This window comes from Arthrobacter sp. MDT1-48-3 (assembly GCF_054511015.1).
Genome location: NZ_JBTNDL010000007.1, coordinates 1 through 57,671, shown reverse-complemented (window position 1 = coordinate 57,671; position 57,671 = coordinate 1). Strand labels below are relative to the sequence as shown.

Below are 57,671 nucleotides of genomic sequence, written 5' to 3'. Positions count from 1 at the left end.
CGTGGCGGCCCTCGAGAAGCTGGGGCTCGATCCCGCGGACAACCCCGAGGAGTACGAGGCCAAGTGGCCCGACGCGCTCGAAGCCGCGAAGGGAGCGGTCAAGGCCGAACAGGACGAGGTCCGCGAGCTGGGCGGCCTGTACGTGCTCGGTACGGAGCGGCACGAGTCGCGCCGCATCGACAACCAGTTGCGCGGACGGTCCGGACGCCAGGGCGACCCCGGCCGGTCACGCTTCTACCTGTCGCTGACGGACGACCTCATGCGGCTGTTCAACTCCGGAGGCGCCGAGCGCATCATGAACAGCGCCACCATGCCCGACGACGTCGCCCTCGAGTCGAAGCTGGTATCCAAGGCGATCGAGAACGCGCAGGGCCAGGTCGAGGGCCGCAATGCCGAGCAGCGCAAGAACGTCCTGAAGTACGACGACGTCCTGAACCGCCAGCGCGAAGCGATCTACGGCGACCGCCGGCGGATCCTCGAGGGCGGCGACCTCAAGGAGAAGGTCCAGTTCTTCCTCGAGGACGTCATCACCGCGATGGTCGACGAGGCGACGGAACAGGGCCACGGCGACGACTGGGACTACGAGGTCCTGTGGACGAACCTCAGGACGCTGTACCCCATCACGCTGACCGCCGACGAGGTCATCGAGGAAGCGGGCGGCAAGTCGAAGCTGACGCGCGACTTCCTCCACGACGAGATCCTCTCCGATGCCAAGCTGGCCTACCAGGCGCGTGAGGAGGCCCTCGGCGAGCAGACGATGCGGGAGCTCGAGCGCCGCGTGGTCCTCTCGGTGATCGGCAGGAAGTGGCAGGAGCACCTCTACGAGATGGATTACCTCAAGGAGGGCATCGGCCTCCGCGCGATGGCCCAGCGCGACCCGCTGGTCGAGTACCAGCGCGAGGGATTCATCCTGTTCCAGGCCATGATGGAGTCGATCCGCGAGGAGAGCATCGGGTACCTGTTCAACCTGGACGTCGAGGTCTCCGCCCCCGCGCAGACCGGGCTCCCGGGGGTCACCGACGGACGCGGCGTCGTCCAGGCTCCGACCATCAAGGCCGCGGGGCTCGACGCACCGGCGAAGCCGGCCACCCTCAACTTCACGGCGCCCAATGCGCAGGGCGACGCCGAGATGCACGTGGAGCGCAACAAGACGCAGCCGGCTGCGGCGGGCGGCAAGAAGGCCCGGAAGAAATAGTCAGCCGATCTCCAGGGCGGTCACCCGCCACGCCCCGCGCCGTAGCTCTATCCGAAGAGCGACGGCGCGGACGCGTTTCTGGTCGAAGGCGACCACCGACGCCTCGAAGACGCCCGGACCGACCGGACATACCCTCGCCGAGCGGACGACGATGTGCCGGTGTGCGCTCGCCGCGGGCAGGCCCGCAGGGGACGCCTGTGCAATGCCCACGCATCGGACCAGATTCGTCCTCAGCTGCAGCCGTTCGTAGTTCTCCTGATCGAGCCACCGCGCCATCTGCTGCAGCGGGCGTGATCCGCCGAGCACCTCGAGGGCGCCCTGGGCGACGGACCGGGCGATGCCCGAGATCCTGCGGGACAGCTCCTGGTCCTCAGCGGAGACTCGGTCGCTGCGGGCAGAAGGACCACCGGGGAACGAATCGGGCGCGGTCCCGATCCCGGGCCGCAGGGGTATCACGGGAGCCGGCACCGCGGGCTGTCCCGGCGGTGTGAGGAGCGGACGCGGAGCTCCGCTGACCTGGGCGAGCTGCGCTGTCGGACTGCGGTGGAGCTGGGTCGTAGCTGGCATGGCGGATCCTTTCCTCGGACGGGTACCAGGACGTGCTGATCGACCGGCTGTGCGTCGCCGGGACGGGCGGCTGATCCGGGTCGGCCGTGCCGCGATGGCCGATGCGGCGGAGTTCAGGGGAACGGGGCGTGCAGGACCTGGCCGGGCAGAAGGAGCGATGGATCGTCCCCGATGACCGAACGGTTCGCGGCGAACCAGCCCGGCCAGGCTTCTGCGACGTCCGCCGCGGTCGCGAGCGGTCCGAGCCTGGCCGCGACGATCGACCAGAGCGAGTCCCCGGGTGCGACGACGACCTCGGCCGCGCCGACCGGCGCCCTCGTCGCCGGTCGGACCAGGAGGCTCCCGTCGGCCGGCATCGGCGCCGGCTCCCAGCTTGGCGGGACCGGGGACCCGGGTGGCTGCCCCGTCTGCTGCCCGTCCGCGACGGCGGGGGAGGGGGTCGGCACCCAGTAGGGCGAGATCCCGCCCTCGGTGTCGCCTGCGGTATCGCCTGCGGTGTCGCCTGCGGTGTCGCCTGCGGTGTCGCCTCGGGTGTCGGTGCCGGGCAAGGAAGCCGCAGGAGGTGCGCCGGTCACCGTCGGGCCGCCGACGTCGGACGCCGTGCCGCCCGGTGCTGCAGAGGCCATGGCAGGCAGCGCGAGGAGGTTGATGCCGAGCAGGACGGCCGCGAGACGGCGCATGACCGGGGGAGCGCATCCCGCAGCGAGGTCCGCGGCGGCCGGCCGGCCGTGCCTGCGCAGGAGTTCGGCCAGGACGGCGGCTCCGAGCGCGAGCACCCACCATGCGAGGATGACCACCCCGAGCGCGGCCAGGCCGATCCCGAGCGTACTCTCCAGCCTGGAGATGCCCGACGCCGGCCGGGTCCGGAGCAGAACCGAACCGGCGCCGGCCAGCACCATGCCGCACACGAGGATGATGCCTGCCTGGACGGCTGCAGAGGTTTTCATCGGCTCGATCCCTTCCTCGTTCGTGTCAGTTTGATACAGTTTGGTGCTGTTTGTCTACAACTGATTCTCTGGATGTTCAGTGCTGAAGGTTGACCCCTGCAGCACTGCGACCTACCGTGGGGCGATGCGCTGGGATGCCCTGTTCGCCGACCTCGAATCGCAACTGCACGCGGTGGCCTCCGCCCAGCAGGAGAGCGAGATCCGTGAACGCACGCGCGGGGAGCAGGCCCGCCTGACACTGGTGCAGCGCCTGTCGGGGCAGGTCGGGCGACAGGTCGGTGTCTCCACGCGAGGAGGCCGCTCGGTCACCGGGGTCCTCACGAATGTCGGCGCGCAATGGCTCGCCCTGGCCGTGGAGGGACGGTCGGTCGTCGTGCCGCTGCCCGCCCTGCGGACCGTCCGGGCGTCCGGCCGTGCGGTCGGCCAGCCCCTGTCGGGGATCGAGGCAAAGCTCGGGCTGGGGCCGGTGCTGCGCGCCCTGTCCCGGGACAGGGCCCAGGTGGCACTGTGGGTGACGTCCGCGGATTCCGGCTGCTTCGGCGTGATCGACCGGGTGGGCTCGGACTTCCTGGAGTTGGCGCTGATCCCGCGTGGGGACGAACGACGCGCCGCAGAGGTCCGCGAGGTGCTGACGGTGCCCTTCAGCTCCATCGACACGCTCGAGTCGGAGTCGTCCATCGAGTAGCGGCGCGCCCGTTGCCGGCACGACACGCGGAAGGCCCTGCGGCCGGTGGTCCCGTCCCCGTCGTGGGGGGAGGAGATCAGGCGAGCGGAGTGCTCCCCGCCTCGCTCCTCAGCGCCGACGCGGTCCTCTCGTACGCCTGCGCGATGTACTCCTCGAGGACGCGCGTCTCCACGCGCCACTGGCCCCGCCCCCCGACCTGGATCGCGGGCAGTTCACCGGACCGGACAAGGGCGTATGTCTGGGACGCACTGATGTTGAGCACCTCGCCCACATCGGCGAGGGTGAGGAAACGCCGCTCGGCCACGGGTCCGCCTTTCCTGGTTGTTCCGGTATGCGTCCAGTGTGCCACCGGGCCCGGTCGCTGATCCGGATTTCCACAGTTTGTCCCGTTTCGGGGCCGACCGGTTCCCTTGGTGGTTCCCGTACACAACAATTGCTGCCAGGAGGGGCCGTCCGCCGGGCGGCACAGGTTCTCTGGGGGCGACAGTGAGTAGTGACGCACGCGTGGTGCACCTGCAGGGTGAGGCCCCGCGGCTGAAGAAGCCGTCGTGGAAGGACCCGCGCCTGCTCATCGGACTGATGCTGGTGCTCGCGTCGACGGCCGGGGTCATCGCGCTATTGGAGAGTCAGGACAGCACCACGGAGGTGTACGCGGCACGGGAGGACATCCCCGTCGGCTCCGCCCTGTCGCTCGAGGACGTCGTCGCCGTGCCGGTGAATCTCGGGGACTCCGCCTCCGCCTACCGGCCGGTCGACGAGGGCTTTCCCGACGATGCCGTCGCGACGAGACTCATTCCGCAGGGTGAACTCATCCCGGCGTCCGCGATCGGCAGCGCCGATGACCTCGATCGCAAGCCCGTCGGCCTCACCGTCGAGGATCCGCTGCCCTCCGGTACCGCCGCCGGTGACAGGGTGGACGTCTGGGTCTCCCTCCGTGCGGACACGAACACGTACGAGGAGCCGCGGTTGCTGCTCGAGGCCGCCGAGATCGCCGAGCTGACCGTCGGGGAGTCGGCCCTGGGCGGAAGCGCGTCGACCCTCGTGCAGGTCCTCGTCGAGGACGCCGCCATGCCCCAGTTGCTCGACGCGCTCTCCAACGAGGCCCGGATCGCCGTCGTCCTCGATCCCGGCGCCGGATCGTGAACATCCCCGTCCTCACGCTCGGGCCGGCCGCGAGCGCATGCGTCCCCGGGCTCGAACGCCTGAGGGGTCCGGTCACGGTCGTCCGCCGGTGCGAGGAGCTCGCCGAACTCGTGGCCGCCTGCCAGTCCGGTCTCGCACGCGCCGTGATCATCGCGTCCGGCGCCGTCGAGCTCACCGCCTCACTGGTCGACCGACTGCGGTTCGCGGGTGTCGTCGTCGTCGTGCTGACCGACGGGTCACCGGAGGGTCCGGCGATTCTCGACGGAGCCGAATACGTCGCCGCATCGGTGGACCCCGCTGCACTGGCAGAGGCAGTGTCCCGGGCGGTCGACAGGTTCGACGCCGGATCTGCCGGTTCTCGGGGATCGCTCGCCTACGCCGACCCGCGGGAGGTGCCCGACGTCGCCGTCCCCGTGCCGGCCGATCCACCGCAGGCGCCCGGGGACGGACGGATCACGGCGGTCTGGGGGCCACCCGGCGGACCGGGTCGCACCACGGTGGCCCTGAACATGGCGGCCGAGCTCGCCGCGGCGGGAAGGTCGGTCCTGCTGATCGATGCGGACACGTACGGTGCGAGCATCGGTGCCGCGCTGGGGCTCCTCGACGAGTCGGCGGGGCTCGCCCAGGCCTGCCGGATCGCGGACCAGGGCGGCTTCGACGGTACGGCCCTCGCCAGGATCGCCGTGAACGTGGCCATCAAGGGCGGCCGGCTCAGGGTGCTGACGGGCATCACGCGGCCCGACCGCTGGCCCGAGCTGCGCCCGGCCGCCCTCGGTCAGGTCCTCGAGGCCGCCCGATCGATCGCCGACGTCACGATCGTCGACTGCGGATTCTGCCTGGAGACGGACGAGGAGCTGAGCTTCGATACACTCGCACCCCGCCGCAACGGTGCAACGCTCCGTTGCCTGGACACCGCCGACTCGGTCATCGCCGTCGGGGGAGCGGACGCGGTCGGCGTCCCCCGCCTGGTGAAGGCGCTCGCCGAACTCGCGGACGTGGTGCCGACCGCCGCACCGCGCATCGTGTTCAACAAGGTGAGGGCCACGGCCGTCGGCCGGGCACCCGAGAACCAGCTGAGGGAGGCATGGGAGCGCTTCGGACCGGCGGCGGGGATCTCGGCCTTCCTCCCCGTGGACTACGCGGCCGTCGACCAGGCGCTCCTCGCGGGTACGGCCCTGCTCGAGACGGCACCGGCCTCGCGGCTCCGGCTCGCGATCGCCGAACTCGCCGAGGTGCCCGTCGCCGGGAAGCGGAGGGGCGCCGGGACAGAGACCCGGCGACGTGAAGTTTTCCGGCAACCCCGATAGGCTTCCTTGGTAAGAGGTCGCAACGGAGCGGCCTTTCATTTCGTTACGGAGGCCATCCCCATGTCGTCTGGATCCAGGACAACGGATCAGTTCAGCTCGGACACGTCAGGGGAGGAATTCGTAGAGCACTACTTCGAGCATCTCGCACTCGAGGACGCTGCCGGCTACGCACCGATCGACCTCCGCCAGCGCGCCTTCGCGCACCGCGATCTCGCCGGGTCCCGCGAGCCCGGAACCGCCGCCGTCGGTGTCATCGACCAGGGCGCCTCGAGCATCGTGATGATCGTCACCGACGACATGCCCTTCCTGGTCGACTCCGTCACGGCGGAGCTCGTGCGGCAGAACGCGGCCATCCAGCTGGTGGTCCACCCGACCTTCGTCGCGGTCCGCGATGAAGGGACCCACGCGCTGGCAGCACTCAAGCGCGTCCCGTCCACGGCCGGCGCCTCCAGCGGTGACACCGCCGCCCTGCCCAACGTCGGGGACATGATCGGCATCTCCGGCAGGGCCGCCCACATCGAGTCCTGGATGTCGGTCGAGGTCTCGCGACTTCCCGACGCGGCGGCCCGGCACTCGGTCGTCGACGGACTGCATCGCGTGCTGGGTGATGTCAGGTCTGCCGTCGAGGACTGGCCCGCCATGCGCGACATGGTGCGCTCCATCGAGTCGACCCTGGGCTCGATCGCGGGGGCCGAGGACATCCCCGACCTGCGGCAGGCACAGGAGCTCCTGCAGTGGCTCGACGACGGCAACTTCACCTTCCTCGGCTACAAGGAGTACGACCTCGTGACGGACGAGGGAGGCGCCGACGCCCTGCGGGTCCGTGACGGCAGCGGACTGGGCCTGCTGCGGAACGGGACCGGCGGAGGGCACCTCCAGCAACTCACCGCGGCGGGCCGCGCGAAGGCCCGTGAACGCCGCGTCCTCGTCATCACGAAGGCCAATTCCCGGTCGACGGTGCACCGCGCGGCATACCTCGACTACATCGGCATCAAGAGCTTCGACGCGCAGGGCAACGTGAACGGTGAGCGCCGCTTCATCGGACTCTTCGCCACCAGCGCCTACACCGGCTCGGTCCGCAACGTCCCCCTGGTCCGCGACAAGGTCACCGAGGTGCTGCGCCGGTGCGGCTTCCCGTCCGACTCGCACTCGGGGAAGGATCTGCTGTCCATCCTCGAGACCTACCCGCGCGACGAGCTCTTCCAGATCGAGGTCTCCGACCTGGTGTCGACCGCACTCGGGATCCTGCGGCTCCAGGAACGCCGGCGGACGCGGCTGTTCCTGCGCCCGGACGTCTACGGACGCTTCATGTCGGCCCTCGTCTACCTTCCCCGCGACCGGTACACCACGAGCGTCCGGCTGCGGATCGAGGAGGAACTGAGGACCGCGCTCGACGCGGATTCGATCGATTTCGAAGCCCGGATGAGCGAATCCGCCCTCGCGCGGCTGTTCTTCCGCATCCGGCTGCAGAAGGGAGCCGAGATCCCCGCGGTCGACGCCACGGAGCTGGAGGACCGTCTCGTGCGCGCCGCCCGGTCATGGTCCGAGGGCATCGTCGAGGTCGCGCAGGACAGGTTCGAGCAGGACACGGCCCAGCGTCTCGCGGCGCTGTGGGCGGAGTCCTTCCCGCCCAGCTACCGCGTCGACTACGAGGTCGAGGACGCGCTGGAGGACATCTCGCGCTTCGAGCGTCTCCCCGCAGCGCAGGCCGGGGCGCTCCAGCTGCACGTCTACGTGCCTGAGCGGCAGGATCCCGGCACGGTCGAGGACGCTCGCCTCAAGCTCTACCTGGCGGAGGCGAAGAGCCTCACGCAGATCCTGCCCTACCTCCACAACCTGGGTCTCGAGGTGCTGGACGAGCGGCCGTTCGAGATCACGCGGTCGGATAATCGTTCGTTCTTCCTCTACGACCTCGGCCTCCGGTACCCGGCGGGGATCTCGCCGCTCGGAACCGCACCCCTGCTGCAGGACGCCTTCACCGCCGCGGTGACCGGACGCAGCGAGTCCGACCAGTTCGACCGCCTCGTGCTGAGCGAGGAGCTCGGGTGGCGCCAGGTGCTGATCCTGCGCGCCTACGCGAAGTACCTGCGCCAGATGGGCAACACCAATTCCTACGGCTTCGTCGCGGACACGTTGCAGCGCAATGCCGTCGTCAGCCGTGCCCTCGTGGCGCTGTTCACGGCGCGTTTCGATCCCGACCTCGACGGGGACAGGGAGGTCGCCATGGCGGCCGCCCGGGCCGCGCTCGACGAAGGACTGGAGGGCGTGGCGACCCTCGACGCCGACCGCGTGCTGCGCACCTTCGCGAACCTCATCGAGGCGACCCTCCGGACCAACTACTTCCAGGACAAGCGCCACGTCAGCTTCAAGTTCGACACCGCGCGTATCGACGGAGCGCCGTTCCCCCGGCCCAAGTTCGAGATCTGGGTGTACTCGCCCCAGGTCGAGGGCGTGCACCTCCGGTTCGGCAAGGTGGCCCGCGGCGGCCTGCGCTGGTCCGACCGCCGGGAGGACTTCCGGACCGAGGTGCTCGGCCTGGTGAAGGCGCAGACGGTCAAGAACGCCGTCATCGTGCCCACCGGTGCCAAGGGAGGCTTCTTCGCGAAACAGCTCCCTGATCCCGCGGCCGACCGGCAGGCCTGGCTCGCGGAGGGGCAGGCGAGCTACCGGACCTTCATCCGGGGCCTGCTCGACATCACGGACAACGTGATCACGAACGGTACGACCGAGTCGGTCCTGCCTCCCGCCCGCGTGGTGCGGCACGACGACGACGACACCTATCTGGTGGTGGCGGCCGACAAGGGCACGGCGTCCTTCTCGGACATCGCCAACGAACTCTCCGCCGAGTACGACTTCTGGCTCGGTGACGCCTTCGCCTCCGGTGGCTCCGTCGGCTACGACCACAAGGCCATGGGCATCACCGCCCGCGGCGCCTGGGAGTCCGTCAAGCGGCACTTCAGCGAGTTCGACGTGGACACCCAGACCGACGACTTCACCGTGGTCGGTGTCGGTGACATGAGCGGCGACGTCTTCGGCAACGGCATGCTCCTGTCCGAGCACATCCGCCTGGTCGCGGCATTCGACCACCGCCACATCTTTCTCGACCCTAATCCGGACGCGGCCGCGTCCTTCGCTGAGCGGCGTCGGCTGTTCGAGCTTCCTCGCTCGAGCTGGGAGGACTACGACACGGCGCTGATCAGCGAGGGTGGCGGGGTCTACCCGCGGCAGGCGAAGTCCATCCCCGTCTCCCCGCAGGTGCGGGAAGCACTCGGGCTCGAGGACGGCGTGTCGAAACTCAGTCCGCCGGAGCTGCTCCGCGCGATCCTGCGGGCGCCTGCCGACCTGCTGTACAACGGCGGCATCGGGACGTACGTGAAGGCGACCGACGAGACGCACGGCGAGGTCGGGGACCGCGCGAACGATGCCATCCGCGTCAACGGCAGTGAACTGCGCGCCCGCGTGGTCGGCGAGGGCGGCAACCTCGGCATGACCCAGCGGGGCCGGATCGAGGCCGCACTTGCGGGCGTCCTGCTCAACACGGACGCCATCGACAACAGCGCCGGGGTCGACTGCTCGGACCACGAGGTCAACATCAAGATCTTCGTCGACCGGATGGTGCGTGCCGGGCGCCTGCTGCCGGAGGAGCGCGCGGAGTTCCTGCACTCGATGACCGACGAGGTCGGCACCCTCGTGCTCCAGGACAACATCGACCAGAACGTCCTGCTGCTCAACGACCGCCAGCGGGTCATCGAGTGGAGCCCGAGCTACGAGCGGATGATGGACTGGCTCGAGAAGAAGGCGGATCTCGACCGCGACCTGGAAGCGCTACCGTCGACGGCCGAGCTCCGCCGTCGCCTCGACGCCGGCCAGGGCCTCACGTCACCGGAACTGTCGGTGCTGGCCGCGTACGCCAAGATCGAGCTGACGAAGGTCCTGTCCGCCAGCACCCTCGCGGACGACCCGTACTTCAGCGGCACCCTGCGCCGCTACTTCCCGCGCCGGCTGGTGGAACGGTTCGACGACCTGCTCGACACGCATCCGCTGCGTCGCGAGATCATCTCGACCGTGATCGCCAACGACATCATCAACCTGGGCGGCATCACCTTCGCCTTCCGCGTGATGGAGGAGACGTCGGTGCCGGAGCCGGTCATCGCCCGCGCCTTCGTGGCTCTGCGCGAGATCTACTCGCTGGACGAGACCGTCGACACCCTCGCGGCCCTGCCCGCGGGATTCCCGACGGACCGCTGGACGACGGTGCACCTGGACCTGCGCCGCCTCCTCGACCGCGCGGTGCGCTGGTTCGTCAACCACGTGGAGCCCGGCACGACGGTGGACGCCGACATCGCCGCCTTCCAGCCGCTCGTGGCCCCGTTCCGGGCCCGGCTCTCGGAATACCTGCGAGGCTGCGACCGGGAGCGTGCGCGCGAAGCGATGGAGACGGCGACCGAATGGCACCTGCCGGAGGAGCTCGGCCGCCACTGGGCCGAGCAGTTCGAGTCCTTCGCGCTGCTCGACATCGCATACAGCACGCGCCGGGTGGACGAGCCGGTCGAGAACATCGCCAAGGTGTACTACGCGGTCTACGACCGCTTCGAGGTGGACGACCTGCTGGAGCGGATCACCACGCTGCCGCGGACGGATCGCTGGCAGGCCCTGGCACGTGCAGCCCTGCGCGACGACCTCTACTCCACGATCGCCGACATCTCCGTCGCCGTCCTGCGGGCCTCGCAGGACCTGCAGGACCGCGATGCGGGCGAGCGCCTCCTGGCCTGGCAGGAGCAGAACGCGGACCAGTTGCAGCGGGCCAGCAACATGTTCGCGGAGGTCAACCAGCTGGAACAGGACGACATCTCTTCCCTGTCGGTCGCGCTGCGCCTCCTGCGGTCCATCGTGCGGTAGCGGAGCCCGCCCCGGCGGCCCGGGCGGGGCGATCGGGGTGACAGACTGGACCTGCGGCACACTGCGCCGCAGGTCCGGTCCGTCCCGGGCTCCGACCGCGCCGACGTACTGACCCGAGCAACAGAGAGACTCCATGGCTATCTTCACTGACCCGATCCGCGAGTACGCAGGATTCGAGCCCGGCGACGCCGAGTGGCTCCATCTCCTCGTGGGGGACTGGCAGATGGTGGCCGACCTCGCGTTCGCCGACCTCGCACTGTGGTTCCCCCTCGACGGCGGAGGCTACGTCGCCCTCGCCCACGCGCGGCCCTCGACCTCGCACACCGTCTTCCACAGCGACTTCGTCGGGGAGCGCATCCGCGCGGACCTCCAGCCCCTCGTCGACATCGCCTGGGAGTCGCAGAAGATCGAACGCTCGGGCGAGACGAACTGGACCACCGAGATGGCGATGCGCGTCGAGGCGGTCCCAATGGTGCGCAACGGCCGTACCCTCGCCGTCGTCACCACGCACATGGACCTCTCCAGTTCCAGGATGCCGTCGAGGCTCGAGCTGACCTACCGGCAGTGCGCCTACGACCTCCTGCGCATGGGGACCCTCGGCCTGTGGCCCGACTTCGCGACGCCGACCGGTTCCCGGCGGGGCGCTCCGCGCGTGGGTGACGGGTTGATCCGCCTCGACGTCGACGGGATCGTGCAATACGCCAGCCCCAACGGTGTGTCCGCCTTCCGACGGTTGGGCGATGTGGAGACCCTCGAGGGACGGCCCCTCGCGGAGATCACGACGGCGCTCCTCAAGGATCGGAGGATGGTCGACGAGACGCTCCCGCTGGTCGTCACCGGCCGGATGCCCTGGCGCACCGAGATCGGGTCCCGCGGGGTCAGCCTGTCGCTGCGGGCCATCCCGCTCCGCGATGAGAAGGAGCGCTTCGGCGCCCTCGTGCTCTGCCGGGACGTGTCCGAGCTCCGACGCCGCGAGATGGAGCTCGTGTCGAAGGACGCGACCATCCGGGAGATCCACCACCGCGTGAAGAACAACCTGCAGACCGTCGCGGCGCTGCTCCGGATGCAGTCCCGCAGGATGGTCAGCGACGAGGGGAAGCTCGGACTCGAGCAGGCCATGCGACGGGTGTCCACCATCGCCCTGGTCCACGAGACGCTCTCGCAGGGCCTGGCCCAGAGTGTCGACTTCGACGAGCTGATCTCCCGGCAGTTCCGCCTGTCGGCGGAGGTCGCCTCACCGTCGCAGGCGGTGCGCACCGAGCGCAGCGGCGACTTCGGGGAGCTGCCGAGCGATCTCGCGACACCGCTGGCCCTGGTGATCAACGAACTGGTCACGAACGCCGTCGAGCACGGATTGTCAGGACGCGCAGGGACGGTATGGCTGATGGCGAACCGCCGGACGGAGCCGGACGGCGAGGAGATCCTCCGGGTGACGATCGAGGACGACGGCGTCGGGCTGCCGCCCGGAGGGCACGCGGAGGGCCTCGGCCTGCAGATCGTCCGGACGCTGGTGACGAGTGAACTCGGCGGGACGATCGAGTGGAGCATCCGCCCCGGCGGCGGAACCTCCGTCACACTCGAGCTGGGACTGCACCTCAACCAGAATTAGCGCCCTGACAACCAGCACCGCAGGAACGACGAAGGGCCGCCCGATGGGCGGCCCTTCGTCGTACCGGTTCGTGTTCCGGCGCCGGCCGGATGATCCGGCGTCGGTCAGGAGGCGCGGCGGGCCCGAGCGGCCCGGCGCTTGAGCGCACGGCGCTCGTCCTCACTCAGTCCACCCCATACTCCGGCGTCCTGGCCGGACTCGATGGCCCACTGCAGGCAGGTGTCCTGCACCTGGCAGCGTCGGCACACGCTCTTCGCCTCTTCGATCTGAAGCAGCGCCGGTCCGGTGTTGCCGACCGGGAAGAACAGCTCCGGGTCCTTGTCCAGACAGGCCGCGCGACTACGCCAATCCATGGTGATCACATTCTCCTCTAGCCTCGCTCACCGTGAGTTTGTGAAAACATTCACGAGGGGGCTCATAGTAAAGGGGCCGACGTGGGCCCCCGGGTTTGCACTGCTTTTAAGGCTGTCACGTTACTACTGGGTAAACAAGGGGTTTTACCGTCCTAATTGATCGGATGGGTGAGTGGTTTGTCACAGCACCGCCGCCTTTCGTCGGCCAGGAGGGCGCCCGGCCCGTCGGGTAGGGTTCGAGAGTGGCCACAGACCCAGCCCCGCATTCCTCGAACCGACCTCGCGGCGTCGTCCTGATCGCCGCCGTCCTGGTCCTCGAGGCGGTAGCGCTCGTGGTCCTCGCCGTCGGTTCTCTCGGGACGGTCTTCGCGGCCGATCCGGTGTCCGTGGGAGGCTCGGTCTTCCTGGCTGTCCTGCTGCTGCTGGTCGCCGCGGCTCTGGCCGTGATGGCCCGCAAACTCGTCGCCGGCTTCCGGTGGCCCCGGTCCCCGTCGCTCGTCGTCCAGCTGTTCCTGGTGATCCTCGCCTTCCCCTTCTTCTCCTCCGGGAACCCGGTGATCGGGCTCGCACTCATGGTCCCCGCCGCCGCCGTCATCGTGACCCTGTTCTCGAAGCCGGTCGTCGGTTTCACGGCGCGGCCCACGGGGGACGGGCGGATTCTGTAGGCCTGCTCGGAGGCGGGGGACCGGGTGTCCACCGCGTGGCGGCGCAGGCGACCTGGACCTCGACGGCTCCCGCCGGATCGCAGGCGTATCCCCGTCCGGGTACGGGTGGCGTGTCCAGGTCGAAGCGGGCCCCGAAGAAGTCGCCGTCGCCCGACGACCTCGGCGCCAGGACGAAGCCCCGGCCTGTGCTGCGCGCCTGGAGCGAGAGCGGCACACGCGTCATCAGCATGGGCCCGGGTGCCGCGGACAGGACGGCCGCGGCACCGCGGGCGACGAACTCCGAGAGCACCTGGTGCACATCGGCCGGAAGGGTGTCCGCGTCGTCGACCACCAGGATGCAATGCTCCGGCCGGCAGGCAGTGGAGCCGGGGTCCGCGATGCCCCGCCAGAACTGTACGGCTCCGATGCCCGGCGGTGGTGCCACCGGGACGCGGTGGGATCCGCTGGACGCCGAGGCCGCGGAGAGCACCTCCAGGGCATTCGTGCGCCCGGAGGATGCACGCCCCAGGACCAGGTACGCCTCGCCCGGGTGCAGGGGGACGAAGTAGGGGTGCAGGTCATCGCCGGAGACTCCGAGCAGGAGGTCGTGCCGTCCGCCTGCATCCCCGCCGGTCCGGCGGACGAGCGCTTCGAGCATGACGGTCTGCGGCAGCGGATGGACGGGGAACGGGCGGCGGGCAGGCGGGCGGGAAGCGTGACCGGCGGGGGAGGGCCCGAGCGCCAGCTGGCATGCTGCATCCCCCCAGCTGCCCGTGATGCGTCCCTGGGCGAGCCCGCGACCCATCACCGCATCGAGCGCCGGCATCGTCGGCCAGGTCAGCGTGGTCTCGGCGTGCGCGCCGAGGGGCAGGTAGACGCGGTTCGGCAGCAGGGCGAAGAACCGCGACGTGGTCAGGTCACGATCCCCGGTGACGAGCACGGCCACCCCGATCCTGCTGCCGTCCCGCGCGATGGTCAGGAGGTCCTCCTCCGCCCGCGCGGAACGACCGGCGCGGAACTGGCTGCTCCACCGGCCCCATCCGGTGATGGCGAGGACGATCCGCGGAAGGTCCTCCGGCGGCTCGACGCGGAGTGCGGCGAGCCGCTCGAGCACCCGGGCGGCTCGCCGCGTCTCGTGCGACGGCACATGGGCGCCGACCTGGGGCAGGAGCGCGGAACCCGACAGGCTCCCATCACCGTCGAGCAGGTACAGGTGGAGATCAGGGTCCGCGTCCAGCAGGGATGCCACCGCTCCTCCGAGAGCCTCCGTCCCACCGCTGCCGGGCAGGCCGACCAGCGCCAGGTGCGAATGGTCCGCCGGCCGCCACTGCAGGAGCCGCTGTGCCTGGTGGTCGGGGAGATCGGCGATGCCGAGCAACGCACCCGTTGCGGACGCCGCTTCCCGTGACGGGTCGGCCGGCAGGAGGGCGGTGCACGCGGCCGGTCCGACGGAGGTCGGCAGCGGAGGCAGGACCGGCGGAGCCGGACGCCCGGCCGCCATGCCGGCTGCGGCTTCGGCGAGCGCCGCCGCCGCGCGCTCGAGGACACCGCGATCCTGACCCGATCCAGGGGCGGCGCGTCCCGTCCTGGTCGGTCGCCGATCGGAGGGTGGCTCCCGTCCGCTGCCCGCGACAGGACGTTCCGCCGGTTCTTCGCGTGCGCCGCCGCCGAGGTAGGTGACCAGGTCCTGCCACCCGGAGGAGAGGTCTGCCGCGGCGGCGCTTGAGCAGGATGACACCTGGAAGGCGACCGGCGGCTCCGCCCCCCTGCGCAGGAAAGCCCTGCCGGGGGTGCCGACGGGCAGATCGGCTGCCACCCCGGATCCGAGCAACTCCTGCGACTCCATGGCCGTCTGGACCCTCAGCAGCACTGTCGAGGTGAGGTTCGCCCGCATGTCCGGCGGAACCGCGCCCTGCACCCGCTGTGTCGCGAGGACGAGGTGGACGCCCAGGGAGCGGCCGAGCGCGGCGAGCTTCAGGAGGTCGGCACCGGCCGAGGGGACGTCGTCGCTCAGCATCCGGAACTCGTCGATCACGACGACCAGGCGTGGCGGACACGAGGACGGCGACACCGCGCGTAGTTCGTCCAGGTCGGAGGAGGCGTGGTCGGCACACAGGCGTTCACGGCGTCCCAGCTCGGCGCGCAGCGAGGTGAGGGCACGAGCCGTCGACTCGACGGACAGGTCTGTCAGGCTACCCACGCAGTGGGGGAGCGCTGCGAGCGGACCCAGGGCTGCGCCGCCCTTGTAGTCGATCAGCAGCAGTGCCAGCTGCCGGGGCGGCTGGTCCATCGCGAGTCCCAGCACCAGGGTCCTCAGGAACTCCGACTTCCCGGAGCCGGTGGTGCCTGCGACCAGGAGGTGCGGGCCGTCCTCGACCAGGTCGACGAGGGCGGGGCCGGTCGCCGACGCGCCGACGTGGGCGACCGGTCGTCGGGCGTCGGCCGTGGGCCAGCGGCGTCGTGCAGTGCGGACGATGCTGTCCGGGGTCGGCTGCCCGTCCCAGAAGGAGACGGACCGTGGGACCGTGCTGCGGACCGCCCGGACACCGGGCCGGTCGACGGCCGCGGATCCTGCTCCGTCCGCTGCCGCCCGTGCCAGTGCCCGTGCCGTCCGCTCGAAGACCTGCGCGGAGACGCCGTCCGGCACCACGTCGTACTCGCATCCGCCGATGGAGGCCCGGGCAGTTCCCGCACCGATGGTCAGGTGCCCACCCGGCGGTGCCGCCTCCGCGGCAGCGCCCCGGGCAGCGAACCACACCAGGGGCAGCCCGGTGAGCTCCGGCAGGTCGGGCAGGTCGTCGGAGAACTGGAGGACCAGCCGGATCCCGTGCTCGCGGAGGAGCGAGGCGAGCGTGACGGGATCCCTGGTGACGCGGACGTTCGGGAGGAAGCGGGCCGCCTGCGGAAGATCCGGGACCGATCCCCAGCAGATGATGGGCGCACCGCCGGACCCCGGATGGGCCACCTGCAGGAGCACGGCGCGGGCCAGGGCCTGCACGGCCCCGTCCTCGCCCGTGATGGTGACCCGCCGGCTGCCGGTGGCATCCGTCCGTACCGGGCACGGCAGGTGGAGCGGCAGTCCGGGAAGGATGGGCGGGATGAAGGGCACACCGGTCGGCCCGCTCGCGAGGCGGGCAGGCTGATCCGCCGTGCCGAGCCTCAGCAGGAGCGGGTCCCGTGCAGGCGACCGTGACCGCGGTGGAGGTCCAGGTCGCCGATGCAGCGCCCGCAGGGCGTCCAGGGCCGTCTGGCCGGGTTCGGGGACGGCGCGGGTACGCCGGTCGCGGTCCCGTTCCGCGGCGGTTCGCACGGCGCGCAGGAAATCCCGGGACTGGCGGCGGTACGCGAGCAGGGGCACGAGGCCGGTACCGGCGGACAGGGCGCTGAAGGCGAGGAAGAACCACATCCCGGTGGCCAGGGCCAGGACGACACCGAGGACGAGCGGTAGCAGCGCGGTGAGGACCATGGTGCGGGATGGCCGGCGGGGGACGTCCTGTCCGACGGCCAGGGGCTCGAGGATGTCCCCCGCCGGTCCGGGCACCCACCCCGCATCGTCCATGAGCTCGATCCGGCACCGGCTCGCGCCGAACCGGAGCCCGGCGGAGACGGTGATGCCGGTGCCGATGATCCGCGCGTCATCGACGAACGTCCCGTTCGCCGACCCCAGGTCCTCGAGCAGGATGGAGTCCGCCGTGACGGTGAGGAGCGCGTGCCGCCTGGAGAGGGACGGATCGGCGATGACGATGTCGCTGCCCGCACGTCCGATCGTGTAGCCGCCCCGCGTGAGCGGAATCACCTGCCCGGCGTCGGGACCCGCGCACACCACGAAGACGAGGTGGGGGACGTGCGGCGGTCCGGGTGCTCGCCCGAGCGGCCCTGCCACGATGATCGCCCCGTCGACGAGGGCTCCGCTGTGTGGCACCAGTGTGTTCAGGGACCGGCCGTCCACGGAGAACGGTCCGCTGTAGCCGGCCGCCTCGAGCTGGGCGGCGAGCGCGCTGCCGGTCCCCAGCACCTCCGGGTCCACGACGATCTCCCGCGTGGGAGAGCTGTGCGGGGGACTGCTCGCGAGGGTGACGTGCAGGTCCATGGGGCCTCCTGGGACGACGGGTGCCTCCGAGGCTAGGATCGGTCCGGGTGCGCGTCGGGCCGGCAGGGTGCGTTGTGGACAAGGCCCGGGGCGTCATCGGGGCAGGCCGGGTGCCGTCGGCGCCGAAAGCCGGGGGCGCCTGCCGGGATCGTGGAGGTCCTCCCGGTACAATCGTTCATCGTGCCTACCCTGAAAGCCCGCCATGGCAGTCGTTGACGTCAGTCCTGCTGCCCTCTCCCGCAGTGGGAGACGCAGCAGCGATCGGGGTTTCCGCCCCGAAGTGCAGGGCCTGCGGGCCCTGGCCGTCCTGATGGTCGTGTCCTACCACGTCTGGTTCGGCCGCGTGTCGGGCGGCGTGGACGTCTTCCTCCTGATCTCGGCCTTCCTGCTGGCCCTGTCGTTCCTCCGCAAGGTGGAGTCGGGGAAGCCGCTGGACCTGGTCCGACACTGGCTTCACCAGTTCAAGCGGCTGCTGCCGGCCGTCGTCGTCGTCATCGTGGGTGTCCTCGGGGCGAGCTACGTGCTGGTCCCGCCGTCGCGCTGGCCGGGGATCATCGAGCAGTCGTGGGCCTCCCTGTTCTACGCGCAGAACTGGGTACTCGCGTCCGACGCGGTCGACTACTACGCGGAGGACCACAGCCTCGCGAGCCCCCTGCAGCACTTCTGGTCGCTCTCGGTCCAGGGCCAGGTGTTCATCCTGTGGCCCCTGCTGTTCCTGGCCAGCTCCGTGCTGGCGCGGCGATACCGGCTGAAGTTCCGCGGTGTCGTCCTGCTGGTGTTCGGGGCCCTGTTCGTGGCATCGCTCGCGTTCTCGGTCTGGGAGACCTACACGAACCAGGCCTACGCCTATTTCGACACGCGGGCGCGTCTGTGGGAGTTCGCCTTCGGCACCCTGCTCGCCCTGGCCCTGCCCTTCATCCGCCTGCCGCGCGCCCTGCGCATCGGAGCAGGGTGGGCCGGCGTCGCGGCGATGCTCAGCGGCGGGTTCCTCCTCGACGTCCAGGGCCAGTTCCCGGGATACGTGGCACTGTGGCCCCTGGTGGCCGCAGCCCTCGTGATCGTGGCCGGACAGACGGACAGCCCGGTGGGAGCAGACCGCTTCCTCTCCTCGAAACCCCTGGTCCGCGTGGGTGATCTGTCCTACGCGCTGTACCTGTGGCACTGGCCGGTCCTCGTGCTGGCCCTCGTCTGGCAGGACAGGACGTCACCCGGCGTGCTCGGTGGGTTCCTGGTCATCGCGGTGTCGCTGGTGCTGGCCTATGCCACGATGCGTTTCGTCGAACGGCCGATGCGGGCACTGGCGTGGGCGGACAGGCGACGTCGTCGCGCGGTGATGGTGCTGGTCGTCAGCGTTGCGCTCGTCGCGGCACCGCTGACCCTCTGGCAGCAGGCGATCACGCAGCAGGCCCGGGAGATCGCCGCGAATGCCGACACGAACAACCCGGGTGCGCTGGTGCTGGACCCGCTCCTGAACCTGTCCGCTCCCGAGAACGTGCCACCCATCCCCGCGACCACCGAGCTGAGCAAGGAGTACTTCCAGCTCGACCGGTTCTGCGACGGGGAGGACGAACCCGACGACGAACTGCTGCGGAAGAACTGCAACGTCATCATGCCGCCGTCAGCGCCGGTGCTCGACATCGTCGTCGTGGGCGACTCGCATTCCCAGCAGTGGTCCGTCCCGCTGGCCCAGATGGCCCAGGAGCGGGGATGGAAGATGACCTTCGTGCTCCTCGGAGGCTGCAAGTACGGTGCGGGCCCGGAGGGACGCACGCCCGAATGCGAGCAGTGGAATGCAGCGGTCACCGACTATGTGCTCGACCAGTCACCCGACCTCGTCTACACGGTCGGGACCGTCGCGCGCAGTGACGACCCCCAGGACGTCCTGCCGGCGGGTTTCGCGCAGACCGCGAGGATGCTCGACGACAACGGCATCCAGGTGGTGGCCGTCCGTGACAACCCGCGATTCACGACCGACAGGGTCCTGTGCGTCGAATCGCAGGGGGCGGAGAGCCCGGACTGCAATCCTGCCCGCACCGCGACCCTCAGCGATCGGCCCCCGGTCGACGAGCTGCTCGAGCAGGCTCCGGACGTCGCATTCCTCGACTTCACCGACTACCTGTGCCGGGCCGAGGACTGCCCGGCCGTCGTGGGCAACATCTTCGTGTACATCGACGAGAACCACGTCAGCGCCACCTACCTCCGATCCCTGACGCCGATCTTCGCCCAGAGGTTCGACGAGGCAGTCCAGCTGTAGGCCGGTCGCAGGTCCGGTGGCCGTGCAGGCGCACGCCCACCGACTCCCATCGTTGGAAGGTCCGTGGCTCCCGTCGGGTAGCCTTGAACGGGCATGTCCGTTGTTCGAATCAACCCAGGAGCATTTGTGAACGTTGACCTCGTTGTCGTTGGATCGGGCTTTTTCGGCCTGACCATAGCTGAACGGGCGGCCACTCAGCTCGGCCTCAAAGTCGCCGTGCTCGACCGGCGTCACCACATCGGTGGCAATGCCTACAGTGAGAACGAGGCCCGGACCGGGATCGAGGTGCACCGCTACGGCGCCCACCTGTTCCACACCTCGAACGAGCGGGTGTGGGACTACGTCCACAACTTCACCGAGTTCACGAACTACGTGCACAAGGTCTACACCCGCCACAAGGGCGAGGTGTATCCCATGCCGATCAACCTCGGCACGATCAACCAGTTCTTCCGCTCGGCGCTCGGCCCCACCGAGGCGCGCGCCCTCATCCAGGAGCAGGCCGGAGAACTCGCCGGGACGGATCCGCAGAACCTGAACGACAAGGGCATCCAGCTGATCGGGCGCCCCCTCTACGAGGCGTTCATCAAGTACTACACGGGCAAGCAGTGGCAGACCGATCCCAAGGACCTCCCGGCCGAGATCATCTCCCGCCTCCCGGTGCGGTACACCTACGACAACCGGTACTTCAACGACAAGTACGAGGGCCTGCCGGTCAACGGCTACACCGCCTGGATCGAGCGGATGGCGGACCACCCCAACATCGACGTCCACCTGAACACGGACTTCTTCGAAGAGGGCCACGAGTACTCCCGCTCGACGACCCTCGGCCAGGTGCCCGTCGTCTACACCGGACCCGTCGACCGGTACTTCGACTTCGCCGAAGGCGACCTGTCCTGGCGCACCATCGACCTCGAGGAGGAAGTCCTCCCGATGGAGGACTTCCAGGGCTGCTCGGTGATGAACTACCCCGACGAGGACGCCGCCTTCACCCGCATCCACGAGTTCCGCCACTTCCATCCGGAACGGGACTACACCAAGGACGCGACGGTCATCATGCGCGAGTACTCCCGGTTCGCGGAGAAGGGCGACGAGCCCTACTACCCGATCAACACGACCGACGACCGGGCGAAGCTCCTCGCCTACCGCGACCTGGCGAAGGGCGAGAAGTCGGTCCTGTTCGGCGGCCGGCTCGGGACCTACAAGTACCTCGACATGCACATGGCCATCGGATCCGCCCTGAGCATGTTCGACAACAAGGTCACCCCCCACTTCACCAGCGGGCAGGCATTCGAGAGTGGCGGAGTCGACGCGTGACCATCGGAGCGACCCAGGACAGCAGCAGCAGGACGGGATCCGACAGCGCCGTGCTCCAGGTGGTCCATAAGGTCGTCCTCCCGGTCGAGGGCGACACCGACGTCCTTCCCCTGTACGTGGACTTCAGCCCCGCGCGACGGATCGTCGACCCCTCGCGCCGGGCGATCCGGCAGGGGGCGCCGAAGACGGCAGCCACGCCTCCCACCCTGAGCCACCAGCGGTCCGACTTCATCGTCGGTCGATCGAGCCTCAAGCTGCCGGCCCACCAGCGGGTCTCCCTCGGGACCTACTTCAACGCCTTCCCGGCCAGTTACTGGCGCCGTCACACCCCGGTACGCTCCGTCCGCCTGCGGGTCGAGGTGGGCGTCGAGGACGGCGCGGAGGCGTCGGTCATCGTGTACCGGTCCAGTCCCCGCGGCACGTCGAACAGGGTCGACAGCGCGACGACGACGGGGAACGGCGAGCTGGTCTTCGATCTGCCGCTGACGGCATTCGTCGACGGCGGCTGGTACTGGTTCGACCTCGTCGCGCACGACAAGGAGGTGCTGCTCACCCGGGCCGACTGGTCCGTGCCCGCCGCGTCGGCGCGCAGCCACGGGTCCCTGTCCATCGCCGTGACGACCTTCAACCGCCCCGAGTACGCGGTACGGCACATGACGACGCTCGCGGACGATGCCGACCTGCTCGAGGTCCTGGACCGCCTGATCATCGTCGACCAGGGGAACGATCTGGTCGCGGACCAGGACGGCTACGCGTCGGCAGCCGCACGGCTGGGCGAGAGGTTCCGCCTCGTCGAGCAGGCGAATCTCGGTGGGTCGGGCGGTTTCGCGCGGGGGATGGAGGAAGCCCTGCGGGCGGACGACAGCGGCTATGTCCTGCTGCTCGACGACGACGTGAGCATCGAGACCGAGGGCATCCTCCGCGCCCTGCACTTCGCGAACTTCACCACCGACCCCACCATCGTGGGCGGCCACATGTTCAACCTCTACGAGAGGTCGGTCCTGCACACCTTCGGCGAGCAGGTGGACCGACGGAGGTTCTTCTGGGGACCCGCGGCGAAGAGTCTCGAGGGCCACGATTTCGCCGAGCGCAATCTGAGGATGACGCCCTGGATGCACCGCCGGGTGGACGTCGACTACAACGGCTGGTGGATGTGCCTGATCCCGCTGGAGATCGTCCGCGAGATCGGGCTCGCCCTGCCCGTGTTCATCAAATGGGACGATGCGGAGTACGGGGTCCGGGCGCAGAAGGCCGGCTTCTCCACGGTGACCCTGCCGGGTGCAGCGGTCTGGCACATGCCCTGGACGGAGAAGGACGACACGATCGACTGGCAGGCGTACTACCACCAGCGCAACCGGTGGGTCGCGGCGCTCAGCCACTCACCCTTCGATCGCGGGGGCCGGATGCCCTTCGAGAGCTTCGCACTCGACGTACGGCATCTCCTCTCGATGCAGTATTCCGCCGTCGCCGTCCGCGTCAAGGCGCTCGACGACGTCCTCGAGGGACCGGGACATCTCCATGCGACCCTGGGGGAGCGGCTGCAGTGGGTCCGGACGACCCGTCGCGACTTCACGGATGCGCGCGTGCTGCCGAACATTTCGGACTTCCCCGAGGTCCGGGAACGGAACAGCCACCAGAACATCCAGGAGCCCGCGACGGTCCTCGAATCTCTGGTACGTGCAGCTCTCGCCATGGCGTCCCAGCCGCGGCGGGTGTCCGCCGACGCCGCGGAGCGCCCCACCGTCGAGGTGCCGGCCATGGATGCGCGGTGGTGGCGCCTCACCCGCTTCGATTCCGCGCTGGTCACCGCGTCGGACGGGACGGGAGCGTCGTGGTACCGCCGCGACCGGAAGATGTTCTTCTCCCTCCTCGGCCAGACCGTGTCACGGCACTGGAAGCTCGTGAGCAACTGGCCCGAACTGAGGGGACAGTATCGGGAAGCCCTGCCCGGGTTCACCAGCCGCCAGGCGTGGAACGAGACCTTCCGGCGGTTCTCGAAGGAGACCGAGGGAGACACGGCAGATTGAGCAGCGGCATGCGAGGATCCGCAGCAGGTCCGCCGAGTGCCATGCAGACACCCGGTGCCGGTGGCGGGCTCACCGCCGTCCTCCGGAATCGGTTCCTGCTGCGCCTGCTGGTCCGAAAGGAGATCCGGGTCCGCTACCGTGGATCGGTGCTCGGCCTCCTCTGGTCGTACCTGAAGCCGCTCCTGCAGTTCTCCGTGTACTACGTCGCACTCGGCATCTTCCTGAATCTGCAGGGCACGACGGAGAACTACGCCGTCTACCTCTTCTCCGGGATCGTGCTCATCAACTTCTTCACGGAGGCTTTCGGCAACGCGACGCGGTCGATCGTCGAGAACCGTGACCTCATCAAGAAGATCTACCTCCCTCGGGAACTGTTCCCCATGTCGGCGGTCTGGGTCTCGGCCGTCCACTTCTTCCCTCAGGTGCTCGTCCTCGGAGGTGCCTGCCTGATCGTCGGCTGGCGTCCGGACGTCCTGCAGCTGTTCCTGGTGCTCGTCGGGTTCCTCATCGTCGCCTGTCTCGCCACCGGGCTCGGGTTGCTGTTCGGGGCCGTCAACGTCTACTTCCGCGACGCTGAGAACCTCGTCGACATGATCCTCATGGTCGTCACCTGGGCGTCCCCGGTCCTCTACAGCTGGAACCTGGTCAGCGACGCCCTCGGCCCGTGGTTCTTCCTCTACCAGTTGAATCCCATGACCGTGGCGGTGGAGCTGTTCCACTACGGGTTCTGGGTCCCCACGCTCGACGCCGCATCGGCCGGCCCTGCGCTGATGCCGGACATCCTCGCCGTATGGGTGCCCACGGCCGCGGTCGTGTCGGTGCTGATCCTCCTCCTCGGCCAATTCGTCTTCCGGCGCCTGTCGGCCAACTTCGCCCAGGAGCTCTGAGAATGCCTACCGATGCGATCGTCGCCACCGGACTCCAGAAACGCTTCGTCCTGCGCCACACCCGATCGCTGAAGGAGGCGTTCGTCTGGTTCGTCCGCGGGCGGCACGGTGATCTCGTGCAGAAGTTCAACGCGCTCGACGACATCAGTTTCACCGTGCGGAGCGGTGAGACGGTCGCGCTGCTGGGGCTGAACGGGTCGGGCAAGTCGACCCTCCTCAAACTGATCTCCGGGGTGCTGCAGCCGGACGCCGGGGTGATCCGCACGAGGGGCCACCTCGCGGGGCTGATCGAGGTCGGGGCCGGTTTCCACCACGACCTCAGCGGCCGGGAGAACGTGTATCTCAACGGCGCCATCCTCGGCATGTCCCAGCGGGACATCGAGGAACGGTTCGCCTCCATCGTCGAGTTCGCCGAGATCGGTGAGTTCATCGACACCGAGGTCAAGTTCTACTCGTCCGGCATGTACCTCCGGCTCGCGTTCTCGATCGCCGTCCACACCGATCCGGACATCTTCCTGGTCGACGAGATCCTCGCCGTCGGGGACGAGCCCTTCCAGCGGAAGTGCCTGGCGAAGATCCGGGAGCTGGCGGCGGCGGGCAAGACCCTCATCGTCGTCAGTCACGACCTCGACCTGGTGTCGAGCGTCTGCGAACGCGGGATCCTCCTGGAGAACGGTCGGCTGGTGAAGGACGGCGAGGTGTCATCCGTCGTCTCGGAGCTGAGACAACGCGCGAGGGACCACTAGGAGGTCCCCACCAGACGGCGTCCGCCGTCGGGCACCTCGGGAATCGCCGGGACTGCCAGGATTCACGAGAGGAAGATCTGTGAGAGACGAGAGCGCCCGCAAGGCATCTCCTGCGATGAGCCGTCGGACCGTCATGCTGGGGATGCTGGGGTTGCCGTTCGTCGTCAGTGCGTGCACCGGCGCCGGCGAGGAACCGGGGAGCGACGCGGGTGCCTTCCCGGTCGACATCGCCCACCGGTTCGGGACCACCACCGTCCGGAAGCAGCCCCTGCGCATCGCGACCTTCGGCTTCGCCGCCGCGGACGTCTGCCTGGCGCTCGGGATCGCACCGGTCGGCATGCCGGGATCGAACGCCACACCGTGGTACAACCTCCGGCGCATCGCCGAGGAGACGCTGATGCCGGTCCTCTACGCGGACGAGCTCGACCTCTCCCTCGCCGCGATCGAGGAGCTCGAGCCCGACCTGATCTTCACCCTCGGCGCCGACATCACGCGGGCCCAGTACGATCAGCTCTCGGAGATCGCCCCGGTCGTCCACGGCACGACGGCGGGGAAGCCCACCTGGCGTGAGACGGTCGACGTCGTCGCGCGGGCGATCGGACGTGCCGACGAGGGCGCCGACCTCGTCCGGGACACGGAGCGGACGATCCCGGCGTCGGTCTCCGATTACCCTGATCTGGCAGGGGTCACCGTCCTGGTCGTCGAGGCCTTTCCCGTGGCCGGAGCCGATCTCGCCGTCTACGGTGAGGCGTCCGGCCCTGCGAACCTCCTCGGCGAATTCGGCCTGCGGCCGGCACCACTCCCTGCCGGCATCGCGAACGCCGGCGAGGTCGAGGACGACGTGTTCGGTCGTGTCGGGCAGCTCCGCTGGCCACGCGCGCAGGCGGAGGAACTCCGGGCGCAGGTCCTGGTCCTCGTCGCGGAACGACAGCGGTCCCAGGAACTGGCCGACGAACTGGGCCCCGATCTCGACGAGGCGACCCAGGTCGTCATCGCACCGAAGGACGAGATGGGTGCAGCCATGATCATGGAGTCACCCCTCAGCATCGAGTGGCTGGCCCGGAACTTCATCCCGGTCCTGGCGGAGGCAGCCTTCAACGCGCAGCAGTAAACCTGCACCGCCGGGAGTCCGGCGACAACGTCGGCCGGACGACGGCGCCGGCTCCCGTCCGGAGACGGGGGGGTGGAGCGGCCCAAGGCGGCCGGCCCTGCTCGGTCTCAGGGCTCTTCGCACACATCCACGCGATAGAGGCGGGCGTCGCCTTCCTCCGCGACCAGTGAGATACCGGGAGCGCTCTGATCCGCGAGGGCGCGGAAACCGATGTAGGGCTCGTCCCCGGGTACGACTTCCTTGTCACCGAAGTCGAGGGCCCAGAACGCCCGTTCGTCCGTGATGGCCTCGCACACGGAGGGGTTGTAGCCTGCTTCGTCCCAGTGGTCGAGCAGCGTCTGCTCGGTGTCCGTGCGGTCACCGAAGATGTGGGGTGCCACGGTCTGCCGGTCAGCGACCGCATAGACGAGCGACGCCCCGGTGCGGGGATTGCCGACCACCACGTCGCCTGCCGGCACGAGATCGGGGACGCGTTCCAGGAGGGCGAGCTCGTCCGTGGTCAGGAGCGGGGACTCCTCCTCGAGCGCGAAGACCTCCCCCATGCGGATCTGGACCCCGGCCAGGGTGCCTCCCTGCGTCCCCACCCCGAGCAGGAGGACGACGGCCGCTGCGGTGATCGGATGACCGGTGAGCCGGGGGATCGCCTGGCGGACCCGACGCGCGACCGGGAGGCGCCGTCGGGCGCCGATGCTGTGGTCGGCCGGCGCCAGCTGCGTGCCGAGCACGCGCAGCCGGCCCGTCACCCACTCGGCACCGAGGACGCTCAGGGGGAGCGTGACGACGGGAAGGAGGGCGGCGAGGCGGAAGCTGTCGTTGTACCAGACCCCCGTGAGGAAGGTGCGGAACCAGCCGAGGTTCCAGCTCGAGACGACCATGTACAGCACGCCGGCGATGACGAACATCATGAGGACCCACCACAGGTCCCGGAACTGCCGGGCCGCGACGTAGATCCCGGCGACCGTCAGGACCAGGAGGATCCAGGCCGTGGTCGCTCCCATCGGCGCACTTCCGAGGATCTCGCCGATCGCGCGGGCATTGGTCTGGAACGGCGTCCACGGCGCGAAGGCCAGGGACGGCCGGACCTTCAGCCAGGCGACGAGCGTGACGCCTGCGTAGAGGACGAAGACGACGCCCCACAGTACGGGGCGTGCGTGGCGGTCCGCCCCGCCGTGGCGGAACCGGAACTCCCGCACGGCTCGTCCTGCGACCACGGGACCCGCGAATGCCAGGAGGGCGAGCAGCGTGCTGGGATGGGCGAGCGCGAGTCCGGGCAGTACCGCGGCGGTGAGCAGCCCTGCGGAGATGGAGAGCGTCCGGCGACGCTCCGGCGTCATCCCAAGGGCTTCGACGACCAGGCCCAGGGCAGCGGGCAGCAGGGCGATGGCGGCGTGGTTCGGGTAGAGGACCCCGAAAGCGACCATCAGGTAGGGGAACCCGCTCATCCCCGCGCACAGGACACCGGCCGCGAGCAGGGGGATGGCCCGATAGCCGATGACCCGGCTGATCAGGAACACGCAGGAGAGCGGCCACACGACGGCACCCAGGAGGATGGTGCCCACGTTGACGGCGACGGGCACGGAGACGCCCGTCATCATGACGACGAGTGCCATGAGGTCGTGCATGGCTGCGGGATAGAAGGCCTGGGAGGCTTCCGTCAGGTTCCCCAGGGTCAGCGCGGAGCCGTTCTGCGTCTCCGCGATGTGCTTGACCGCGTTGAGGTGGTAGACGTTGTCGAAGGTCTGCGAGAAGTTCTCGGGGGAACCGAAGCCTGCGATGTAGCGGGACCCGATGATGATCGCCGGGAAGGCGACGGCGACCGGGACCAGCAGTCTCCGGACCCAGGTGGGAAGCCCGTTGCCGTCCATCGGCTGGTTGTCCACCAGCTCGACGTCCCCGAAGCGGCGGACGGAGCGGAGGCCGGCGGACCCGTTCCGTCCGAGCAGCCGTCGGGCGAGCAGCACTACCGCCGCCAGGCCCAGGGAGAAGAGGAGATAGGACACCGGATTGAACCCGACGCCGAGATAGGGCAGCACGACGGCGAGGCACGAACCGATCGACATGGAGATCGGGGCCGACAGGGCGACGAGGGCGACCCGCCGGACACCGGCGGCTGCGAGGACGACAAGCCCCGGCCCGAAGAAAACGAGTACCGCGCCAGCGAAGGCAGGGGCTGTAGCCCACCAGCTCATATGGTCAATCTCCTCGTCGTATCTCTGAGGTCCACGTTCCGAGGACACAGTGCTGGCCCTGTAAGAAGATGGTCACCCTCCGTGGCTCTCCGGAGCCAGGACGCCCGGTGGCCTGCTTGAGACGCGGCAGACCACGGTCGGCGGCTCTCGAGCGCTCAGCACCGAGGTCGCGACGCCTATTGCTATGATTGCACACCATGGGTAAGAGACCGCCTTCCGGCATCCTGATCGTCATGCCTGCCTGGAATGAAGCAGAGGCGATCGGTGACACCATCAGGGACATCAAGCGGGTGGAACCCGGAATGGACATCCTCGTGGTCGATGACGGATCACGGGACGACACGGCGAGGATCGCAGAAGAGGCCGGGGCCGTCGTCCTGAGGCTCCCCTTCAACCTCGGAGTCGGCGGCGCCATGCGCACCGGTTTCAAGTACGCGCTCCGCAACGGCTACTCGGGTGTGATCCAGGTCGATTCGGACGGACAGCACATGCCGGAGGACATCGCGAAGGTCCTCCAGGGCCTCGAGAGAGCCGACATCTCGATCGGCGCGAGGTTCGCCGGCAAGGGGGAGTACCAGGCCAAGGGGCCGCGTCGCTGGGCGATGTCGCTCCTCGCCAGGGTCATCTCGCGCGTCGCCGGTACCAGGCTGACCGACGTCACCTCCGGTTTCCGCGCCGTGAACCGGCGGGGACTGCACCAGTACATCGAGCACTTCCCGGCGGAGTACCTCGGAGACACGATCGATTCGCTCGTCGTCGCCCTGAAGTCGGGCTGTACCGTGACACAGGTGCCCGTCGAGATGCGCGTGCGCCAGGCCGGTACTCCCAGCCAGAGCCCGTGGAAAGCATCCATCTACCTCGCGCGGTCGGGCCTGGTCCTGTGCTTCGCCCTCGCCCGCAGAAGAACCCCGCGTGACTACCAGGCTCCCTCGACCGGGGACATAGCAGGAGAAGGACCCGTACCAGCATGAGCGTGGCATTCTCACTCTTCTCCTCGATCCTGATCGTCGCCGTCGTCCTCGTGATGCTGCGCAACGGGAAACTACGCGAGAAGTACGCGATCCTCTGGCTCGTCATCGGCACCCTGACGATCGTCCTGGCGCTGTTCCCCAGCCTCCTGGAATTCGCAGCCGACGCGGTCGGCGTGATCGTGCCGTCCAACCTGCTCTTCGCGCTGTCCATCCTCCTGCTCGTGGGCGTCTCCCTGCACGTGTCCCGCGAGCTGACGATCCTCGAGGACGAGACGCGGATCCTCGCCGAAGAGGTATCGATCCTCCGGGCGGCAGTCGAGCGGCTGAACAACCCGAAAGCCACCCCTGTCCCCCGGCACGGGGCCGAGAACCCGATGAACTTTGACCAGCAGAGGAAAGATTGATGACTATAGACGTGATGTTCCCCTATTACGGGGACGTGGCGATGATGAAGGCGGCCGTACAGTCCGTCCTCGACCAGGACCACCGGGACTTCGTGCTGACCATCGTGGATGACGGGTTCCCCGACGATTCACTGCCGGCATACTTCAAGGACCTGACGGACTCGGACGACCGCGTCCGGTACTTCAGGAACGAGGTGAACCTCGGCGCGAATGCGAACTACCGGAAATGCCTGTCCCTGATCGAACACGACTACGTCGTGATCATGGGCGCGGACGACCTGATGCTCCCGAACTACCTCTCGGTGGTGCACGAGGGTTTCTCGCGCCAGTCCGTGGACATCATCCAGCCGGGCGTCGAGGTGATCGACGAGAACGGGACCATCTACCAGCCGGTTGGTGACCGCGTGAAGAGCTACCTCCGGCGCCGGCTCGTGGGGGAGAGCGCGAGCGCGGTCGTGGCAGGGGAACCGCTGGCAGCGAGCCTCCTCACGGGTGACTGGCTGTACTTCCCGTCCCTCGCCTGGCGGTCCGAGGCCATCACGCGCCACAGCTTCAGGGAGCAGTACGACGTCGTCCAGGATCTCGCCCTTGCGACCGACATCATCATGTCGGGCGGGAAGATGCTCGTCCTGGCGGAGACCTGCTTCCAGTACAGGCGCCACCGCGAATCCGATTCGTCCGTGCGTGCACTCGACGGCCGGCGCTTCGCCGAGGAGCGTGCCTTCTTCGACGAGTGCGTGAAGGACTTCCAGCGGCTCGGCTGGAACCGCGCCGCCACGGCCGCGAGCCGTCACGCGTCGTCGCGGCTCCACGCCCTCACCCTCCTGCCGCAGGTGGCCCGGCGCCGGATGTGGGGTGGCATGCGCAAGCTGACCGCCCACGCCCTCACCAGATAGCGATGCCCAGCGGGTCCGCATCACCGCAGCCTGCGCAGGCCCGCCCGACCGTCTCCGGCACGTGGTACCTCGTCGGGTCGCTGCTCCAGGGGCTGGGGTTGCTGCTCATCCAGCCCTTCGCGATCCGGATCCTCGACGACCGGCAGTGGGGGATCGTCTCCACGTCGGTGGTGACGATCCAGGTGCTGGTCGTCCTGATCTCGGCAGGCCTTCCGCTGGCGATCACGAACATCTGGTTCGCCCGGGAGCGGGGACAGGACCGGTCCCGGGCCATGTACGGCTTCATGGCCGTCGCCTCCGCCGCCCTGGCTGCCGTCGTCGTGCTCTGCCTTCTCGGCCTCGGTGCCCTGGGTGCGACTGGTGTCGCCTCGAGCACGGTGCTCTCGGTGATCAGCGTCGGGGTGCTCGGTTCCGTGCTGGGCGCGCAGGCTGTGCTCAGGGCACAGAACAGGCCCGGGCGTTTCGTGCTCCTGAGCATCGGCTCGTCCGTCCTGGCGAACCTGCTGGGCCTCGTGGGCCTGATCCTCATCGCGCCCACCGCGGAGGTCTATCTGGGCGCCTACACCCTCGCGGTCGTCGCCACGGGTGCCGCTGCGCTCGTCCTGGCTCGGCCGCGCCTGCCGTGGCGAGTCGCCGGTTCGAGCGGTGAATCGGTCCGGATCGCGGTGCCGCTGCTGCCGCACACGGGTGCGCTCATGCTGCTCACGCAGGGGTCCGTGCTGATCCTGGCGTTCGCCGCCACCGTGGAGGCGGCAGGCCGGTTCGGAGCCGTCCTCATCTTCGCGCTGGGGCCGATCACGATCCTGAACGCGCTGAACAACGCGTGGTCGACGCGCATGATGTCCGCCGGCAGCGGCGGACTGGTCGACGTGACCCGGCGCGTGTCCATCGAGGCCGTGGCCTGGTCGGTGGGGGTGGGGCTGCTCGCCTCGTCCGGAGCGGCAGTGGGGTCGTCGATCCTGTCGACCGAGCCCGAGCTGGTCTGGCCGATCGCGGTCACCCTCCCGCTGGTGTCCACCGGGTACGCGCTGTTCCTCGTGACCTCCAACCTGCTGTACATCGCCAACGGGACCAGGCGCCTCGCCGTCGTGACGCCCGGCATCCTGGTGGTCATCGCGCTCCTCGCCTACTGGCCCGCGTCGCAGGCCGACGTCGTGGTGGTCGCGATGGCCCAGGTGCTCGGGTTCGTGTGCCTCGGCCTGCTGACGTACGGGATCGTCCGAGGGACACCCGCGGGCAGGAGCGTGCCCCTTCCGCTCTTCCTCGGCGGTATCGGAGGCCAGGTGATCGTCGTGCTCCTGCTCGGTCTCGTCCCTTTCAGCGTCACGGCCGGCATCCTCGAGGTGGCCGTCGTCGGTGCCCTCCTGGCGGCGCTGTTCCTCCTGCGGTCCCGGCGGAACCCGGACCGGACGCCGTCGGGCTCCTGACCCGGCGCAACCCCTCAGGACCGGACGCCGCCGGGATCCTGACGGCGCCGCACTCCTGGCGGCGCCGCACTTCTGATTCGGCGCCGTTGCTCCTCCGGTCCGGCGGTACGCCTCAGGACCCGGCCGCTTTGAACCGCTCGGCGAACTCCGGGATCAGCGAACGGATGTAGCTCCGCGCCACGTGGTCCTTGTCGAAGTAGACATGGAGGCCGCCGATGGCCGCGTAGCACGTGTCGTCGGGGCAGAACCGGTCGGAGAGGTCGAGGACACGGACGTTCGCCTGCTCGAGCGAGCGGGCCGCCTCTGCGGCCGGATCGTCCGGCAGGGCGCGCGTCTTCTCGTTCGCGCAGTCGAGCGGTGATTCCTCGTTGCGGGCCAGGCACTCCGGCGTCGAGCGCTCCAGGGTCAGGGGGGTGTCCCTGATGACGTAGACCTCAGTGCCCTGGGCAGCCCAGGGGCCCACCCGGTCCGCGAAGGCGTCCCGGTACTGGTCCGCCTGCGCGCGGCCGGTGCCGTCCTCGATCTCCTCACCGACGGAGAACGAGGAGAGGAACACGAGGTCCGGCGACGTGGCGAGGACACGATCGGAGACGGCGGCACTCCATTGCAGGCACCGACGCTGCACCTTGGTGTCGGTCTCGGCTCCCATGAATGCGGCGCGCTTCACGTCGAGATACGGGCAACCGCCGACGAGGCTGATGTTGACCGTCCAGTTGTTCTCGCGGGCGAGGGGGAGTATCGCCGCCTTCCACTGCTCCGCATGGGAATCGCCGATCAGCCAGACGGTCTCGTGATCCTCCTGTCCGTCCGAGAAGTCGCACAGCGTCAGGAGCTTCTGGTCGCCCACGACGATCGGATCGGGAGCTGTGCCGCATTGCGCGTCGTCGAACCAGGGAGCTTCTCCGTCGCCGACGTTCGTCACCTCGGGGGGCCCGAAGGGATCCTGGCACGCGGTGGCGGACAGGCTCTTCGCGCCGAAGCATTCGCCTCCGGACAGGGCGTCGAGGCGCTCTGCTTCCGCTGCCTGGGTGACGGTGGCGGCGACGATCGATGCGGCGCAGAGCGCCGTGACCGTCAGTGACGCGACCAACGTGACACCGAGGATCTTCCGCGGTGACGCCTGTGGCAGCAGGCGGGATCGTCCCGGGTCCTCGACGTACTTCTTCGTCAGTCCGGCCAGGACCAGGGACAGCAGGAGCGCCCCGAGGAGGTCGAGGGTACCCAGCGGACGGTCGATGATCGACGGCAGCAGGATGATGACGGGCCAGTGCCAGAGATAGAGGGAGTAGGAGATGTTCCCCAGCGTCTGGACGGCGGAGACGCCCAGCAGGGTGTTGGGTGACCAGAGCGGGGACTGCGGGCCCGAGGCGATGACCAGCGCCGTACCGACCACGGGTACGGCCGCGAGGTATCCCGGGAAGTAGGTCGACTCGTCGAAGACCAGCGCGGACGCGACGATGAGACCCAGCCCCGCCCACTGGGCGAGACCTGCGAGCCGGATGCGTGCCGGATACCGGGGGTCGCCGAACCAGGCGGAGGAGGTGGCGGCGATGAGACCGCCGACGGCGAACTCCCACACCCGGGTGGGCGTCACGAAGTACGCTTCGCTCCTGCTGGTGTAGGTGAGGAAGATCGAGAACGCGAACGAGGCCGCGCCGACTGCAGCGAGTACGGTCAGCAGGAAAGCCCGCGGGGAGCGAAGCCTGGCCGCCAGGAGGTACACGCCGAGGAGGAGGAGCGGCCAGACCAGGTAGAACTGCTCCTCGACGGACAGCGACCAGTAGTGCTGGACGGTGGATGCCTGGTTGTTCTGCGCCGAATAGTCCACGGACTGCGCTGCGAGGGACCAGTTCTCCACGTAGAGGGTGGCGGCGATGGTCTCCCGTCCGATGGACAGCAGCCTGTCGGCGGGCAGGTAGACCGTTGCCACCAGGAGGGACAGCAGGGCCACGACCAGTGCGGCGGGCAGCAACCGCTTCGCCCGCCGCGCATAGAACTGCCCCAGGCGGATCCGGTTCGTCCGCCCGAGTTCACCGAGCAGGTGCTTGGTGATCAGATAGCCGGAGATGACGAAGAAGACGTCGACGCCGACATACCCGCCGGCGATGAGGCCCGGCCAGAGGTGGTTCGCGACGACGAGGGCAACGGCCAGCGCGCGGAGTGCCTGGATGTCGCGCCGCTGCGGGTTGCCGGGCCGAGCGCGTCTCGTCGGCCCGGCTATGGCAGCCTGGTCAATCAAACATTCTCCTAGTATTCGGGTTCATCGTCCACGGACGTCGGTGTACGAGTGCGATCTCATGATAGCCTTCCCCGCTTCCCGGTCCGCCCACCGGGGTGGGGTGGGTCAGGTTCGTTTGACGCCGGTGGTGGAGGTCCAGGTGAGGGTTCCGCGTTGGAAGCTCTGGGTGCATTTGGTGCGGGTGGGGCAGGTCTGGTTGGTGGTGGGGTAGCCGAGGGTTCCGTTCTCGGCGCCGGCCTTGCGGTAGGTGGTGCGGATGGGGCCGTTGGCGGTGATCCTGGCTCCGGTCTTGGAGCTCCAGAGGATCTCGCCGTTCTGGAAGGACTGGTAGCAGCCGTTGTCGCGCAGGCCGCAGATCTCGGCGGTCAGGGGGTAGCCCAGGGCGCTGTTCTCTGCGCCGGCCTTGCGGTAGGCGTTGCGGATGGAGCCGGAGGTGCTGAGCGTGGTTCCGGTGCTCGGGCTCCAGTAGATGTCGCCCCGCTGGAAGGACTGGTAGCAGCCGCCGTCGCGCAGGCCGCAGATCTCGGCGGTGACGGGGAAGCCCAGCTGGCCGTTCTCCGCTCCGAGGGATCGGTAGAGGTCGCGGATGCCGCCGGTCCTGCTGATGTTGGCTCCGGAGTCGCTGGACCAGAGGATCTCGCCGCCCTGGAAGGACTGGTAGCAGCCCTTGTCGCGGATGCCGCAGACCTGGGCGTTCACGGGGTAGCCCAGGAGGCTGTTCTCTGCTCCTGCCTTGCGGTACGCGGTGCGGATGGGGCTGTTGGAGATGATCTGCGCGCCGGTGGCGGGCGACCACATGATCTCGCCCGATGCGAAGGACTGGTAGCAGCCGCCGTTGCGCAGGCCGCAGGTCTCCTCGCCGGCGGGGAATCCGAGGGCGCTGTTCTCGGCGCCCGCGGCGCGGTAGGCGTTACGGATCCCGCCGGTCCTGGTGATGTGTGCTCCGGTCTCGGTGGAGGAGAGGATCTCCCCGTTCTGGTACGTCTGGTAGCACCCGCCGAGCTTGAGTCCGCAGATCTCCGCGCTGGTGGGGTAGCCCAGGATGCCGTTCTCCGCGCGTGCTGCCCGGTACGCGGTGCGGATCGGGCTGGCCTTGGAGATCTGGGCGCCCGTGGCCGAGGACCAGAGGATTTCTCCGTTCTGGAAGGCCTGGTAGCAGCCGCCGGCTTTGAGCCCGCAGGCCTCCGCGGCCAGGGGGAAGCCCAGTGCTCCGTTCTCGGCGCCGGCAGCACGGTACGCGGTGCGGATCACGCCGACCTTGCTGATCGCGGCTCCGGAGGCCTTGGACCAGAACACCTCGCCCTTCTGGAAGGACTGGTAGCACCCGTTGTCGCGGATCCCGCAGACCTGTGCCGCGGTGGGGTAGCCCAGGGCTCCGCCTTCGCCGCCGGCTGCCAGCCACGCGGTGCGCAGCGGCCCGTTCAGGGAGATGACAGCACCCGTAGCACTGGACCAGATGACCGCGCCATTGGCGAACCCCTGGTAGCACCCTCCACCGGCCAGATCACACACGACACCGGAGCGCACCTCCCCGAGCCCGGACGAGGACGCGACAACCGCCGAGATAGCCGCCGCCGCCGGCGACGGAGTCGAATTCACATCGTTCCTGGCGAATGCCTGCAGGCTTGCCAGGGTCCCGTTCCACTGGTTCCAGTCACCGATGACCGGCCCGCTGTCCGTGTACTGCCACACGTCCTGCTTCGCCCAGCCGCTGGGCATGGTGCCGGGGGTGGTCGTACCGTAGCGCGCCACGTGGAGCGCATGGTCACCGAACGCGGTGGAGTTGCCGGTGCACTGGTTCCACCAGCTGGCCGCCGTGTAGATCATCGGCTTCCTGCCGGTCAAGGCCTGCATCTGCCGGGAGAAGTCCGCGATCCAGGCGACCATCTGCGAGGGCGTCATGTTGTAGCAGGTATTGCCCAGCGACGGGTAGGGATTGAACTCGACGTCGAGGAGTGGGGGGAGGGTCTTGCCGTCCGCACTCCAGCCTCCGCCGTTCCGGACGAAGAACGTCGCCTGCGCCGAGCCCGAGGACAGGTTGGGCAGGGCGAAGTGGTAGGCACCCCGGTACATACCCGCTGCTGCTGCGCCCGCGTACTGGTCCGAGAAATACGGATTGACGTAGTCGTTGTTCTCCGTCGCTTTGACGTAGGCGAAGCGGGCACCGTAGCCGGCGGCCGCCGACCAGGCGACGGACCGACCCTGGTGGCTGCTGACATCGACGCCCAAGACCCCGCCGGGGTTCCAGTAGTTCGTCGCCGCCGAGCCCTGCTCCGAGGAATCCTCGGCAGCGCCCTCGCCATTCAGGAAGCCCTCCCGCGATTCCGCTGCGCGAGGGATCTGGGGATCGCCCGACTCGGCGATCCGCGCGAGTCCCTGCCCCATGGACGCGTTCCTCACCTCGGGTGGCGCCACGGCTGCCGCACCCTGCTGCTCCGCCCCCTCGACCTCCGGGGGGAGGACACCTTCTGCGGGAGGGGTCGTCGCACCGTCCGTCGGTGTCCCACCGACGGCAGGGGGAACCTCGACCGTGGGTGGGGGAGTGACCAGCGGTGCTACGTCGCCGATCTCGCTCGCCAGGGCAGGAGACACCGATGCCGGCGCCAGAGGACTGACGAGGATCGCTGCGAGCAGCAGGGCGAGTCGGGCCGATGTGGAAGTTCGCTTGGTTATCACTGTGAAATCACCTATTTGTTCGGGGCCGCACATGGAGAGGAACACGTGCTGGTGGATCCGTGTCGGGGTGGGGTGGGTCAGGTTCGTTTGACGCCGGTGGTGGAGGTCCAGGTGAGGGTTCCGCGTTGGAAGCTCTGGGTGCATTTGGTGCGGGTGGGGCAGGTCTGGTTGGTGGTGGGGTAGCCGAGGGTTCCGTTCTCGGCGCCGGCCTTGCGGTAGGTGGTGCGGATGGGGCCGTTGGCGGTGATCCTGGCTCCGGTCTTGGAGCTCCAGAGGATCTCGCCGTTCTGGAAGGACTGGTAGCAGCCGTTGTCGCGCAGGCCGCAGATCTCGGCGGTCAGGGGGTAGCCCAGGGCGCTGTTCTCTGCGCCGGCCTTGCGGTAGGCGTTGCGGATGGAGCCGGAGGTGCTGAGCGTGGTTCCGGTGCTCGGGCTCCAGTAGATGTCGCCCCGCTGGAAGGACTGGTAGCAGCCGCCGTCGCGCAGGCCGCAGATCTCGGCGGTGACGGGGAAGCCCAGCTGGCCGTTCTCCGCTCCGAGGGATCGGTAGAGGTCGCGGATGCCGCCGGTCCTGCTGATGTTGGCTCCGGAGTCGCTGGACCAGAGGATCTCGCCGCCCTGGAAGGACTGGTAGCAGCCCTTGTCGCGGATGCCGCAGACCTGGGCGTTCACGGGGTAGCCCAGGAGGCTGTTCTCTGCTCCTGCCTTGCGGTACGCGGTGCGGATGGGGCTGTTGGAGATGATCTGCGCGCCGGTGGCGGGCGACCACATGATCTCGCCCGATGCGAAGGACTGGTAGCAGCCGCCGTTGCGCAGGCCGCAGGTCTCCTCGCCGGCGGGGAATCCGAGGGCGCTGTTCTCGGCGCCCGCGGCGCGGTAGGCGTTACGGATCCCGCCGGTCCTGGTGATGTGTGCTCCGGTCTCGGTGGAGGAGAGGATCTCCCCGTTCTGGTACGTCTGGTAGCACCCGCCGAGCTTGAGTCCGCAGATCTCCGCGCTGGTGGGGTAGCCCAGGATGCCGTTCTCCGCGCGTGCTGCCCGGTACGCGGTGCGGATCGGGCTGGCCTTGGAGATCTGGGCGCCCGTGGCCGAGGACCAGAGGATTTCTCCGTTCTGGAAGGCCTGGTAGCAGCCGCCGGCTTTGAGCCCGCAGGCCTCCGCGGCCAGGGGGAAGCCCAGTGCTCCGTTCTCGGCGCCGGCAGCACGGTACGCGGTGCGGATCACGCCGACCTTGCTGATCGCGGCTCCGGAGGCCTTGGACCAGAACACCTCGCCCTTCTGGAAGGACTGGTAGCACCCGTTGTCGCGGATCCCGCAGACCTGTGCCGCGGTGGGGTAGCCCAGGGCTCCGCCTTCGCCGCCGGCTGCCAGCCACGCGGTGCGCAGCGGCCCGTTCAGGGAGATGACAGCACCCGTAGCACTGGACCAGATGACCGCGCCATTGGCGAACCCCTGGTAGCACCCTCCACCGGCCAGATCACACACGACACCGGAGCGCACCTCCCCGAGCCCGGACGAGGACGCGACAACCGCCGAGATAGCCGCCGCCGCCGGCGACGGAGTCGAATTCGGGGGAGTGATCGTCACGACGGCGCTTGCAGCGCCCGGGTCGTTCGTGGGGACCGACATCGAGGTGATCTCCACGCGTGTCCCCGTGTGGGTGGTGAACGTCTGTCCCGCCTTCCACGTCAGGGCACGGTTCGAGTAGCCGTACAGGCCGCTGTTGGGGGTGAGGACCACCGATGCGTTGCCGGCCCAGCCGAGGACGTCCTGCTTGGTGATCTTCACGCCCTGGTTGCCGCCCACGGCAGAGGTCCTGTCGTAACCGAGGGGCACGCGGAGCTCGAGGTAGTACACCTCCTTGCTCTTCGGGTCCACGAACTTCAGCGCCCGCTGCGTCTCGCTGCCGCTCCAGGGCTTCAGGGTGTACTGCTTCCGCTCCGACGGCGTCCCGATGTTGCGGATCTCCGAACCGGACCCGAAGCCGCCGTACTCCCAGAGGAAGGCATTGATCATCGGGGAGCTGACCTGGGCGTAACCCATCATGTCGGACATGTCGCTGTACTCGGACGACCAGCAGCCCGAATCGCCCCAGAACGATCCGGTGCGTTCCGCGTCGAGCCGTCCACCCGGGCAGGCGAGCGAGTTGGCGTGGTGCAGGCCGAGGACGTGGCCGAACTCGTGGGTCACGACGTTGTTGGTGAGCGCCGACGGGTAGGGCATGATCACGCGGCCGCTGGTGGAGCTGTCGGTGAAGCCGCCGCCCAGGATGCCCCAGGAGCCGTTGTAGTTGAGGTCGGCATGGGGGACGAAGATCACGAGGGACTCGTAGGGCCGGTACTGCCAGTTCAGTTCCCTCGTCACGGTCGCCATGATCGTCCCGTAGGAGTCGGTGATCCGCGCCGCCGACTTGTGCCGGTACTCGCTCACCTTCGTCATCGACAGGCGTCCTGCGGAGGCTGAATTCCAGTAGGCGTTGGCGCTCGTGATCGAGTTGCGGGCCGCTGTCATGTTGATCGCGTCGGTATCGGCAACTGTCTTCCCCGACAGTTGCACGGTGACCAGCGTGACCTTGAAGTCGCCGCTGCGCGGTGCGATCGCTGCAGACCCGGCGCTGCCGTCGAGGCCCAGGGGCGACGCCGACTTCATCGGGCTGACCGGCTGGGCGAAGTGCTCGCCGTACCGGGCGTTCGAATCCGGGTCCTCGAGCGGGTTCCACGTGAGGTCCGGGACGAAGGACGTGACCTCGTCCTGGGCTGCGGCGGGCGCTTCGGCGGTTGCAGCCGACGCCGGGGCGGGGACTGTCGGAGCAGGGGCGGGGACTGTCGGAGCCGGCGTCGTGGCGGCTTTCGTCCCGCTGTCGACGGCGGGTGCCGGCGCGACGGGTGCGGTCGTCACCTTCGGTGCGGCAGGGGCACTCGCCGGGCCGGTCGCGATTCGAGGGGCGGCCGGGACGGCCGGAGCAGCGGTCGCGGAAGGGGTCGGGGCCGTTACGGCGTCTGTTGCTACTGCGGGGACCGCGCTGCCCATGAGACCGAGGGACAGGAGGGCGGCACACAGGAGTCGAGCGGGGGAGGGCAGGGTCACGGGTTCTCCAGCAAAATCCGGGCGTCAGCCAGCGATTGAATCCCGAGAAGACTTACATAGCTGTTACGACTGTGACGGGGGTTTCGGATGTGAAACCGGAATCCTCGGTAAAACCTGCGCGTTCCGTGGTAATTCCACTGGGCGTGTCGTGCGGTTGCAGTCTCCCGCACGCTGTAGGGGCGGGAAATTGCGGTTATGCACATCTGCCGCACCGTCTAGTCGGGCGGGGCCGCCTTGAGTAGGGTGATTCGCAGCAGGAGCCGACCGGGCTCGACCACCACGCCAACGGCGGCGTGCAGGTACGCGGGGGATATCCATGGATGCTGTGCACGTGGTCGAGGGCGAGGTGCGGGAGCTCATCCGGAGGCGTGGGCTGGATCCCTCCCGCCAGGTCGACGAGGTGCAGCTCCTGGTCCGCGATGCCGTCGCCGATTACGAGGAACGCTCGGTCCTGGGGTTCCTCCCACCGTTGGGCCGGCTCGATGCCGCACGCAAGCAGATCTACGACGCCGTCGCCGGGTTCGGCGCCCTGCAGCCTTTCCTGGACGATCCCACGGTCGAGGAGATCTGGATCAACTCACTCCAGTGGGCATAACGCCTAGTCAGCAGCCTGTATTACGGTGCCAGTCCGCCGAGAGTCCGCAGCACGTCCCAAGGACTCGCGCATCAAGTCCGCGGCGGCGGCTCGCGTGCGGTCCTCGGCTGTTGGCCACAGGTGACTGTATGTATTAAGGGTGGTGCTCGCGGTCGCGTGTCCCATGGCTCTTTGAACTGTGACGACGTCGCATCCTGACGCAATCAAACCTGAGGCGTAGAAGTGGCGCAGGTCGTGCAGACGAAGTCCCACGAGCCCTTCATCTCGCATGATGGATCTCCACCATTCGCTGATGGTGTTGGCGTGTGCTGGCAAATTATTTGCTCGCGGGAAAATCCATTGGCTTTCGCCCCCAACGCCGTAGTGCTCTACGTGCCAGGCGAGCATCTTCACGAGTTCATCGGGAAGATGCACCAATCGCTCGGAACCGTACTTTGGGGCCCGCACTTCGGGTGGGAGTCCGATAGGCCGCTGTACTTGTCGAGAGACTTGGAGAGTGCGCTTCAGGAAATTGATGTCGCTGACCTGTACTGCTGATGCTTCACCCAGGCGTAGGCCACCAAAGGCGCACAGACCGATTAGAGGACGGAGCCCGGGGTCCGCCGCAGCCATGATGCGGCCTACTTCTTCAGGAGTACACTGTGGCGCTGGTCAAGACCGGCACGGGATCCAATGCGGATCTTCTCGTGGACAAGCGCACCGTCAACGGCGTTCCGCTCATCGTCTCCCGAGACCTGCCCGCCGGCACCGTCTACGGCGTAAACTCCACCAAGCTCTACTCGGTCCTCCGTCAGGACGTAACCCTCGACACCAGCAAGGACGCATTCTTCACCTCCGACAAGCTAGCTGTCCGCTCCACCATCCGCGTCGGGTTCGGGTTCGCTGACCCCGCAGCCATCGTCAAGATGACTGCCGCCTGAGCCACACACCCCTCACGGGCCGGCCTCGATGACGGGGCCGGCCCTTCAACCCATGTGGAAAAAAGCCCTAGAGAGATATCTCGCTAGGCCAGAGGAGCGACTTTCGTAGAGGTTTTTGGGGGGTCCATGCCCCCCAAGCTTCGTCGACTGTCGCTCCTCTGGCACTGCGACTGGTATCCCCCCGAGTTGTCCATCCACATTGATCAGAGCAGGACAGCATGCTTACAGCCGACGACCGTGGCCTATGGACCATCCTCAGCGCCGACCCACAGACACGAGACGAGTGGGCAGCAGCTCATCGTGTTGGTCAGTGGGCATGGAACCGATATGAGGGGTAAGCGATACCAGGCAAACCAAAAGTCCCCGAGTATTCATCAGCAGGATGGGTCCTTGCCGTGCTCACACGAGACGCACCAGAGGCACACCAGCATTGGTCAGCAACCCCGCACAAGACCGTTCCCCGATGACGTGGAACACGGGCCGATCAGCACGACTACTAGGCGACTGGAAAAGCCTACGCAGAGCCGTGCAGCACAGAGCCGGCGACCGATGCCAGTGGATCACGGCAGGAGTTAGATGCGCCGAGCAGGGCACCGAATGCGACCACATCAAGCCCGGCGACGATCACTCCCTGTCAAACCTTCAATGGCTGTGTACAAAGCACCACCAGGGCAAGACCACCCAAGAAGCACAGCAGGGACGCAGAGCTGTCTCCCGCAAACGTCCACCGATGCAACACCCCGGACTGATCTTGAGGGGGGCGCACCCCCCACCACCCGGTCGCACAGGCCACCTTTCGGCATAGGGCCTCAGCCTTTGTACGAAACTCAAACCCTTTGTCACGCGCGCGCACGCGAGGACCCACCCCCTTGCCCCGCGGGGTGGGGGCAGATCTGACGCCTACGGCATAGTCAGATTTCCTACCGAACGTATGTCAGGTGTGTCTATCAACTTCAATCACGCTCATTCGTGGTTCACGGCGCGCAGATTTGGCTCAGACTCCTGATCGGGCCGTGGAAAGGAGGGGCTGTGAAGCTACGGTAATGTCGCCTCCAAACCCACAGGAGGCAACGTTTGAAGCGCTCGGAATTCGATTCCCATCCGATCTGGAACCAGGCGACCACTCTGCTCGGTCAGGCAGATGCGCTCAAAGCCGTCGATGCTGATGAGCAGGGGCAGCTTGACCGCATTCACCTCATCATTGATTACGTCCTGACGCATAGGGACATGGCATCTACCTACGCCGCCTTCTTCACCGGATCGATGCTTGATCCAGCCGCAGCACACATTCAGCAAGCAACGTCTTACATCGCATCACGGGCATCTTCGCCCCAGAACCGCGCCCAAACGACCTCAGCGGTTACCTACGTGGAGGCCGTGCTGATCGATATGGCGCCATGGCCCCGTCGATACGCCAAGGGTGGGGTCGTTACTCAGCTGAACACTCTGTTCGAGGACCTGCTTGAGCGCCAGAACGAGCACTTGGTAAAGCAAGAGCAGCGCCAAATTGAAGTCCTGTCTCATCTCGATGCCATAGCTGACGAAGCACGGCAGCTCTCACTTCAAACTGAGGCAACTCTGCACGAGGTAGCGGCCAGCGGCCAGAAGGTCGCGACTCAGATTGACGCTGCTGCTGTGAGGATCGACGAGGTTGTCCAGACCGGCATTAAGACGATCGATGGCCTCAAAGACAAGAACACAACGTCCTTCAGCGAGTGGAAGCAGTCCGCCGACGACGAGTTGAAAGCCGTCTTCGAAGAGATGAACAAGGATATCGACGCCGGGCAGAAGGAGGTGACCGCAAAACTAGAGCATCTCCGTAAGACGGCGAAGGACTACGACAGCCTTACAACGGCAGACGCTGCGGGTGTGCTGGCGCAGCACTTCGCTACAGAATCTCGAACGACCCGAACGACGAGCCTGACCCTGCTCATAGCGGGATTTGTGTTCCTCATCGCAGCGGCCGCGCCATTTGTGCCGCTGCTCTTCGAAAACGACGAGACACCTCCAACTTGGCAGAGCATCGTCCTCAGGTTGTCATTCGGTGCACTTGCTGCGTCAGCAGCGACCGTAGCGATACGTCTTGGAAGCCGATTCTCCGCTGAGGCTACGGCTAGTAAGCGGATGGAGATGGAACTTCGCACCTTCGGCCCCTTCCTCGCCGCCAATACCGATCAAGAGAACGTTGACGCTGCTCGCCTTGAGCTAATCGACCGGGCTTTCGGAAAAAGCTACATCGCCCATCTAGGCGGGCGACCCGATGAGGACACAGTCCCTGTGTCTGGACTCACCGACATCATCAACGCGATTGGTCGAGTAGCCGGGCGGCAATAACGTAGTCCGCAGAAAGTCCGCCAAAAGCTCGTAAACAACCAGCTAGGAGCAACCCCAGACCACGCTAAAACAGCCTAGATCTAGCGCATCCCCGCATTCGTCAACCACCTACCAATCCGTGACCCGAATTCTGGATCAATGCGCCGTCGGAGGTGTATGTCGCGCGGAACGGGGAATCCGAACTCACGGCGCTGTCGCTGAGCGAGCAGCAGGTGCGGGACCTCGTCGAGAAGATGCTGAAGTCGAGCGGCCGTCGCCTGGATCTGTCCTCGCCCTTCGTGGACGCCTCCCTCCCCGATGGGTCACGGCTGCATGTCGTGATCCCCGACGTCACCCGCAAGCACTGGTCCGTGAACATCCGGAAGTTCATCGCCCGGGCTTCCCGGCTGGAGCACCTGGTGGAATTGGGCACCCTGTCCCCACAGGCGTCGCGGTTCCTCGGAGCGGCCTCAACATCCTCGTGTCCGGGGCGACCCAGGCAGGGAAGACGACGATGCTGAACTGGCTCGGTGCGTCGATCGGTCCCCGGGAGAGGGTCATCACGATCGAGGAGATCTTCGAACTGCGATTGCCCCTGCGCGACGTGGTCGGCCTGCAATGCAGGCAGCCCAATCTCGAGGGCCACGGTGAGATCCCCCTGCGCCGCCTCGTGAAAGAGGCACTGAGGATGCGGCCGGACCGGCTGGTCGTCGGCGAGGTCCGGGAGGCGGAGTGCCTGGACATGCTGATCGCGCTGAACATCGGTTTGCCGGGGATGTGCAGCGTCCACGCCAACAGCGCCCATGATGCCGCACTTTGCACACCGCGTGTACCCAGAGTCTCATCTCAAGCCCACGTGGACCGGAGATTCTGCATCTCTTAGTCGGAGCATTCGATCTTCGATGAACATGTGGCACGCCGCCCTTGAGCGCTTCATAGCACCTGCCCAAGCTTCTGAGCAACCACTCGCAGCGCTCCTGTCGGCCGACATCAGGCGGCGCGAGACCCGCATGCTCGCCGAGTTCCCAAGACTTGCCGAGCTGATGGCACTCGCCGTCTCGGCGGGCGAGAGCACTACGGGTGCCCTCGAGCGGATCTGCAGGACGGCGACCGGGGAACTCGCCGGCGAGTTCGCCCTCGTCCTGGCCGCCACGCGGGCGGGGAAGCCCCTCGTCGACGCCCTCCAGGAATTCTTCAACAGGACGCGCCTGGCCCCGCTCGCGCGATTCGTGGACGGCATCACCGTGGCCGTGCAGCGGGGGACACCGCTGGCCGACGTGCTGCGGGCCCAGGCCCAGGACGTCCGCGACCTCGCCAAACGCGAGCTGATGGAATCCGCGGGCAGGAAGGAGATCGCGATGATGGTGCGCAACGCGTGTTGCTACCGCTCCTAGGACTACCCACCACCAGGGTTCTCCGCTTGCCGTTGTCTGGTGCCACGGCGCCTTCGGGAGCTGCTTGCGGTCAAGCCGCCTGTGATTGACTGCACGTGAGGCGCCGAACCATATACTGCGATTACGCGTTGCACTGGTACCAAGGGGGGTTTACGTTTGTGTAAAGTAGGACGAAGGCATGTGGCGGTAGGGGAGGCTCATGTCATCTGCTGTGCCGTCACGAAGGACGGCACCACCTCCCCTGCATCCGAGGCCCTCGACAAGCTTGCGGAAGGGGAGTGGGAAAATCACAACTCGCCCTCATTGCCGGACGACTGCCAAATCGACCTGCATGACCAGTTCTTCGCGATCTGTGAGTACTTCGCAGACAACGGGGAGCCACCCACGCTCTACGACATAAATCAGCTTGGATTCGGGATGTGGGAGTTCCGGGCCGGCTGGCTTCGAGCGGCGTTCTACGACACGGACGGTGCTGGCAACTACGAAGCCAAAAATACCCGATTCGGTCTACATAATCAGGATTGGGACGAAATTCCCTACTTCTCCCCACAAATTAGGTTGACGCTGTGCATGTCAAAGAAGCATATGAAGGCGGTGCCAAAAGAGTTGGCATATGCAAGACAGGTTCGAACGGAGGATTTGCATCATGACAAAGAAGCCAGCTGACATGTCCCTGGTGGAGCTCCGAGAACAAACTTCAAAGGGGCAGCAAGGCATGGCCGCAGCCCGTCTCGCGCTGCGTGTTCGCGCGACGTTACTAAATGCTCTAGGCGCAAGCGGGCTGTCGCAAAAGGAATTATCGGAAAGACTAGAGGTTGGCGAAAGCCGTGTCTCGCAAATTCTGCATGGCGACGGAAATGTTCAGATCTCGACGCTGGCGAAGGTATTGCGCGCGCTGGGATACACGATCGAATTTAAAGTCAACCCGGTCGACTCATCGGTGCCCCCACTGCCCGAACGTCGTTCCAGGCGACAGCCAGCGGGCGAAAAGAAACTTACGGATACAGTCACGGTTCTTCGCGGAGGACTCCAAGGATTCCAGCTTCACTCAATCGACTTCACGGTTACTCCAGAAGACAATGAGGCATTCTACGTGGTGACTACACGGGATCATACAACGTCGCTTCGGTCTGCGGGCTGGGATACGAAACTAGCCAATCTTCGAGAGCCGGCTGAAGGCGTCACTACGAGGGAGGTAAAAGTAAGTGTCGACTCGTGATAGCGAAACTGTTGATACCAGCAACGTTGATTACCAGCTGAAGTCTGTGACGCTCGATGATCTGAAGGTGACGACCGAATACTTTCATTTCCCACACCCAAAGAAAATTAACTTGTCCTACTCAGTATCAGAAGCTGAGCAACTCCCTGCGATGCGGGTGACTTCGATATCTGTTCAACTTGCAAATAACGAAGAAGAAGTCGTGGCAACAATCGACTGTTCATTTAAAGTTGACTTCGTTATTGGCGATGCCGAAAAGCCTGATGATTTCGATGAACAGCTAAATCTAGTTGCAACGCGAATCAGCTACCCCTATCATCGGCAGCTTATCTCGGACATTGTGAGCCGTATGGGTCTTCGCCCGACTTTCCTGCCCGCGGTTCCTGATGTGCTCTGGCAGCAGGAAGAAATAGTGCATAACAAGGACTTAGAGCAGACCGTTTAATTTTGAAGAAGGGGCCCTACTCGGCGAAATTGTCGCCAGGTAGGGCCCCTTCTGTCATTCATGGCGCTGGCTGCCTGGTTGCTGCGGCCATCGTTCCCTGATCGGACTAGGACCGAAGTTAGGTCCTTCCGGGGTGACGTTGACGCCGGTACTGCTACGCCGTCAGGTCGACGACGCGCAGGGTCTTCAGGCTCACCAGTTCCAGGCCCACGCGGATTTCCGCGCACATGACGGTTTGGTTCTTCCTGAACAGGTCAGTCGGCGCCGGTGCCGCCGTCGTGCCCAGCGTCGTGTGGAACGGGTTCCACGCCAGCTGCAGGCTGTTTCGGTAGACCAGGTGGATGGTGGTCAGGTCGCCCACGACGGCCTGCCCGGCGGGGAGCCCGGGGACGAGTGTCACGGGCACGTTCCATAGAGTGCGGGCGACGGCCTGGCCGGGCGCCTGCGGCAGCAGGAAACGGCCGTCAGCGTCCAGGAGGGTTTTGATGTCCTCCCAGTCCGTCGGGTTCAGGACGATGCCGGTAGCGGCGACGCCGGCGGTTTCGAGTTCGTCCAGCGCCAGCCGGATCGACAGGAGCTTGTTTTGCCGGAACGCGGCCTGCTGGACGCCGGTCGTCGTGAGGATTCCGAGCTGCTCCGTGCCGTTCTCGGACACCCCACCGTTCAGGATGAAGTTCGACACCGCGGCGTCGACGCCGTAGGACATTTCGACGGCGAGGAAGCTTTTCAGGTTCCCGTAGTCCTGCAGCCACTGCACCTGCAGGGGCTCGGAGACGTGCGCGATCGTCGCGATTTCCCAGGTCACCGGCTGAAGTTCGTACCTTGATACGGGCTTCAGGGCCCCGTTGACCACGGGGGCGGCATTGTTCTCGCGGACGGTCTGGCGCAGGTACGACCCGGACGGGGTTTCGACGGGCCGGGACGCGATCGCGTTCAGCAGGTGGTGCGCCGCCCTCAGTCGAGAAACGCATGCACGAAGGCGGGTACGTCATGGTCCACATCGTGGAAGACGCCGTCCGCGAATGGGACGACGCGGCCGCCGAACACATAAACCAGCGCGTCATCCCTATCCAGCCCTCCACCACACCCCAGCAACAGGGCGCCCGCATCATGGCTAACCTGCTGAAGCTCGAGGACCGGTTGGAGAAGCTCACGCATAAGATGCTCGACGGGACCGTGCCTGACACCACGTACCGGAAGATGCGCGACGACATACATGCCCAACGGGAATCCCTCCAACGGGATCTGACGATCGCTTCCACACCCGTCGTTGAGGAGTCAGACGTCGTCGCTCTCTCCCGGGACTGGGACAGCATGACCGTGGACGCGAAGCGCGACATCCTTGCCCGCGTCATCGACCATGTAGAGGTGACCCCGCAGCGGCCCTTATCAAAGGTGGTTGTCCACTCCCGGTTCACGGGGTGAGTAGCGGCTGCTGCTGTGCTCGGGGCTCGACCGCGCCTGGAACTTGGAGCTGTCAGTATCCGCGATTCTATTGCTAGGGTTGCTCAAAAATTAGGAATATCCAGTATTGGGGACTGATCTTGAAAGTATTTCTTAGTTGGTCGGGAGCGAAGACGAAGAGTCACGCCGTAGCTCGCGCTCTCGATGAGTGGCTCCCCACGGTCCTAAATGCCGTCGACCCATGGGTCAGCTCACGCGGTTTAGTAGCTGGGCTCCAATGGAACCAACAGCTAGACAAGGAGTTGGATGGCACAAGCTTTGGCATCATCGTTGTGACGCCCTGGAACCAACACTCCCAGTGGCTCAACTTTGAAGCTGGCGCTCTCTCCAAGCGAGTCGGCGGTTCGGAAGCCCGGGTTTTGCCTTTGCTGGTCGACTTTCCGAACGTGGCGAAGTTGACAGGACCTCTCTCGAGCTATCAATTTGTTCTGCCCACGAAGGTCGGCATCCATTCTCTTGTGGTATCTGTGAATCAAGCACTCGGCGATCAAGCGAGAGAGTTTGAAGCACTTGAGCGGGCATTTGAAGTTTGCTGGCCCGCACTCGAGTCGAAGCTCGAGGAGATAAAGAAGGACCTTCCTAGCGAAGAGGACCCCGCTACGGCGCCAACCCCGCAGCCCGCAGCCGCTGATGACTCTGACATGCTTAGCGAGATTCTGAATGCGGTGCGATCGCTCGCTCGCACCGATGCTCGGCTAAGCAACCAGCTACTACGAACCGCCGCCAGTACGGCCGAGTCTGACCGCTTGGAAGGGCTGAAGGCAAGGGCAACCGACCCCTCAAATAAGCTACTCAGTGACCGGATTGCCCGGCAGATAGACAAAATGGGTTACTCAGTTGAGGCTGTCATTCGGGATCCGAGCGGCAAAGTGACGATCACGCTGCCACGTAATGCTCCCCCGGAGCAGGAGACGGATATCGTGAGGGGACTGGACTGGGCAAGATTCCACATCAAAAGTATGAAGTTCGAACCTAGCTACGAAGGTGACGACGCCGCTGTTTGAAGCCAGGCGGCCTCGGACACGTCTAGGTGAGAACTGATCACAGTCATGCTGATGTCGGCCGTCCTCGTCGCCGCACTGCTGGCGATCGCCGGTCCCGCGCTGTAGGGGCTGTGCAACCAGGCGATCGACCAGGTCTCCCCCTAGTGGTGCTGCGACACCGGAGAATGCCCCGGCACGACCCGGGCGATTCCTCGGACACCGAGCACGGCGCGGCCGTCGTCGATTTCGCACTGGTCGGCGGACTCCTGACCGTCGTGTTCATCGCCATCATCCAGCTGACCCTCGTGCTCCATGTCCGCAACACGCTCATCGACGCGGCCGCCTCGGGTGCTCGGTACGGCACACTCGCGGACCGGGACCCGCAGGACGCGGTGGGGCGCACCGAGCAGCTGATCCGCGGCTCACTGGCCGATGCATACGGGTCCGACATCTCGGTCGGGGAGAGCACCGTCAGCGGTGTCCGCACCCTCGAGGTGGTGGTCCGGGCACCCCTGCCGGTCATCGGCCTGATCGGTCCGGCCGGAGTCCTGGAGGTACGCGGCCATGCCGCCCTTCCGTCGTGACCCGGCAATCGTCCCTGCCTAGGGCCGGCGTGGCACTCGGAGCGCTGCCCGGCCCGGACGGTCGACGCGTGGCCGGACGGCGGGCCGGCGCCGGCACGAGGGGGAGAACGGCAGCGCCGTCGTCGAGTTCGTGTTCCTGGGCGTCCTGCTACTGGTGCCGGTCGTGTACCTCGTGCTGACCGTGGGCGCGCTGCAGGGTGGTTCGTTCGCCGTGGTGGGTGCCGCCGACCAGGCCGCGAGGGTGTACGCGGATGCACCGACCGCAGGGGCAGGGGATGCGAGGGCCCGCGCAGCCGTCCGGATCGCGTTCTCGGACTTCGGCTTCACGGCGGACCAGGCCGACGTCGACATCATCTGCAGCGAGGCGTGCCTCACGCCGGCTTCCACCGTGACCGTCGTGGTGCGCCTGGACGTCCCCCTTCCGTTGGTCCCCGCCATCGCGGGGTCCTCCTCGTCAGCCGCGACGGTGGACGCGACATCCACCTCGATCGTGGAGCGGTTCGGGTGCTGCGGGCCCGGAGACCGGAGGCCACCCCGGCACCCGGCGCGGGGCGGTCCGACGACGGGCAGATCGGGATCCTCGTCATCGGCTACCTGCTGATCTCCCTGCTGGTCGTCACCGTCGTGCTCGCCGTGACCGCCGTATATATAGAGCACAAGAAACTGCTGTCGGCCGCCGACGGCGCCGCGCTCGCCGCAGCCGACGACTACAGCATCGACGTCCGCGTCGGAGCGTCGACGACGCCGCTCCCGGTCCTGCAGGACTCCGGCGTCGAGGACTCCGCCGACGGCTACCTCTCGACCACCGGGGCCGACGCCCGCTTCGAGCAACTGTGCATCGATCCCGCCACGGGAGCAGCCGACGGGCGCACTGCCAGGGTCGTGCTCACCGCCGTCGTCCGTCCGCCGATCGTCAACTTCCTCGTTCCGGCCGGGATACCGATCATCGCCCAGGGCGATGCCCGTGCCGAGCTCACGCGCTGACGCGCAGCACGCCGCGTCGTCGCACCCGCGCGGCCGGCCAGGGGGGAGCGCGGTCGCGGCGCGGGGCATGACGTAGGCTGGAAGAACCATGGCAACCACTGATTTTCCCGCAGAGATCCGCGCCCTCCGCGCGAAGTACCAGTCCATCGAGCAGGTCTCCGACGTCGAGGGGATCCGTAAGGACATCGAGGAACTGAGCGAGGAAGCCGGTGCGCCGGACCTCTGGGACGATCCGGCGGCGGCGCAGAAGGTGACATCCAAGCTGTCCCATCGACAGTCCGCCCTGGAGCGCCTCGAGACCCTGGAGAGCCGTATCGACGACCTCGAGGTCCTCGTGGAACTGGCGCAGGACGAGAGCGACGAGGACACCCTCGCGGAGGCCGAGAAGGAACTCGTGTCGCTGAGCAGGTCCCTCGACCAGCTGGAGATCGTGACGCTCCTCGCCGGCGAGTGGGACGAGCGCGAAGCCGTCGTCACCATCCGCTCCGGAGCCGGGGGAGTGGATGCCGCAGACTTCGCCGAGATGCTCCTGCGGATGTACCTGCGCTGGGCCGAGCGCCACGGCTACCCGACCTCGGTGCTCGACACGTCCTACGCCGAGGAGGCCGGCCTGAAGTCGGCGACGTTCGAGGTCAAGGCGCCCTACGCGTTCGGCACGCTGTCGGTCGAAGCCGGGACGCACCGCCTCGTCCGCATCAGCCCCTTCGACAACCAGGGCCGCCGGCAGACGTCCTTCGCGGCCGTCGAGGTCATCCCGCTGATCGAGCAGACGGACGTCATCGAGGTCCCGGACAACGAGATCCGCGTCGACGTCTTCCGCTCCTCCGGTCCGGGCGGCCAGTCCGTCAACACCACGGACTCCGCGGTACGCCTGACCCACCTGCCCACGGGCACGGTGGTGTCCATGCAGAACGAGAAGTCGCAGATCCAGAACCGGGCCGCCGCCATGCGCGTGCTGCAGTCCCGGCTCCTGCTGCTCAAGAAGGAGCAGGAGGACGCGGAGAAGAAGGCGTTCGCGGGCGACGTGAAGGCGTCCTGGGGCGACCAGATGCGCTCCTACGTCCTCAATCCGTACCAGATGGTCAAGGACCTGCGCACCAACCACGAGGTGGGCAACACCTCGGCGGTGTTCGACGGCGAGATCGACGACTTCATCGACGCCGGGATCCGTTGGCGGACGAACAACCGCAACGACGAAGCCTGAGCGGACGTACACCCGGTCCGACGCGCACCCGGCTCGACGCACGCACCCGGCCTGCTGTGCAGCCGGGCGTCGCCGCATCCGGGTGTCGCCGCAGCCGGGACGGACGGCCGGCCTAGGGAGCGGGCGTCGCCACCCGGGCCTCGCGGCGGACCAGATCCTGCAGGTACTGCCCGTAACCGCTCTTGAGGAGCTTCTCAGCGCGGACCATCAGTTCGTCGTCGGTCAGGAGTCCCCGTCGCCAGGCGATCTCCTCCGGCACCCCGATCTTCAGGCCCTGCCGGTGCTCGATGGTCCGTACGAACGTCGACGCGTCGTTCAGCGAGTCGAACGTGCCGGTGTCGAGCCAGGCCGTGCCGCGCGGCAGGACCTCGACCTTGAGCCGGCCCGCATCGAGATAGCTCCGGTTGACGTCCGTGATCTCCAGTTCTCCGCGGGCAGAGGGCTTCAGTCCCTTCGCGATGGAGATGACGTCGTTGTCGTAGAAGTAGAGGCCGGGCACCGCGTAGTTGCTGCGCGGCTCGGACGGCTTCTCCTCGAGCGACAGGGCCCTGAAGTCCTCGTCGAACTCGACGACGCCGTACTGGCGCGGGTCGACCACGTGGTAGCCGAAGATCGCTCCGCCGTCGATGCCCGCGAAGCGGCCCAGGGTGGCGCCCATGCCCGGCCCGTAGAAGATGTTGTCGCCGAGGATCAGGGCGACGTCGTCGTTCCCGATGTGCTCCTCGCCGATGATGAAGGCCTGCGCCAGCCCGTCCGGCGCCGGCTGCGTCGCGTAGGTGATATTCGCCCCGCACCAGGACCCGTCGCCCAGCAGGGTCTCGAACTGCACGGCATCCCTCGGGGTCGTGATGATCAGGATGTCCCGGATGCCCGCCAGGAGCAGCGTCGACAACGGGTAGTAGATCATCGGCTTGTCGTACACCGGCACGAGCTGCTTGCTGATGCCCAGGGTGATCGGATGAAGCCTCGAGCCGGTTCCGCCGGCCAAAATAATTCCGCGCATCGCTTCATTCTGGCGTAGTTCCCGACGGTCGTGCGGGTAGGGCCGGCTCGTGTCGCTGCGCGCTCCGCAGCGGCGGCACCCGCCGGCCCAGCAGGACCACCCGGCGATCAGGTGCGTGGTGTGCGCCGGCACCGTGCGCGCGACACACCGCCCGGGTGACGGGCGCTCAGTTGCGCCGTCGTTATAGTCGAGAAGCCGGCGCTCCCTTCCCCCAGCAAATGCCCGTGCCCGGCGCACACATGGGCGCAGAGTGATCATGATCAGATTCGACAACGTCACGAAGAACTACGACTCCAAGTCGCAGCCCGCCCTCGACGCCGTCTCCCTCGACGTCGACCGCGGCGAGTTCGTCTTCCTCGTGGGCGCCTCGGGCTCCGGCAAGTCGACCTTCATCCGCCTCGTCCTCAAGGAGGACCGGGCGTCGAGGGGCGCCGTCTACGTGGCCGGCCAGAATGTCGCGAACATCCCCTCGTGGCGCGTACCCCGGCTGCGGCGCGGCATCGGCGTCGTCTTCCAGGACTTCCGCCTGCTCCCCAACAAAACGGTGTTCGCCAACGTCGCCTTCGCGATGCAGGTCATCGGCAGGAGCCGTGCCGTCATCCGCGAGACCGTTCCCGACGTCCTCGCGACCGTCGGCCTCGAGGGCAAGAACAACCGCATGCCCCATGAACTCTCCGGCGGCGAGCAGCAGCGCGTCGCGATCGCGCGCGCCATCGTCAACCGTCCCGGCATCCTGCTGGCCGACGAGCCCACCGGCAACCTGGATCCGACGACGTCGATGGGCATCATGAAGGTCCTCGACAGGATCAACCAGAACGGCACCACGGTGGTCATGGCCACGCACGACGACGACATCGTCAACACGATGCGCAAGCGCGTCGTCGAACTCCGCAACGGATCCGTGGTGCGCGACGACGCCCAGGGCATCTACGTGGGCGAGACCGGGGTACTGACCGGATGAGGCTCGCCTTCATCCTGTCCGAGATCGGCTCGGGCATCCGCCGCAACCTGTCCATGGTCACTTCCGTGATCCTCGTGACCTTCATCTCGCTGACCTTCGTCGGCGCCGCCGGGCTGTTCCAGCTGCAGATCAACCAGATGAAGGGCTACTGGTACGACCGCGTGCAGGTCACCCTCTACCTCTGCGTCGACAACTCCTCGGAGACGAGCTGTGCTGCGGGGCCTGTCACCGACGAGCAGCGCGAGGCGATCCAGGCGAAGCTCGAATCCGAGCAGTTCGCGCCGTACGTCGACACCGTCACCTACGAGTCGCAGGAGGAGGCGCTCGGCCACTTCCGGGACCAGTTCGCGAATTCGCCGATCGTCGACTCGGTGACCGCCGACCAGCTGCCCGAGTCCTACCGGGTGAGCCTCGTGGATGCGGAGAAGTACGAGGTCATCGACGAGGCCTTCTCCTCGGAGCCCGGCGTGGATGCCGTGAGCGACCAGCGCGACTTCCTGGAGGCGATCTTCCGCTACATGAACTGGGCGTCCGTCGTCGCGCTCGTGATCGCCGGGATCATGACGTTCTGCGCGATCCTGCTGATCGCCACGACCATCCGGCTCTCGGCCTTCAGCCGCCGCCGCGAGACCGGCATCATGCGCCTCGTGGGCGCGTCGAAGGCCGTCATCCAGCTGCCGTTCATCCTGGAAGGAGTGATCGCCGCCGTTCTCGGGGCGGTCCTCGCGTCGGCGACGCTCTGGGCAGCGTCGAAGTTCGTGATCGACGGCTGGCTCGTCGACACCTTCCCGCAGACGGCGTTCATCTCGTCCCAGCAGGTACTGCTCCTGGTTCCCGCACTCATCCTGCTCGGGGCTGTCCTCGCAGGACTCTCCTCCCTGCTCACCCTCCGACGATACGTAAAGGTCTAACCGCATGCCGCTCAGCGCCAGGGGACACGTGCGCCCACCAGGAACCTGGTGGGCCCGGCAGGACACGAGGACCTTCGTCGTCCGCGGTACCGCAGGCACCTCGATCGCCCTCGTCGTCGCGCTCGCGCTCGGATTCAGCACGCCCGTCGTCGCGGACGAACTCGACGACCGCAAGAGTGCGCTCGAGAACGAGATCACCGAGGTCCAGCAGTCCATGGAGTACCTGGACGCCGACATCGCCGAGACGATCGGCGCGCTGAAGACCTACCAGGGGCAGTTGCCGGCGGCGCAGCAGTCCCTCGCCGATGCCCAGGGCAAGGTCGAGACCGCGGTGGGGGAGGTGGAGGCCCTGGCGGTCCGCGTGGATCTCGCACAGGAGACCAGGAACAAGATCACCGAGGAACTCCGCGCCGACCAGCAGGAGATGGAGGAGACCCGCGAGGTCATCGGCCAGATCGCCACCGAGGCCTACAAGAACGGCGGGATTCCCACCAACGTGTCCCTGCTCCTGGGCGCGGAGGGGGTCGAGGACTTCACCGAGTCGATGGATCTGGTGGACCAGGCCCTGCGCAGCCAGAACGCCGCCATGGAACGCCTGTCCGAGCAGAGCGCGACCAACGCCGACAGCAAGGCCCGCCTGGTCGCCGTCGAGGCCGAGATCACGAAGCTCAAGGACCGGGCCGACGCGGCGCTCGCCGCCGAGCAGTCCGCCCGCGACGCCGCAGCGGGCGAGAAGGCGAAGGTGGACAAGCTCGTGGCGGACACCTCCGCTCTGTCGGCGACGCTGCAGGAGCAGAAGCCCGTGATCGAGGCGAAGCTGGCGAGCGTGGAGCAGGCCCAGCAGCAGGTGAACGCGGACATCGCCGAGCGGCAGCGCCGCCAGATCGAGGAGGCCCGTAAGGCGGAGGAGGCGCGCCTGAAGGCCGAGGCCGAGGCAGCGGCCCGCGCGGAGGAAGCGCGCCTGCGCGCGGAGGCGGAAGCTGCCGCAGCGGCGGAATCGGCACGGCTGGCAGCCGAGGCCGAGGCCGCCAACCGGCCGGCACCGGCACCCGTGGCGCCTGCCCCGGTGGCGCCCGTCGTCCCGCAGGTGCAGGCCCCGGTGGCCACGGCACCCAGCTCGTTCGGCCTGAACTCCCCGGTCAACGGCCCGATCTCCTCCGGGTTCGGCTGGCGTCCGACGCCGGTGGGGACCATCGACTTCAACGGCACGGGCGGCTACACGCACACGGGGATCGACTACGGTGTGGGCTGCGGGACGCCGCTCTACGCCCCCGCCGCCGGCGAGGTCTGGTACGCGGACTCGAACGTCCTGCCGGGCGCAGGCAACCGGATCGTCCTCAATCACGGCGTCGTGGGCGGCAACGCACTCGCCACGAACTTCTACCACCTGACGAGCTTCCTGGTCTCGCCGGGCCAGCGCGTCAGCGCCGGCCAGCTGATCGGCTACACGGGGACCACCGGCAATTCGACGGGCTGCCACCTGCACTTCGAGACGATGCTGAACGGCACACTCGTGGATCCGATCGGCCTGCTCTAGGTCGTAGGATGGAAGGCACTGTCCTCCCGCGGACCGCCGTCCGCAGCAGTGCCGCAAGAAGGAGTATCGCCGTGCCGAAGGAAAGTGGCCGGAAAGTGGTGGCCACCAATCGGAAGGCCTTCCACGACTACGCCGTGCTCGACACGTACGAGGCCGGCATCGCACTCATGGGCACCGAGGTGAAGTCGCTGCGCCAGGGGCGCGCCTCCCTCGTCGACGGCTTCGCGATCTTCTACGGCGACGAGCTCTGGCTCGAGGGCATCCACATCTCCGAGTACTCGCAGGGCAGCTGGACCAACCATGCCGCGCGCAGGAGGAGGAAACTCCTCCTGCACCGCGAGGAACTCACCAAGATCTCACAGAAGATCCGCGAGTCCGGCTTCACCCTGGTCCCTCTGCAGCTCTATTTCCTGAACGGCAGGGCCAAGGTCGAGATCGCGGTGGCGCGCGGCAAGCGTGACTACGACAAGCGCCAGACCCTGCGCGAGAAGCAGGACAACCGCGAGGCGCTGCGTGCCATGCGTGAGAAGAACCTGGGCGCGTGAGTGATGTCTTCTGGTCGGCGCAGGACGACGACGAGGAAGGCGAGCCCTCGGAGCTGAGGTACAGGCGGCCGTGGTGGGTGACCGCCGGCGCACTGGTCGACCTGCTCCTGCTGCTGATCGTGGTGCCCGCAGGAATCCTCTCCCTCCTCCCGTTCGTCTTCCTCGTCTACGTCTTCTTCGCGCAGGTCCTCGTCTGGATCTCCCCGGTGCTCATCCTGCTCAACGCGGCGATCTTCTGGTGGAGCTTCCGGCGGAAGCAGGCCGCGACCACGGCCCTGGCCGCACTCGGCATCGCCTTCGTCCTCCTCGCGTTCGTCGTCGTCCGGCTGTGGCAGTCGCCCGTCGTCGTCCTCGGACTCACGCTGGTGCGATAAGCGTTCTCCCTGGGCGAAGCGCCGAGCCGCACCCGGGCGGTGGGGTAGACTTGAGGAGTCACTCCGCCATCGGCGGGACGGCGCAGGGATCACTTGATAACTGAACATGGGGATGACAGGTTTCGACGATGTTAGTCGCGACAGGGGAAGCGGGCCGAGGATACAGGGTTATCTCGTAAACGCTCCTTGTAAAACAATAAGTGCCAAATCATCGCGCACTGACTTCGCTCTCGCTGCCTAGGCAGCCTAGCTAGTCCGTCAGACCGGGTTCGCTCTCGCCCCGGATCCTGGCGTCATTTAGAGGGCCACTGCTCCCGGTCCTCGTTGTAGGGACCGGGGGGACTCTTATACAACTGGGCTTGGCAGCCACTTGTTTGCACGATGGCTGGAGCCGAGAAAAACCGACGCAAACTGCGCCCGGAGAAGCCCTGACTACACTGCATCGGACGCGGGTTCAATTCCCGCCATCTCCACCACCACGAAGCGGGGCGGGGGGGAGCGGGGGGGGGGGGGGTGGTGTTTCTAGGGAAGCCTTTCTCGTTTTTTTTTTTTTTTTTGTTGGGAATCAT

General features: G+C 67.4%; 44 protein-coding genes, 1 other RNA gene and 4 pseudogenes (1 of these 49 running past the window's edge). 37 read left to right on the top strand and 12 right to left on the bottom strand.

Annotated features, from left to right (window positions below; all coding sequences use genetic code 11):
- Nucleotides 1-1,195, top strand: the end of a protein-coding gene (secA, locus tag ACX80L_RS14255) for a preprotein translocase subunit SecA (RefSeq protein WP_459290417.1). 1,514 nt of this gene lie to the left of the window's left edge; 1,195 of the gene's 2,709 nt are visible here — the last part of the coding sequence; its start codon lies beyond the left edge, outside the window; its stop codon occupies nucleotides 1,193-1,195.
- Here the strand turns inward: secA and ACX80L_RS14250 are convergent, their stop codons facing one another.
- Together ACX80L_RS14250 and ACX80L_RS14245 are read right to left on the bottom strand one after the other, a co-directional pair.
- A complete protein-coding gene (locus tag ACX80L_RS14250; RefSeq protein WP_459290415.1) occupies nucleotides 1,196-1,762 on the bottom strand; it encodes an Rv3235 family protein in 567 nt (188 codons plus the stop codon). It lies immediately after the preceding gene.
- A 113-nt stretch (nucleotides 1,763-1,875) separates the two neighbouring features.
- On the bottom strand, nucleotides 1,876-2,709 hold the full coding sequence (locus tag ACX80L_RS14245; RefSeq protein ID WP_459290413.1) for a LysM peptidoglycan-binding domain-containing protein: 834 nt from the start codon (nucleotides 2,707-2,709) through the stop codon (nucleotides 1,876-1,878).
- A gap of 124 nt (nucleotides 2,710-2,833) precedes the next feature.
- Between ACX80L_RS14245 and ACX80L_RS14240 the strand changes: the two genes are divergently transcribed.
- The gene (locus tag ACX80L_RS14240) at nucleotides 2,834-3,394 is read left to right on the top strand and encodes a hypothetical protein (RefSeq protein WP_208741557.1); all 561 of its coding nucleotides are present in this window, start codon (nucleotides 2,834-2,836) and stop codon (nucleotides 3,392-3,394) included.
- A gap of 76 nt (nucleotides 3,395-3,470) precedes the next feature.
- Here the strand turns inward: ACX80L_RS14240 and ACX80L_RS14235 are convergent, their stop codons facing one another.
- Complete coding sequence (locus ACX80L_RS14235) at nucleotides 3,471-3,698, bottom strand: helix-turn-helix domain-containing protein (RefSeq protein WP_133080930.1); 228 nt, start codon at nucleotides 3,696-3,698, stop codon at nucleotides 3,471-3,473.
- Nucleotides 3,699-3,880: 182 nt separating this feature from the next.
- On the opposite strand from ACX80L_RS14235, the gene ACX80L_RS14230 reads away from it, so the two are divergent.
- The 4 genes from ACX80L_RS14230 (at nucleotide 3,881) to ACX80L_RS14215 (ending at nucleotide 12,352) form a co-directional block, all read left to right on the top strand.
- Nucleotides 3,881-4,537, top strand: coding sequence for an SAF domain-containing protein (locus ACX80L_RS14230; RefSeq protein ID WP_459290411.1), 657 nt, complete (start codon nucleotides 3,881-3,883; stop codon nucleotides 4,535-4,537).
- A complete protein-coding gene (locus ACX80L_RS14225) occupies nucleotides 4,534-5,844 on the top strand; it encodes an AAA family ATPase (protein ID WP_459290410.1) in 1,311 nt (436 codons plus the stop codon). Before ACX80L_RS14230 ends, ACX80L_RS14225 begins: the two co-directional genes overlap by 4 nt.
- Nucleotides 5,845-5,904: 60 nt before the next feature.
- Entirely contained in the window at nucleotides 5,905-10,743 is a 4,839-nt protein-coding gene (locus ACX80L_RS14220) for an NAD-glutamate dehydrogenase (protein ID WP_459290408.1), read from the top strand.
- Between the two features lie 133 nt (nucleotides 10,744-10,876).
- A complete protein-coding gene (locus tag ACX80L_RS14215; protein ID WP_133080927.1) occupies nucleotides 10,877-12,352 on the top strand; it encodes a sensor histidine kinase in 1,476 nt (491 codons plus the stop codon).
- 104 nt (nucleotides 12,353-12,456) lie between these two features.
- Here ACX80L_RS14215 and ACX80L_RS14210 read toward each other — a convergent pair whose 3' ends face one another.
- Nucleotides 12,457-12,705 carry a WhiB family transcriptional regulator gene (locus ACX80L_RS14210; RefSeq protein ID WP_055769355.1) on the bottom strand — a complete coding sequence of 83 codons (249 nt, stop codon included), beginning with the start codon at nucleotides 12,703-12,705 and terminating at the stop codon, nucleotides 12,457-12,459.
- Nucleotides 12,706-12,947: 242 nt separating this feature from the next.
- On the opposite strand from ACX80L_RS14210, the gene ACX80L_RS14205 reads away from it, so the two are divergent.
- Nucleotides 12,948-13,370: a hypothetical protein gene (locus ACX80L_RS14205; protein WP_459290406.1), complete on the top strand. Its 423-nt coding sequence runs from the start codon at nucleotides 12,948-12,950 to the stop codon at nucleotides 13,368-13,370.
- Here ACX80L_RS14205 and ACX80L_RS14200 read toward each other — a convergent pair.
- On the bottom strand, nucleotides 13,333-17,439 hold the full coding sequence (locus tag ACX80L_RS14200; protein ID WP_459290404.1) for an FtsK/SpoIIIE domain-containing protein: 4,107 nt from the start codon (nucleotides 17,437-17,439) through the stop codon (nucleotides 13,333-13,335). The genes ACX80L_RS14205 and ACX80L_RS14200 overlap by 38 nt on opposite strands.
- Before the next feature lie 202 nt (nucleotides 17,440-17,641).
- Between ACX80L_RS14200 and ACX80L_RS14195 the strand changes: the two genes are divergently transcribed.
- The 6 genes from ACX80L_RS14195 (at nucleotide 17,642) to ACX80L_RS14170 (ending at nucleotide 25,778) form a co-directional block, all read left to right on the top strand.
- On the top strand, nucleotides 17,642-19,693 hold the full coding sequence (locus ACX80L_RS14195; protein WP_133080923.1) for an SGNH hydrolase domain-containing protein: 2,052 nt from the start codon (nucleotides 17,642-17,644) through the stop codon (nucleotides 19,691-19,693).
- A 126-nt stretch (nucleotides 19,694-19,819) separates the two neighbouring features.
- Entirely contained in the window at nucleotides 19,820-21,007 is a 1,188-nt protein-coding gene (glf, locus tag ACX80L_RS14190; protein ID WP_459290401.1) for a UDP-galactopyranose mutase, read from the top strand.
- On the top strand, nucleotides 21,004-23,034 hold the full coding sequence (locus ACX80L_RS14185; protein ID WP_459290399.1) for a glycosyltransferase: 2,031 nt from the start codon (nucleotides 21,004-21,006) through the stop codon (nucleotides 23,032-23,034). Before glf ends, ACX80L_RS14185 begins: the two co-directional genes overlap by 4 nt.
- 41 nt (nucleotides 23,035-23,075) lie before the next feature.
- Nucleotides 23,076-23,921: an ABC transporter permease gene (locus ACX80L_RS14180; RefSeq protein ID WP_133080920.1), complete on the top strand. Its 846-nt coding sequence runs from the start codon at nucleotides 23,076-23,078 to the stop codon at nucleotides 23,919-23,921.
- A 2-nt stretch (nucleotides 23,922-23,923) separates the two neighbouring features.
- Nucleotides 23,924-24,667 (top strand): ABC transporter ATP-binding protein, encoded by a 744-nt coding sequence (locus tag ACX80L_RS14175; RefSeq protein WP_133080919.1) that lies wholly within the window; start codon nucleotides 23,924-23,926, stop codon nucleotides 24,665-24,667.
- A gap of 79 nt (nucleotides 24,668-24,746) precedes the next feature.
- On the top strand, nucleotides 24,747-25,778 hold the full coding sequence (locus ACX80L_RS14170; protein ID WP_459290397.1) for an ABC transporter substrate-binding protein: 1,032 nt from the start codon (nucleotides 24,747-24,749) through the stop codon (nucleotides 25,776-25,778).
- A gap of 107 nt (nucleotides 25,779-25,885) precedes the next feature.
- Here the strand turns inward: ACX80L_RS14170 and ACX80L_RS14165 are convergent, their stop codons facing one another.
- Nucleotides 25,886-27,967, bottom strand: a complete 2,082-nt coding sequence (locus ACX80L_RS14165) for a DUF6541 family protein (protein WP_459290395.1) — start codon at nucleotides 27,965-27,967, stop codon at nucleotides 25,886-25,888.
- 197 nt (nucleotides 27,968-28,164) lie between these two features.
- On the opposite strand from ACX80L_RS14165, the gene ACX80L_RS14160 reads away from it, so the two are divergent.
- Genes ACX80L_RS14160 through ACX80L_RS14145 form a run of 4 tightly spaced genes read left to right on the top strand, consistent with a single transcriptional unit; the run spans nucleotide 28,165 to nucleotide 31,665 of the window.
- Nucleotides 28,165-28,938 (top strand): glycosyltransferase family 2 protein, encoded by a 774-nt coding sequence (locus ACX80L_RS14160; RefSeq protein ID WP_244186040.1) that lies wholly within the window; start codon nucleotides 28,165-28,167, stop codon nucleotides 28,936-28,938.
- Nucleotides 28,935-29,342, top strand: a complete 408-nt coding sequence (locus tag ACX80L_RS14155; protein WP_133080916.1) for a DUF2304 domain-containing protein — start codon at nucleotides 28,935-28,937, stop codon at nucleotides 29,340-29,342. Before ACX80L_RS14160 ends, ACX80L_RS14155 begins: the two co-directional genes overlap by 4 nt.
- Entirely contained in the window at nucleotides 29,342-30,238 is an 897-nt protein-coding gene (locus tag ACX80L_RS14150) for a glycosyltransferase family 2 protein (protein WP_459267001.1), read from the top strand. Before ACX80L_RS14155 ends, ACX80L_RS14150 begins: the two co-directional genes overlap by 1 nt.
- 2 nt (nucleotides 30,239-30,240) lie before the next feature.
- Entirely contained in the window at nucleotides 30,241-31,665 is a 1,425-nt protein-coding gene (locus ACX80L_RS14145; RefSeq protein ID WP_459290393.1) for a lipopolysaccharide biosynthesis protein, read from the top strand.
- A gap of 112 nt (nucleotides 31,666-31,777) precedes the next feature.
- On the opposite strand, the gene ACX80L_RS14140 is transcribed toward ACX80L_RS14145, so the two are convergent.
- The 3 genes from ACX80L_RS14140 to ACX80L_RS14130 form a co-directional block, all read right to left on the bottom strand.
- On the bottom strand, nucleotides 31,778-33,904 hold the full coding sequence (locus tag ACX80L_RS14140) for an acyltransferase family protein (protein ID WP_459290391.1): 2,127 nt from the start codon (nucleotides 33,902-33,904) through the stop codon (nucleotides 31,778-31,780).
- Nucleotides 33,905-34,009: 105 nt separating this feature from the next.
- Complete coding sequence (locus ACX80L_RS14135; RefSeq protein WP_459290389.1) at nucleotides 34,010-36,580, bottom strand: GH25 family lysozyme; 2,571 nt, start codon at nucleotides 36,578-36,580, stop codon at nucleotides 34,010-34,012.
- 77 nt (nucleotides 36,581-36,657) lie between these two features.
- A complete protein-coding gene (locus ACX80L_RS14130; protein WP_459290387.1) occupies nucleotides 36,658-39,666 on the bottom strand; it encodes a hypothetical protein in 3,009 nt (1,002 codons plus the stop codon).
- A 316-nt stretch (nucleotides 39,667-39,982) separates the two neighbouring features.
- On the opposite strand from ACX80L_RS14130, the pseudogene ACX80L_RS14125 reads away from it, so the two are divergent.
- Nucleotides 39,983-40,246: pseudogene (locus tag ACX80L_RS14125) on the top strand (CpaF family protein); the annotation flags it as partial.
- 18 nt (nucleotides 40,247-40,264) lie between these two features.
- Here ACX80L_RS14125 and ACX80L_RS14120 read toward each other — a convergent pair.
- A pseudogene (locus tag ACX80L_RS14120) lies at nucleotides 40,265-40,885 on the bottom strand (site-specific integrase); the annotation flags it as partial.
- A 17-nt stretch (nucleotides 40,886-40,902) separates the two neighbouring features.
- Between ACX80L_RS14120 and ACX80L_RS14115 the strand changes: the two are divergent.
- The 7 genes and pseudogenes from ACX80L_RS14115 (at nucleotide 40,903) to ACX80L_RS14085 (ending at nucleotide 46,552) form a co-directional block, all read left to right on the top strand.
- Nucleotides 40,903-41,181, top strand: a complete 279-nt coding sequence (locus tag ACX80L_RS14115) for a phage major capsid protein (protein ID WP_459290385.1) — start codon at nucleotides 40,903-40,905, stop codon at nucleotides 41,179-41,181.
- 1,074 nt (nucleotides 41,182-42,255) lie between these two features.
- Nucleotides 42,256-43,515 carry a hypothetical protein gene (locus ACX80L_RS14110; protein ID WP_459290383.1) on the top strand — a complete coding sequence of 420 codons (1,260 nt, stop codon included), beginning with the start codon at nucleotides 42,256-42,258 and terminating at the stop codon, nucleotides 43,513-43,515.
- A gap of 125 nt (nucleotides 43,516-43,640) precedes the next feature.
- Nucleotides 43,641-44,317: pseudogene (locus ACX80L_RS14105) on the top strand (CpaF family protein); the annotation flags it as partial.
- A gap of 154 nt (nucleotides 44,318-44,471) precedes the next feature.
- A pseudogene (locus tag ACX80L_RS14100) lies at nucleotides 44,472-44,861 on the top strand (type II secretion system F family protein); the annotation flags it as partial.
- Between the two features lie 207 nt (nucleotides 44,862-45,068).
- Nucleotides 45,069-45,554 (top strand): hypothetical protein, encoded by a 486-nt coding sequence (locus ACX80L_RS14095; RefSeq protein ID WP_459290381.1) that lies wholly within the window; start codon nucleotides 45,069-45,071, stop codon nucleotides 45,552-45,554.
- Entirely contained in the window at nucleotides 45,535-46,107 is a 573-nt protein-coding gene (locus ACX80L_RS14090) for a helix-turn-helix domain-containing protein (protein ID WP_459290379.1), read from the top strand. Before ACX80L_RS14095 ends, ACX80L_RS14090 begins: the two co-directional genes overlap by 20 nt.
- Nucleotides 46,094-46,552, top strand: coding sequence for a hypothetical protein (locus ACX80L_RS14085; protein WP_459290377.1), 459 nt, complete (start codon nucleotides 46,094-46,096; stop codon nucleotides 46,550-46,552). Before ACX80L_RS14090 ends, ACX80L_RS14085 begins: the two co-directional genes overlap by 14 nt.
- A gap of 154 nt (nucleotides 46,553-46,706) precedes the next feature.
- Here ACX80L_RS14085 and ACX80L_RS14080 read toward each other — a convergent pair whose 3' ends face one another.
- Nucleotides 46,707-47,510 (bottom strand): phage major capsid protein, encoded by an 804-nt coding sequence (locus tag ACX80L_RS14080; RefSeq protein ID WP_459290549.1) that lies wholly within the window; start codon nucleotides 47,508-47,510, stop codon nucleotides 46,707-46,709.
- 32 nt (nucleotides 47,511-47,542) lie between these two features.
- Here ACX80L_RS14080 and ACX80L_RS14075 point away from each other — a divergent pair, with 32 nt between their 5' ends.
- From ACX80L_RS14075 to prfB, 6 genes are all read left to right on the top strand, one after another.
- Nucleotides 47,543-47,977: a hypothetical protein gene (locus ACX80L_RS14075; RefSeq protein WP_459290375.1), complete on the top strand. Its 435-nt coding sequence runs from the start codon at nucleotides 47,543-47,545 to the stop codon at nucleotides 47,975-47,977.
- Between the two features lie 119 nt (nucleotides 47,978-48,096).
- Complete coding sequence (locus ACX80L_RS14070; protein ID WP_459290373.1) at nucleotides 48,097-49,020, top strand: toll/interleukin-1 receptor domain-containing protein; 924 nt, start codon at nucleotides 48,097-48,099, stop codon at nucleotides 49,018-49,020.
- A gap of 164 nt (nucleotides 49,021-49,184) precedes the next feature.
- Nucleotides 49,185-49,583, top strand: a complete 399-nt coding sequence (locus ACX80L_RS14065; protein ID WP_133080907.1) for a TadE family protein — start codon at nucleotides 49,185-49,187, stop codon at nucleotides 49,581-49,583.
- Nucleotides 49,584-49,713: 130 nt separating this feature from the next.
- Entirely contained in the window at nucleotides 49,714-50,184 is a 471-nt protein-coding gene (locus ACX80L_RS14060) for a hypothetical protein (RefSeq protein ID WP_459290371.1), read from the top strand.
- Nucleotides 50,088-50,567, top strand: coding sequence for a pilus assembly protein TadG-related protein (locus ACX80L_RS14055; protein WP_459290369.1), 480 nt, complete (start codon nucleotides 50,088-50,090; stop codon nucleotides 50,565-50,567). Before ACX80L_RS14060 ends, ACX80L_RS14055 begins: the two co-directional genes overlap by 97 nt.
- A gap of 88 nt (nucleotides 50,568-50,655) precedes the next feature.
- Nucleotides 50,656-51,771: a peptide chain release factor 2 gene (gene prfB, locus ACX80L_RS14050; protein ID WP_133080905.1), complete on the top strand. Its 1,116-nt coding sequence runs from the start codon at nucleotides 50,656-50,658 to the stop codon at nucleotides 51,769-51,771.
- Nucleotides 51,772-51,883: 112 nt separating this feature from the next.
- On the opposite strand, the gene rfbA is transcribed toward prfB, so the two are convergent.
- Nucleotides 51,884-52,774, bottom strand: coding sequence for a glucose-1-phosphate thymidylyltransferase RfbA (gene rfbA / locus ACX80L_RS14045; RefSeq protein ID WP_459269532.1), 891 nt, complete (start codon nucleotides 52,772-52,774; stop codon nucleotides 51,884-51,886).
- A 256-nt stretch (nucleotides 52,775-53,030) separates the two neighbouring features.
- On the opposite strand from rfbA, the gene ftsE reads away from it, so the two are divergent.
- The 6 genes from ftsE (at nucleotide 53,031) to ssrA (ending at nucleotide 57,578) form a co-directional block, all read left to right on the top strand.
- A complete protein-coding gene (ftsE, locus tag ACX80L_RS14040) occupies nucleotides 53,031-53,735 on the top strand; it encodes a cell division ATP-binding protein FtsE (protein ID WP_133080903.1) in 705 nt (234 codons plus the stop codon).
- On the top strand, nucleotides 53,732-54,646 hold the full coding sequence (ftsX, locus tag ACX80L_RS14035; RefSeq protein ID WP_208741535.1) for a permease-like cell division protein FtsX: 915 nt from the start codon (nucleotides 53,732-53,734) through the stop codon (nucleotides 54,644-54,646). Before ftsE ends, ftsX begins: the two co-directional genes overlap by 4 nt.
- Nucleotides 54,647-54,650: 4 nt before the next feature.
- Nucleotides 54,651-56,183, top strand: coding sequence for a peptidoglycan DD-metalloendopeptidase family protein (locus ACX80L_RS14030; protein WP_459290367.1), 1,533 nt, complete (start codon nucleotides 54,651-54,653; stop codon nucleotides 56,181-56,183).
- 71 nt (nucleotides 56,184-56,254) lie between these two features.
- On the top strand, nucleotides 56,255-56,728 hold the full coding sequence (smpB, locus tag ACX80L_RS14025; RefSeq protein ID WP_133080900.1) for an SsrA-binding protein SmpB: 474 nt from the start codon (nucleotides 56,255-56,257) through the stop codon (nucleotides 56,726-56,728).
- Entirely contained in the window at nucleotides 56,725-57,102 is a 378-nt protein-coding gene (locus ACX80L_RS14020; RefSeq protein WP_133080899.1) for a hypothetical protein, read from the top strand. Before smpB ends, ACX80L_RS14020 begins: the two co-directional genes overlap by 4 nt.
- Nucleotides 57,103-57,210: 108 nt before the next feature.
- Nucleotides 57,211-57,578, top strand: a transfer-messenger RNA (tmRNA) gene (gene ssrA / locus ACX80L_RS14015).
- Nucleotides 57,579-57,671 lie beyond the last annotated feature (93 nt).

Excerpts from the sequence above, each read along its gene's own strand:
- ACX80L_RS14250 (WP_459290415.1), bottom strand. The coding sequence starts at position 1,762 with ATGCCAGCTACGACCCAGCTCCACCGCAGTCCGACAGCGCAGCTCGCC.
- ACX80L_RS14245 (WP_459290413.1), bottom strand. The coding sequence starts at position 2,709 with ATGAAAACCTCTGCAGCCGTCCAGGCAGGCATCATCCTCGTGTGCGGC.
- ACX80L_RS14240 (WP_208741557.1), top strand. The coding sequence starts at position 2,834 with ATGCGCTGGGATGCCCTGTTCGCCGACCTCGAATCGCAACTGCACGCG.
- ACX80L_RS14220 (WP_459290408.1), top strand. The coding sequence starts at position 5,905 with ATGTCGTCTGGATCCAGGACAACGGATCAGTTCAGCTCGGACACGTCA.
- ACX80L_RS14215 (WP_133080927.1), top strand. The coding sequence starts at position 10,877 with ATGGCTATCTTCACTGACCCGATCCGCGAGTACGCAGGATTCGAGCCC.
- ACX80L_RS14210 (WP_055769355.1), bottom strand. The coding sequence starts at position 12,705 with ATGGATTGGCGTAGTCGCGCGGCCTGTCTGGACAAGGACCCGGAGCTG.
- ACX80L_RS14200 (WP_459290404.1), bottom strand. The coding sequence starts at position 17,439 with ATGGACCTGCACGTCACCCTCGCGAGCAGTCCCCCGCACAGCTCTCCC.
- ACX80L_RS14195 (WP_133080923.1), top strand. The coding sequence starts at position 17,642 with ATGGCAGTCGTTGACGTCAGTCCTGCTGCCCTCTCCCGCAGTGGGAGA.
- ACX80L_RS14180 (WP_133080920.1), top strand. The coding sequence starts at position 23,076 with ATGCAGACACCCGGTGCCGGTGGCGGGCTCACCGCCGTCCTCCGGAAT.
- ACX80L_RS14175 (WP_133080919.1), top strand. The coding sequence starts at position 23,924 with ATGCCTACCGATGCGATCGTCGCCACCGGACTCCAGAAACGCTTCGTC.
- ACX80L_RS14165 (WP_459290395.1), bottom strand. The coding sequence starts at position 27,967 with ATGAGCTGGTGGGCTACAGCCCCTGCCTTCGCTGGCGCGGTACTCGTT.
- ACX80L_RS14160 (WP_244186040.1), top strand. The coding sequence starts at position 28,165 with ATGGGTAAGAGACCGCCTTCCGGCATCCTGATCGTCATGCCTGCCTGG.
- ACX80L_RS14155 (WP_133080916.1), top strand. The coding sequence starts at position 28,935 with ATGAGCGTGGCATTCTCACTCTTCTCCTCGATCCTGATCGTCGCCGTC.
- ACX80L_RS14150 (WP_459267001.1), top strand. The coding sequence starts at position 29,342 with ATGACTATAGACGTGATGTTCCCCTATTACGGGGACGTGGCGATGATG.
- ACX80L_RS14145 (WP_459290393.1), top strand. The coding sequence starts at position 30,241 with ATGCCCAGCGGGTCCGCATCACCGCAGCCTGCGCAGGCCCGCCCGACC.
- ACX80L_RS14090 (WP_459290379.1), top strand. The coding sequence starts at position 45,535 with ATGACAAAGAAGCCAGCTGACATGTCCCTGGTGGAGCTCCGAGAACAA.
- ACX80L_RS14075 (WP_459290375.1), top strand. The coding sequence starts at position 47,543 with ATGGTCCACATCGTGGAAGACGCCGTCCGCGAATGGGACGACGCGGCC.
- ACX80L_RS14065 (WP_133080907.1), top strand. The coding sequence starts at position 49,185 with ATGCCCCGGCACGACCCGGGCGATTCCTCGGACACCGAGCACGGCGCG.
- prfB (WP_133080905.1), top strand. The coding sequence starts at position 50,656 with ATGGCAACCACTGATTTTCCCGCAGAGATCCGCGCCCTCCGCGCGAAG.
- rfbA (WP_459269532.1), bottom strand. The coding sequence starts at position 52,774 with ATGCGCGGAATTATTTTGGCCGGCGGAACCGGCTCGAGGCTTCATCCG.
- ftsE (WP_133080903.1), top strand. The coding sequence starts at position 53,031 with ATGATCAGATTCGACAACGTCACGAAGAACTACGACTCCAAGTCGCAG.
- ftsX (WP_208741535.1), top strand. The coding sequence starts at position 53,732 with ATGAGGCTCGCCTTCATCCTGTCCGAGATCGGCTCGGGCATCCGCCGC.
- ACX80L_RS14030 (WP_459290367.1), top strand. The coding sequence starts at position 54,651 with ATGCCGCTCAGCGCCAGGGGACACGTGCGCCCACCAGGAACCTGGTGG.